Genomic DNA, 57,671 nt, shown 5'->3' with positions numbered 1-57,671 from the left:
CTGCCGCCAACACCAGAAACAGGTTTTCCACTTCATTTCTTAGCTCAAAAGAAAGGGTCTTTAACGCATCCCCGGCGGGCAACTTAATCTTTTCAATGATAACACGGGCTCCATTTGCCTCTTTTACCTTGCCCAGCAGCTCCTTTTTTAAATTCTGTGCCTGCCCGGCATGTATGCCTTCAATCTCCTTCTCCAGCTTGTTTTTCTGGTCCAACAGGCTAGCAACCGCTGTTTTCAGATCTTTGGGGTTTTTCAGCATCTCTCTTACCTCATCGATCAACTGCAACTGACTGTTGATGAAATTTTCTGCGGCCTCTCCTGTAATAGCCTCTATCCTTCTCACTCCGGCAGCTATTGAGCTTTCCGAAACGATCTTAAAGAAACCGATGGCGCCTGTAGCAGAAACGTGTGTACCCCCGCAAAGCTCCACGGAGTACCCGGGATCAAAAGTGATCACACGAACAAAATCACCGTATTTTTCACCAAACAATGCCATAGCGCCCATTTTTTTCGCCTCTTCGATAGGAATGTTACGCTTTTCGTCCAAAGTGATGTTTTCCCTGATCTTCTCATTGACGATCTGTCCCACCCGGGCTATTTCTTCTTCTGACATCTTCTGGAAATGTGAGAAGTCGAACCGCAGCACTTTTTCATTTACGAGCGAACCCTTTTGCTCTACATGTTCGCCCAGCACCTTTCTCAGCGCTGCATGAAGCAAATGCGTTGCAGAGTGGTTGTTCATCGTCTGCTTACGTTTTTTCTCATTGACTACCGCCTTAAAGGGCGCTTCAAGGTTAGCTGGTAGTTTATCTATAAAATGAACAATAAGATCATTCTCCTTTTTGGTGTCCAGCACAGTCACCTTCTCACCATTAGCTTCAAGGTAGCCCTGGTCGCCCACCTGACCCCCGCTTTCCGCATAAAACGGCGTTTTATTCAATACCACCTGGTAAACCTCTTTACCTTTCTGCTTTATGGTACGGTATTTTACCACCTGAGCTTCGGATATCAGCTTTTCATAACCTACAAATTCGATATTGTCCTGATCCCCAACCACGTGCCAGTCACCCGTTTCCTTTGCAGCATCCGCTTTCGATCTTGATTTTTGCTTTTGCATTTCGGTATTGAAGCTCTCCACATCCACTGTAAATCCATTCTCCCTCGCAATCAACGAAGTCAGGTCCAAAGGGAACCCATAGGTGTCATAGAGATCAAATGCCAGCTTGCCTTCTATCACTTTCTCCCCACTTCCTTTCATCTGCTCCTTTACTCCGTCCAGCTTTTTCAATCCGTTTTCGAGCGTGCGTAAAAATGATGCCTCCTCCTGCTCTATTACCTTAGCTATAAAATCCTGTTGGCTCTTAAGCTCGGGGAACACTTCGCCAAACTGACTGCTCAGAATAGGTACCAATTCATAGATAAATGGTGATTTGAAGTCAAGGAAGGTAAAGCCATACCGAACTGCTCTTCTTAATATTCTTCTGATCACATATCCGGCCCCCGTATTTGAAGGTAACTGCCCGTCAGCCACCGCAAAAGCGATAGCTCTCACATGATCAGAAATCACGCGAATGGCAATATCTGTCTGCTCATTTTGACCATATGTAACTTTAGCCTTATCAGCTACGTGCTCGATCAGCGGTGTAAATACATCGGTATCGTAGTTTGAAGACTTCTTCTGTATCGCCATGCACAGCCTTTCGAAGCCCATTCCCGTATCAACATGTTTAGCAGGAAGATACTTCAGCTCACCTGATGCCTGTCTGTTAAACTCCATGAAAACAAGGTTCCATATTTCCACCACCTGAGGATGGTCGTTATTGACCAGCTCTTTGCCCTGTATTTTCTTCACCTCTTCCTCCGGCCTGAGATCAATATGTATTTCGGAGCACGGTCCACATGGACCTGTATCCCCCATCTCCCAAAAATTATCTTTCTTTGACCCGTACAGGATCCTGTCTTCATCAACTATTACTTTCCAAAAATCATATGCTTCCTGGTCTACATCAAGGTTATCGCCTTTATCTCCACCAAAAACAGTTACATATAACCGGTCTTTGGGAAGCGCATATACTTCTGTTAGTAACTCCCACGCCCAGGCAATGGCCTCCTTTTTAAAATAATCACCAAAGGACCAGTTGCCCAGCATCTCGAACATAGTGTGGTGGTAGGTATCCAGACCCACTTCTTCGAGATCGTTATGTTTACCAGATACCCTGAGGCATTTTTGCGTGTCTGCTACTCGATTATGAACTGGTTTTTTATTACCAAGAAAGTAATCTTTAAACTGGTTCATACCAGCATTGGTAAACATCAGCGTGGGATCATCCTTGTTCACCATTGGCGCTGATTCTACTATCTGGTGACCCTTGTCTTTAAAAAAATCTAGGAATTTTTTCCGTATTAATCTGGAATTCATGAAATGTCAAAAAATTTGATAATTTTGCGTCCGAACACTTTTTTTTCAAGAAATTTAATATATTGCGGTTAAACTAAAGCTTTAAACTTGCTTTCGAACTCAATATTTTTAATGTCTTTTGATTGAGAAAGCACAAAAATAGAAGTTTTTAGCATAGAATATTAATGGCCAGAATAAAATATTACTATGACACCGAGACCTGCCGCTATGAAAGGGCGAAGGTCACTTTTTCGGACATTACGCTCAATTTACTGGGCATGCTGTCAGTGGCTTTAATCCTGTCCATTGCCATTGTTTTTATATATAATACCTATTTTGATTCCCCTACAGAAGCTCGCCTGAAAAAGGAAAACAAAGAGCTTCAGAATTATTACCTGGAGCTTCAGGACGAGATGAGTGAGGTCAATAATGTCATCACTGCCCTTAAAGAAAGAGATGACAATATTTATCGAAAGATCTATGAGGCAGAACCTCTGCCTGCTACAGTCAGAGAGGCGGGCCATGGTGGCGTAGAGGAATACAAGGAGATCATGGAGAAAGGACTTCATGATAAAAAACTTGTAATAAATACCTTCAGAAAAATTGACAAGCTAAAAAGACAGGCAAGCATCCAAAACCAATCTTTTGATCAGTTGATGCAAATAGCAAGGGAGAACGGGGGCATGCTGTCATCACTTCCATCCATACAGCCGGTTAAAAACAAAGAGCATACAAAACTGGCTTCGGGATTTGGCATGAGAATAAACCCATTTCACAAAGGCCGGGTGATGCACAGCGGCATTGATTTCGCGGCTCCCAGAGGCACAGAAGTATATGCCACGGGAAACGGTGAGGTGAAATTTGTAAAGGACAATAGTGATCTGCAGACTGGCTATGGCAATTATATTGAAATCGACCATGGCTTTGGTTATGTTACTAAATATGCCCATTTGGGCGAAATAAAAGTAAAAAAAGGAGACCGGGTGAAAAGAGGAGATGTCATAGCTCTTGTAGGGAGCTCGGGAGGCTCGGTGGCTCCACATGTACACTATGAAGTAATTAAAGACAATAAAAAGATAGACCCTATTAATTTTTTAATACAAGGGGTATCGGATACAGACTATCATCAACTTTTAAACCTGGCTACCCACGAAAATCAGTCATTTGACTAACTATTTTTTAAACTGGAAACCAACGTCTTTTTTTTATAGTAATGGCTAAAATAAAATACTACTACAACACAGAAACATGTAAATACGAACCGATCAGGGCCACAAAAAGCGCGATAGTAATTAACATTTTGGCCTTTTTGACCGTTTCTCTGGCATTGGCATTAGGTCTTATTTACCTGTACCGGGCTAACTTTACACCAGTAAAGGAGTCTAAATTGAGAGCTGTCAACGAGGACCTGAAAATAGACTGGAACATCCTCAATGATGAGCTAAAAGAAGCTTACCAGCTTGCTAATGAATTACAATTTAAAGATGATAAGATCTATAGGGTGATCCTCGACACGGAGCCCATACCTGCAACAGTAAGAGAAGGGGGTATTGGCGGTCATAACAAGTATCAGGACCTGCTCGAAAAGGACCTCGAACAGTCTTCCATGATTGTGGGAACCTTTCAAAAACTGGACCGGCTGCGGAAGAAGCTGAATATACAGAGCAAGTCCTACAATGAGATCTCCGGCCTGATCATCGAAAAAGAAAAAATGTGGTCCTCCCGCCCTGCTATTCAACCCATCAATAACAAGGAGCTAACAAGACTGCACACAACATTTGGAAAGCGTTTTCACCCTATCCTAAAGAAATGGCAGGAGCATGACGGATTGGATTTCACGGCTCCTACAGGCACTCCAGTATATGCGACAGGTGATGGCTTGGTGACTCATTCATACCGTTCATCCACATATGGCAACGTACTATTTGTCAACCATGGCTACGGGTACCAGACCAGGTATGCACACCTCACAAAGTATATCGTTACACGAGGTGAAAGTGTAAAACGCGGCCAGGTGATCGGATATGTAGGTAGCACAGGAAGGTCAGAAGCGCCTCACCTGCACTATGAAGTGCTGTATAACTACAAGCCTATCAACCCTATCAACTTCTTTCAACGCGACCTGAGCAATGAAGAATATGAAAAGCTGATAGAGATATCGAAACAAGAGACCGTTCCATTGGATTAGTTCACAGTTCTCAGTTTTCAGTTCACAGTTCTCAGTTTTCAGTTTTCAGTTTTCAGTTTTCAGTTTTTTTAAGTTTCATCACCAAGCTAGTGACCAGTAACCAGTGACTAGCAAACCAGCAACCAGAAGCTAATCCTCTAAAAGAGCATCTAGTTGCTTTTTTACTTTGGGACTGTACTGGTAGGCCAGCATGATCTCCTGGTAGGTGTTTATATCGATACCCTCATCCTCAATGGCTGATACTACTTTAGTTTCGGTTTCCTGCCGTTCTTTAATAATGGTTTGTGCAGCATTGTTGAAAGCTGCCATTTCTTCGGCAGATCCTTGAACCTCCGAGGTGGGGTCCTGCTGAGCAGTGAGAATTTCATTAAAACGCTCCAATGTCAGATTTTCCTTTTCGATGGCTTCCTTCATTTTCTCCTCGCTTTCCATTTGGATCTCCAATACCTCCTCGTATGCATCTACAAATGATTCCAGTTCATCCTCACTAAAATCCTCCCTGACCTGACGCTGCTGCTGCTGAGCCATGGAGTTACCCATAAACACAAAAACAAACAGGAATGAAAAAGTCAATGAATATAGAGCATGTATATTTTTATTTTTTGTCATTTCGATGTGATTTGGTTAAAATTAATAACATAACAGCCAGAAAATAGTTATGTTATTCGTTATATTTGATTGCTAGTGTTAAGTTAGTATTTGTAAGAAACCTCTAAGTGACTTTCAGCCATTCAGCAGCTTAAATTGAAGTGTATTTCCTTCTGGTTTCACCCGTATTTTCTCCCAAAATCATAAAACTTACACCGATAAGGGGTGAAAATTTTATGCAAACGTTTGCGGTATCCTTCTCATTGATATATAAGTAGTTAATCTTACCTATTCGGCATTTTTTAAGTGTTTTTTGCCAATTTAAGGTTTCAACCAAAAACCCAACCTATGATAAATTTTATGAAAACCAATTGGCACTACTGTGTCATGATTTTTGCTTTGGCCTGCACCGAACCGGAAATAGAGCGTCCGCAGCAGGCCATAGACGTCACCCGGCAGTCTGTCGAATCCGAAAAGAACTACGGAGAAGACGGAAGGAACCCCGGACCCGGTGGTGGAGTATTGATGCAGGCATTTTATTGGGATGTACCTGCAGGAGGCACCTGGTACAACACTGTTAAGAGCAAAATTGCCTCATGGGATGCTGCCGGTATTTCTGCCATTTGGCTACCCCCGGTTTCCAAAGCACAAAACGGCCCCTACTCCATGGGCTATGATCCGGCTGATTATTTCGACTTCGGTAATTACAATCAGCATGGGTCCACGGAAACCAGGTTTGGCTCAAAAAGCGAACTCCAGAGCCTCATTACCACAGCCCACAACTACAATATAGATGTGTACGCTGATATTGTGATCAACCACAACAGCGGGGGTGACCTGGAGTATAACCCCTATACAGGTAGTAATACATACACAGACTTTAACCCCGCCTCCGGTAAGTTCAACAGATCTTACAACGACTTTCATCCCAATGGATACCGATCCAGTGATGAGGGCATCTTTGGTGGATTTCCTGATCTGAGCCACTCTGTACCCTACGTACAGGACTGGCTATGGAAGAGAAGCGATGGCGTGGGCAAGTACTATAAAAACACCATGAAGTTTGACGGCTTCCGCTTTGACTATGTTAAAGGTTTCGGGGGCTGGGTAGTAAGAGACTGGATGAATAATGTTGGTGGTTTTGCCGTGGGAGAATATTGGGATGGCAACGCTCAACTACTCCAAAATTGGGTTAACTCTACCAACAGAAAGTCATCTGCCTTTGATTTTGCCTGCTATTATAGAATGGATGAAGCTTTTGACGGCAACAACCTCAATAAGTTAAATGACGACATGCTGTGGAAACGTGATCCGACCAAAGCAGTAACTTTCGTAGCTAATCATGACACGGATATAATATGGGATAAAATGCACGCCTATGCCTACATTATGACTCACGAGGGGTATCCCACTGTATTTTACCGTGATTACGAAGAGTGGCTCAATAAAAGCAAGCTTAACAACCTGATCTGGATACATAGGAACAAGGCCGTTGGTTCTACCTCCATACTTTATACTGATAATGACGAATACGTGGCCAGAAGAAATGGTTCTCCCGGTCTGGTGGTATACCTTAACGATTCCAACAGTTGGGTGGAAAGATGGGTGGAAACAAATTGGAGCAACACCCGAATTAAAGATTATACCGGTCATTCCAGTTGGGAGCCGGTAACCCAAAGCGGCAGGTGGGTGAAGATCCAATGCCCTCCGAACAGTTACACCATCTGGTCGCCAAAATAAAAAAACTCTTCATAAGTGTGTGTGAATGGTACCGCTTCGATATTCATTTTCAAAATGGATCCGAAGCGGTTATTTTTATAGCATGATCTTACGCAACATCATTTTAATTTCTATTAGTCTTTGGGTTTTCTCGTGTGGAAAATCAATCGATAAGCAGCATGCCCAATACATTGGTGGGGTAATGACTGATAATCCTGCATATAGCGTTGATTTCGGAACGGCTGAAAACACCAGCCAGACGGTAAGGGCAAGACTATTGGCCAACCCAGGAACACAAGAGCTGATCGTGTTACTGAGTATGATGAACACCACTAAAGATACCATAACATTAACGCCAAATGATTTTCGATTGTCCACTGAAGAGGGCAATACTGTTCAACCAGTTAATCTCGACACCACTACGGCAATCACTCCTGAAAACATCGTCCACTTAAAATTAAAGTTTTCCATCATCAACAGCCGGTTGTTCTATTCTACCACAGGTTTAGCGGGTGATATGAACCAGGAATATCAGCTAAAGGTAAATTTTCGAGGACATCCAATTACACTCGACTGGCGGCTATCCGAAGAAGTATTCAACAATTACTCCGGTAGTTATGGAATTGAAGAAAAAGTAATAGTCTTTATGCCGGAATTAGATGAGAATGCCCAAAAATCATATCAGGTCCTCAACGGCATGAATACGTTCATACATTCGGGGGGTACGGAAATTGCCACAGCAGGTATTAATACTCGCTTTCGGAGCTATCATATAAAAGACACCCTTCACCTTGCCGTAAGGCTGGTCAACCACAGCGACCATGAAATACGCATATACCCGGAGGGATTTGTATTGCGCCTTGACCACCAGCTACTGATCCCTGGTCAAACCACCGGTCCTGTACACCTCAAAAAAAGCGAACGATATATAGGCTCCTTCACCTATGTAGTTGATAAAACCCCCGTTCGATTTCTCCTTTTAAAGGAAGCTATCAAAATATTACCTGCGAATAACGAAAGGAACCTTTTTGCAAACGATCTGACATTCAAGGTGGCGGAAGAGCAGGTGCCATAGGAACTAATTGATACTACATCCACGCTCTCAGGGCTTACTTTTTACTAGTAAAAGAAGTAAATTAATATTAAATTGATCTGTAAAAATGAGGACCTGGTTACAACTTTTCAAACTATTGATTCTTGCGGTTTCAGGCGTCTCTTTTTTTTCAAATTTATATAGCCAAAATGACAGCTTATATGCAGCTCTTAACAACGCCCAGCATGATACGGTGCGGGTGCAGACATTGGTAGCGCTATCCAAATCACTGACCATCTCCAGAGACGAAGGGCAACAACGCGCAAGAGAGGCCCTGGCGATATCACGCCAGATAGATTATACATTTGGAATAGGATTGAGCTGTTATGCTCTGCTAGATTTTGTACGGGATGCTGATGATATTAATTATTATGCTACCACAGCATTGGAGGCCTTTGAAAAAGCAGGCAATTCGCACTATAAAGCTCAGACATTGATAAGTACGGCTTATACCTATCTGGATATTAAGGCAAACTATACCATGGCACTGCGATATGCCAGGCAATCCATGGCTATTGACCAAAATAGTGAGCCAGACCTCTATTTACGAGCAAGAGGCTGGAATTTAATGGGTGAAATATACCGGATAACCCGGAACTATGACCGGGCCTTGGAGGCCTACGCAAAGGCTAGCGACTATGCACAAAAGGCACCGGTAATCTATACTTCTCCATTTATAAATACGGGTACGGTTTATAAAGACAAGGGCCGTTATGACCTGGCGTTAAATAAATACGATTCTGTTCTCACGTATCTGATCAGTAAAAACCTGAAGATCTCCAGTACCTTCGCTTACATTCAAAACCGTAAAGCCCAGGTCCATTTATTAAATAACAATTTTAACAAGGCCCTGGAAGAAGCGGGAAAAGGTCTTGAGGTGTATAATATCCTCAATTTTACCAGGGGGATCATTATGACACTGAGTACCATTTCAGAAGCTCATTACCACTTAGGATATATGGATGAATGTATCGCAAATGGCATTAAAGCTATAGAAATGGCTAGTATTGAAGGGGTTACCACCGAAGGTATTGAACGTGTAGCCAGAATAGTTGCTGAAGCATATGCCTCTAAGGGTGACAACGCCAATGCTTATCACTATCACAAGATCTATAGTGACCTGCATAATACAATATATGCTCCCGAATCATACATTGAACTAGCCAATCAGCAGATTACACTGGAAACCGAAAACCAGGAACTGGAGAAGCAATTGCTTGAGGAGCAAGCTAAAGCCAGCGCTATTGTGATCCATAACCAAAGACGTTTTAACCTGATCATTATCATGGCCCTTATATTATTATCCGTTCTATCATTTTTCTTATTCAGAAATATGAAAGCAAAGAGCCGCCTTAATTATACACTGAAAGAACAGCAGGATGAGATCCTGCAGCAATCAGAAGAATTGAAGGCCCAGGCGGAAGAGTTACAGACCTATAATGAGAAAATAAAAACGGTTAATGCAACACTTGAAGACCTGGTGTTGGAGAGAACACAAAAAATACAACAGCAAAACAAGCGACTTATGGAATATGCTTTTCTTAACGCTCACAATGTAAGAGGGCCCCTGGCAAGGATCCTTGGACTGGTATATCTGATGGATAAGGAATTGCCCAACGATGGCTACAAGAGTTATAAAAATATGCTGAAGGAAGCCGGACAAGAGCTGGATCAAGTGATTTCTGAAATTAAAAAGAAACTCGAAAACGAGTAGTGACATTAACGCCTTACAATAAATTTTTATGAGTTTCTATTTCAGATTTTTCATTTTTCATTCATAGATAATCAATTATCTTGGCTATTTTTGCCGCCCTTTTAATCCATGAAATATCCCTTAATCAGTACTTGTACGAAAACTCAAGGTGGCTTTAAGAAAACGTTAAGGTCAAGTTCACCTTCGCGAAGCCGCTTTGGGGGAGCTAGGGCCTGTGAAGCCCAAAAAAGCGGAGTCCCGTACAGTTGTCGGGAAAAGCATTTTTGGGACGAGCATAACGCAGACATTGACGTTTTCTTAAAGCCACTATTTAAATATACCGGTCTTGTTATTGTGCTTTCGCTTATTTTTAGTGCATGTAAAGTAGCACAAAGACCGGGCGCTGCCGGTGACCAACCTGAAGTTGCAAAAACTGATACGGTTACAATACCGGTCGATACCACGGCAGCCCGGTACATACCCGATACGGTTGAGCTAAATGTACATAGGATATTTAAAGATACCGTTTCCATTATCGGAGTGGGCGACATTATGCTAGGCACTAATTTTCCCGAATCCTGGTACCTGCCTCCTGATGAGGGAAGAGGGCTTTTAGCGGAGGTGACTCCAATATTGCAAAATGCAGACATCACCTTTGGCAATCTTGAAGGTGTGATCTTAAACGAAGGTGGTGATCCTAAATACTGCAAAGACCCAAAAATATGTTATATCTTCAGGTCTCCGGAGTATATGGCTCAGCGGCTTAAAGAAGCGGGTTTTGATGTGATGAGCACGGCCAACAACCATGCTGGTGACTTTGGTGACCCCGGCAGGTTAAACACCATGAGGACATTGGACTCCCTCGGGATAGAACATGCCGGTCTGCTTACCAGGCCCTTCACAACCTTTGAAATGGAAGGCATGAAATATGGTTTTGCCGCCTTTGCACCCAATACAGGTACCGTTAGCATCAATGATCTATCCAATGCAGGGAAAATAATAGCGCATCTGGATTCCATCAGTGATATTGTGATCGTGAGTTTTCATGGAGGTGCCGAAGGAAGTAAATATCAGCATGTAACCCGTGAAAATGAATACTTCTATGGAGAAAACCGGGGAAATGTCTATGAATTTGCACATCATGTAATTGATGCTGGCGCTGATGTGGTTTTTGGTCATGGGCCGCACGTTACACGAGCAGTAGAAGTATACAAAGAACGATTTATTAGCTATAGTCTGGGAAATTTTGCTACGTATGCCAGATTTAACTTACGAGGCGACAATGGCCTGGCGCCAATCATAAAAGTATTTACAAACAGTGAGGGCAAATTCCTGTATGCAGAAGTAACCCCCATTATTCAACATGCTCCCGGTGGACCGAGTATCGACCCTGAGAAGCAGGTTATCAGGCGTTTACAGCAACTCACAGAAAAAGATTTCCCTGAAGTAAAAATAAAGATTGACGATAGTGGGATAATTACTTATATTCAAGACTGAATAATTCATGCCGTACAAAGAGAAGACCATAGAGAAGAAGTACTATGCCATCGGAGAGGTGGCAGCTATGTTCAACGTGGCTACTTCGCTCATTCGTTTCTGGGAAACAGAATTCGATATAATCAAACCAAAGAAAAACCGGAAAGGTAATCGCCAGTTTACCATAGATGATATCGAAAATGTAAAATTGATCTACCACCTGGTAAAGGAGCGCGGATTCACACTGCAAGGAGCCAAAGAAATGCTCAAGAATGACTCTTCCGCTGTCAAGGATAAGATGGATATGATAGATTCCCTCAGCAGGGTCAGAGAGTTTCTCCAGGAACTACGGCAGCAGATCCAATAACATGTGGCAGTTATGGATCAGAAAAGGCTGGCGCAACTGGCATTACATTTTATCCCCGGCATAGGTAATTACACTGTAAAGCAGCTTATCAGCTATTCCGGCTCAGCCGAGAATGTATTTAAGTCAACGAAAGCGAAGTTGCTGAAAATACCAGGTGTTGGTCCGGCTACTGCGGAAGCCATACTTAACCACAGGCCGTTTGAAAGAGCCGAAGAAGAGCTTCAGTTGTCAGAAAAGCACAATACCAGACTATTGCTTTACTCTGATAAAGATTTTCCGAACAGGCTAAAACACATCAACGATGCCCCCTCCCTGCTCTACTACCAGGGTAATGCTGACCTCAATGCGAAAAAGGTAGTGGCAGTGGTTGGCACAAGAAATGCCACGAGATATGGCAGGGAATTCACAGAAAAGCTCATCGAGGGTCTTGAAAAACATGATGTATTGGTGGTAAGCGGCCTGGCCTACGGTATCGATATACAGGCCCACAAAAGTGCCTTGAAACATCAGTTGTCAACTGTTGGAGTAATGGCCAGCGGAATGGACTTCATATATCCCGCATTGCATAAAAATACGGCCAGAGAGATGACCAGTCAGGGAGGTTTGCTTACGGAACATAGCTTCGGCACAAAACCTGAACCTCCAAAATTTCCCGCAAGGAACAGAATAATTGCAGGCATGGCAGATGCCATAATCGTGGTGGAGGCGGCAAGAAAGGGAGGTGCGCTAATCACTGCAGAAATAGCCAACAGCTACAGCCGTGATGTATTTGCTCTGCCTGGTGAAGTGGGCCAGCCCTACTCGGAAGGTTGCAACAACCTGATAAAAATGAACAAAGCCCATCTATTGACTGCTGTGGATGACGTGGAATATATTATGAACTGGGAGAAAGAGGATGCCGAAAAGCAGGAACAACATAGCGCTCACGACATTTCCCTGCTCAATGACGATGAAAAGTTAGTCTTTTTACAGTTGCAGGAATATCAACAACCTATCTTAATTGATAACCTGAGCTGGCAAACACAGCTTCCGGTAAGCAAGCTGGCTTCTATACTGCTCAACCTGGAATTCAAGGGCTTGGTTAGCGCTTTGCCCGGTAAGAGTTATAAGCTGGCCAGATAGATGAAGGACAACTATTATCATATATTGGGGCTGGACAACTTCGCCTCTAAAGAAGAGATTAAAAAAGCCTACCGCACACTGGCCAAGCAGTATCATCCTGATAAAAAGCCCGGCAACCCTGATCTGGAAGAGCAATTTAAGCGTATCAACAAAGCCTACCAGGTGCTTTCGGACCCTGTAAAGAAACAACAATTCGATTATCAACTATTGTCCCCTCAAATTTCAACTGCTCCCAGATATACAGCCCGCAAGTCATACTATAGCACAGAAAGAAGAAGATATACCCCTACAGCATGGATGTATGGTAAAATTTTCATTATCCTGTTTATCATGGCCGTGATCCTGATCCCATTGACTTTGCTGTACCAATCATCGGTAAGGGCTTATGACGAAGGAATGGAAGCCTATGAAAATGGAGATGCTTATGAGGCGCTGTCTTATTTCAACAGGGCAATCATGATGTTTGGCGGGCGATCAGAGGAAGCTTCGATCAAAGGAGCTGAGATCTCATATTATGAGCTTAATAATCACAAGCAAGCCCTTTATTTTGCCAACAGGGGCCTTGAATATGCCGAAAATCCCCACAAGGTGGCCAGCCTGTACTACCTGAAAGCCCTGTCTTTTAAAGGGTTACAGAATTATAATGACTCTAAATTATTTTTTCACAAAGCTGATTCGCTCCACTACAGCGAAGACAGTATTCAGTTACAACTAGGCCTGTTAAATGGCTTCAGTCTTGATAATTATGAGGAAGGGGAACAAAACTTTGATTACCTGATCCGGCAAAACATTAAGCTGGAAACGGCCTGGTTCGGGAAGGGCTGGTGTCTGCAGAACCAGGGTCAGTTTGAACAAGCCATCAATTGCTATTCGGAGGTCATCACTATAAACAAAGATAATTCCCTGGCCTGGTTTTATCGAGGCATGAACCACATCACTCTCTCTGATAGCGCTTCAGCTTGCCATGACTTCAAACAATCGCTGGCGCTGGGATATCAAAAGGCTGAAAGCAGCTTCATATACCACTGCACCAAAGAAGATCCGAAAAACGAAAATTAGGAAGGTAACTCTACACAGGAAACGCTTAACCGACTCTTTAATCACAGGTAACCCTGAGCTAACATAGGCTACCTAAATTGCAGCAAAAATCAACAGGTAAAATATTCAACCCATGAGAACAAAACTGGCTTTGACAACAGTATTATTCCTGTCCGTCAGTCTGACCGCAACGGCTCAGGATCAATACAAAGCAAAATTCATTAATGCCTTTACCAGGTACATGAACTGGCCGGAACAAACAAGATCTGGTTTTTTTAATATTGGCGTGTATGGTTCTTTCGATCTGTATAAGCTAATATCAGAGGAAACCATGGGAAGAACTGTCGGCAAACAGAACATCTTAGCGATTAATATCATAAAAGAAGGTCAACTGGACCTCACAGACCTTCATATATTAGTGGTCGGAGAAAAATTCTGCACACCGGCTATCCTTCAAAAGATCTCTGCGCAACTCAAGGGGAAACACACACTGATAGTCACCGAGGAAGGTGGCGTACCCTTTGGCGCAGGTATTGGTTTTATTACAAAAGGCTCGTCTTTAGGTTTCACATATAATACTGAAAATATCAAAAAACAGGGAATAATGATCAGCAAACAGTTTGAAGCCATGGGGCAGGAAGCCAACTAAGTCTGCAAAATCAGCCCCGGTCCAGAACAAATAGCCTTAATCAGGTGTCTTAGATAAAAGGAGACATTCAAAATGAAAAAGATATTTGTAATAGTGCTGTTGGCTTTAATGTCCTGCTCTTCTGACGATGATGACGGAGACCTGGCGAGGTACGATTGCCTCAAGGGAGAAACTATTGGTAAGATCAGGTCTTCCGGAGGTGGCCTGGCCGTGAGCCTGGAAGACCCGATACCACTTTCTGTCACCTGGCAAGGGCATGCTAACGTGGTAGAACTGTTAAATATACCGGTAGATTTTAGAAAAGAAGGTGACGAGTTCTATTTTTCAGCCCGTGAAGCCAGCGAAGCCGAAAGAGGCCCTATCACTGCTGACGGGGATGAAACTATTGAGCTTATATTATACGGACAGAAGTTTGATGATTCAAGTTGCCCCGATTAATTAGTGCCTCTAAGAAAACTCTAAGTGGCTTTAAGAAAACGTTCCCGCCAAAGGGCGGGACGAAGTGCCAAAAAGCGGAGCGTACTGAGGTACGTGAGCATTTTTGGGGCGAGCGTAACGCAGACATTGGCGTTTTCTTAAAGTCACTAATTATTTATTGTGTCAACTTCTCGTATTTTTATGCCTTTACAGACCCAAAAACTTAAGGCATAAAAATGGTTGTACTTGTTACAGGAGCATCTTCCGGTATTGGTCAGGTAATCGCTGATCACCTCAGTAGTAAAGGACATGTGGTCTACGGCACATCAAGAAGCATTCAAACCGGTGAATACGGTTTTAATACTATCACGATGGACGTGACCGATATTTCAAGCGTAAGAACCGGCGTTGAATTAATAATACAGCAGCATGGACATATTGACGCGGTTATCAATAATGCAGGCATAGGTATATTGGGAGCCCTGGAATATATTCCTGCAGATGATATAAAGAAGCTGTTTAACACTAATGTTGTAGGTATGGTGAATGTATGTCAGGCTGTTATTCCTTTTATGAGAAAAAAAGGTGATGGCAAGATCATTAACATCAGTTCAATAGGTTCGGAGATGGGGCTGCCCTACCGGGCCCCATACAGCGCCAGCAAGGCTGCAGTTGACCGGCTTACCGAAGCTTTGAGAATAGAACTGGGAAGTTTTGGCATCCGGTTATGTAGCATTCAACCGGGAGGAGTGGCGACCGACATTGAGAAAAACCGCCTTAAAGCAGCTATGCCTTCGGATTCTCCTTATCAGGAAAGCTTCACAAGAGCTACCAAGGTGATCAACGACAGTGTAAGCAAAGGATTGGATCCGCGTGATATTGCGATTCTGGTAGAAAAGCTTATTCATGCCAAGAGGTTAAAAAGAACTTACCGGGTAGGTAAAACGAAGGAAAAATTTGCGGTGGTCATCAAAAGAATACTTCCTTCATTTTTGTTTGAAAATATGTTAAAAAAGAACTATCAAATATAGGGAGAGCTGCATTTCAAAGCTGACTGCCTGGTGTGGCTTACCACCCCTTTATGTTAAAAAAAGAAAACTCAAAGCAATAATAAAACCTACTCATGAGCCTCCCGGAACTGTTTTTGAACTTAAATGATGTATTTTTGATGTAGTACAAAACACAATACGGTGAGTCTTTGTAGTAGCCGTTGATTTTCATTTGATGGGTTTTATTGGAAAATTGGGTTTAGAATTTATTTTTCAACCCAACCCATACACCTATGAAACCAATTATTACAATTGGCTGGAATTCCTTTGGGAATCTGGTCAGAACTTTAGCCGGCCTGCTTCGGCAAACGTTTGCAAAAACAACCCCACTTAAAACCTATTTAACCTCGCTGTTTATAACAGTTTTATCATTTCAACTCAGTGCCCAGATCGTTCCGGTGGGTAGTGGCAGCTACACCACTGCATTTCCGGGCACTGATGAGGCAGGAAGAAATGAATTTCCCTCCGGTACTCCAAAGGTATCCGGAGTAGCCGCAACAAAACCGGTGCCTACCAATGACTGGTGGTCTAATCTGGTAAAGAATGACCATGGTGGACAGGCGTTTAACTACCCGCTGTCATTTAGGTCAGAAACCGAAGGTTTGGTTGTCAACTACACCATTCCTTTGTCTTCATCGGCAAACGAGTATCGCGAACCGATGAGTGCAGTGGACGCCATTAAAGTCGGTGTATCCGGCCTCAGCGCTTCACAATCTACTATTTCAGATTTCTCCGACTGGACTGTTACAGCCAACTGGGCTTCCGGTAGCAATAACTTCTCGGCCACCATGGGCATGGGTATGCCATTTGTATACTTCACCAAAGGATCGGGCAATACAGCCCGGGTAGAAGTGAACTTCAATGCACCGGGAGTATCCGTTTCCGGCAACAAGCTGTTGATACAGAACAACATGAATAATTCAAATTACGTGGTATTTGGACCGGCCGGCTCTACCTGGTCCGGTAGTGGTGGCGCATTCACTTCTTCACTAGCCGGAAAAAATTACTGGTCAATGGCCCTGGTGCCACCAGGAATGGATATTAATGCGTTCATTGCTAATTATGAGAAGTATGCCTATGTATTTCCGGCAGAAACGTCTGTCGACTGGAGCTACAATGAAAATACCTCAACGGTCACCACAACCTTTACCGTTACCCCTGATGTAAAAGAAGGAAGCTACAATGAGGCCTTGTTGGGTCTTCTCCCCCATCAATGGGCGCATCTGGGAGCTGGGTCTCCACAGCCCAGCCTGGCCACCTATCCGAGCGTAAGAGGTGAATTGAAGATGCTGGGCGGTAACTCCTTCACCGTGGAAAATAAGTTCAGTGGGGTACTCCCTACCCTGCCGGACCTGGCCAAATACAGCAATGGTTTCGACATCACCAGTCTTTACAACAAAGTAGATGGCATCAAGGGCGAAGGCCTTCCCGGCTGGACAGACTCTTACAACGAGGGACAGAATATGAACCGGCTGATCCAGGCCGCTCGCATTGCTGACCAAATCGGACATATTGAAGCCAGAGACAAACTGCTTGACACTGTGCAGGAGCGGCTCGAGGACTGGCTGACAGCCGAAGGTGGTGAAGTAGCTTTCTTGTTTTATTATAACGATACCTGGAATGCACTGCTGGGATACCCCGCCGGGCACAGACAGGATGTCAATTTGAACGATCACCATTTCCACTGGGGCTATTTCATCCATGCAGCCTCAGCTCTGGAGCAGTTTAGACCTGGATGGGCCAACAATTGGGGGGAAATGATCAATATGCTGGTAAGAGATGCCGGAAACCCAAGCAAAACTGACAGTATGTTCCCTTTCCTAAGGAACTTCAGTCCATACTCAGGCCATGCATGGGCCAACGGCTTTGCTACCGAACCTTTCGGCAACGACCAGGAGTCCACCTCAGAATCAATGCAATTCAATGCTTCTCTGATCCATTGGGGTACGATCACCAACAATACCGGGATCAGGGACCTCGGCATCTATCTTTATACAACCGAGATTACCGCCATCCAGGAATACTGGTTCGATATCCATGACAGAACCTTCCAGCCGGAATATGCCCATGAGATGATCGCCCGCATCTGGAATGCCGGCTACGACAATGGCACGTGGTGGACATCAGACATTGCTGCTTCGTATGGTATACAACTATACCCTATTCATGGTGGTGCGCTGTATATGGGATATGACCTGGATTACGTGCAGGAGGTATGGAATGGCATGACCTCAAAAACGCAAGTACTGAACAATGTGGCCAATCCTAACCTTTGGTATGACACCTACTGGAGCTTCCTGGCTTTTGTTGATCCCGAACAAGCCATAAGCCTGTACGACAGCTATCCCAACCGGGAAGTAAAAGTCGGAATTTCCGATGCACAAACCTACCACTGGCTACATACCATGAACGCACTGGGCCATGTAGCTAATGAAATAACTGCTGATTATCCTATCGCAGCGGTTTTTGATAAGAACGGTGAAAAAACTTATGTAGCGCATAACTATGGTAATTCTGCAATCACTGTACATTTCTCGGATGGCGCATCTTTATACGTTCCTGCCGGAGAAATGGCCACAAGCAAAGACACAGGAGCTTCCATTTCTATCAGCGCCCCCGGGGTGATTGCAGAGCCTTGTACTTCAGGCGTTAATAATAATTTTACGCTGGAAGCCAACGTCACAGGATCGGGCGTCTCCTATGTAGAATTTTTCCGTAACGGAGTCTCAATAGCCACAGACAATTCCGCACCATATGAGCTTCCGCAGTCGTTTTCCGCAGACGGTGTTTACACTTACATTGCAAAAGCTTATGTAGGCTCTGGTTTTGAAATTTCAAACATCTACCGCGTGATCGTGGGATTGGGTAGCCAGGAGCCCTATTCATCAGCACATGTAGTGCCTGGCACTTTTGAATCTGGTTGGTATGATAAGGGAGGAAATGGTATATCATATTATGATGTGGATCCAAATGTTTATGAAGCTAATTTCCGGCCTGAAGATGAGGTAGATGCCGCTACATCCACTTCTCAGGGGACCTCAATCGGATGGATAGCAGCCGGAGAATGGGTCGAGTATAGCCTTAATGCCACTTCAGGAAAGTATGATATAGCGTTGAACATAGCTTCCAATCAAGCACAAGGAGGCACAAGTGGCTCTGTAAGCCTTGATCTGGATTGTAATACCGTAGGCTTGGTTAATTCCACACCGCTCACAGGCAGTTGGGATAACTACGAGGCTGTAACAATCTCTGATGTCAATGTCCCTTCAGGCAGTCACATTCTCCGCATCACTTTTAATTCTGGAGTTTACAACCTGGGAAGAATTACATTCACCAGAACAGGCGATTATAATGGCGGCGGCAACACCCCTCCCACTACTCCGACAGGACTACAGGTAACCAACACAACCACCAGCAGCCTGAGCATCTCCTGGAATGCTTCAACGGATGCGGAAAATAACCTGAGCGGATATAATGTGTACCTCAACAATACGCTTGCAGATAATACCACCGGCACTTCCTACACTTTTACAGGATTATCACCAAACACATCCTATGATATGCAGGTAGAAGCTGTTGACAGCCAAAATGCTACTTCACCTCAGGCGTCAGTAGCAGGCACTACAAACCAGTCATCGGATGATGATGACGATGATGATGATAATGGTGATAATTGTAGCGCCACGGTAAATGCCGACTTCTCAGTCGATATCACAGGAGATGCAACTAATCCGTCAATGACCTTCGTACCGGAACGTTCCGGTGTGGCTTCTACTACTTGTATTCTTTACTACAGCACTTCACCGGACGGCGCTTACCCTGGCTACCTGGTATCGGCCAATACCCCGTACCAGATCAATGCCAGCGCGGGACAGACCATTTATTACTACTACACCTACAATGTGCCTGAAGGTGGTGAAAACAATACCTTCAACAACAAGCAGAATTTTGTAGTAGGAGAATGCGGCAACGGTGATACCAATACTGGAGTGCCCATCCCTGCCTTGATCCAGGCAGAGGATTATACTGAAATGAGCGGAATTCAGGTAGAAGAGACCTCAGATACAGATGGTGGACAAAATGTGGGATGGATAGACACTGGCGACTGGATGGAATATGAGATCAGTGTACCTGCTAGTGGCACCTATTATGTCAACTACAGGGTAGCCAGCGAAACAGCCGGTGGTGCCATAACTATTGCTCAAAACGGAACTGCACTTGAAACGACCAGCTTCAGCGCCACAGGAGGCTGGCAGGAATGGACAACCGTGAATACGACAGTAGCGCTTTCTGCCGGTGATCAGACTATCCGGCTTACGGCCACCGCTGGCGGGTGGAACTTCAATTGGTTTGAGTTCACTACTGATGCATCCGACACTACTTCCAATGGCAATGGCTGCAATGTGACCGTTAACGCAGATTTTTCAGTGGTGGTAAGTAATGATGCCAGCAACCCTTCTTTGACTTTTATACCTGTAAGATCAGGAGTAGGCGCACCAACATGCATTTTGTACTATGGTACATCTCCTACAGGTTCTTATCCGGGATATCTTGTTTCTGCTAATGCACCTTACCAGATCAATGCCAGCGCAGGACAAACTATATACTACTATTATACTTATAGTTTACCGGAGGGTGGTGAGAACAATACGCTCAACAATAAAAAGAGCTTCGTTGTGGGCAATTGCAGCGGAGGAAGCGGGGCCAGAACCGGCACTTTAGAAACCGAAGCGCTTAGAAAAGGCGGTCCGCAGTTTGAACATCTTGTTCTCTTCCCTAATCCTGCCAATGACAGGTTGACCATAGCCGGCCTTCCGGAAGACGTAACCGAAATAGCTGTGTATGACGCTACAGGCAGAGATCAGTTGATCTCCCGACCTGCCAGCGTGAAAGAGGTATCTCTCGATATCAGGCACCTTACAGAAGGGCTTCACTTTATCAGAATACAAACTAAAACTGATATTGTGACGCGGTCTTTTATTAAGAGGTAAATATTGAGAAGCACAGTCCCTGGCCTTGAGCCGGGGACTCTTCAATGCTCTTAAGTTAAAGCTCGTGACAGGCGAGATGACTGTACTTCTTAGAAGATTTCCTTTCTTAGCTTAAGAACATTACGGTACTCTGTAACAGGTCAGGAGACTATCATTTTATTGCTTTATAGCTGACAATCAGATTCTTATTAAAAAAAATACATCTAAAACCAATGCCGGGAAGCCACCCCTCCTCCCCGGCTTTTCACCAACTAAAAACAAACTCCTATGAAACATTTTCCTATTTATATAACGCACTTCTGTAGATTGACTTTAGCCGTGTTACTGCTGGCTTTAATATCTGGTACAGCCAGGGCACAGGTTTCCGTGCCATTTACCATAGAAAACAATTCTGAGGTGGCGGACGAAGAATATTTTGTAGCCATAGTAGGTGAAGACCTTGCTTCGCCGAGCAACCATATCTGGATAGATCCGGTCACTGGTTCTCAATTGCCTATGTCATCTTCATATAACACGGTTCAGGGGCCGGTTTACGGGGGCAATCAGGGTCCGGGGCTGAATGGCATGTATGCTGACTGCTTCAAAAGGCTCAGTGAAATACCGGATAAAACGGTGCTGGTCCCTCCCATTCAGGGTTGCAGGATCTATATCTCAAGAGGAGAACAACTGTATTTTTATTTTTTTGGCGCTTCAGGTGCTCCAAAAGGCTATACTGCCCCAAACCATACTGACCCCACGGACCCCAACCAGGGAATTGCCTATGAGATCATCGAATTGACTAATAACCAGTATGGTATGTTCGCCAATACCACACGGGTGGATGCCTATCAGTATCCTATCGGGATGGAGCTATATGGCGCTGACGGCTATTTTAAAAGGGTGGGTGAAGTGGCCGCTCACGAAGAAATTGTTGCAGCTTTTCAAGCCAGTGTCCCTGTGGAATTCCAGGGATGTCTTGACCCTGAAACGGGGAAAATCACGGCACCATCAAAAACACCGGAATTTGCCGATGGTTCCGTAGGCACCATGCCTGATCCCGGACCTTATGTTAATTACATGAAGCCATATATTGACGCTATTTGGGCAAAATATGCCACCGAAGACCTTATATTTGACTCGGGAGATGCCGGAGTATGGCAGGGGCGTGTGCAGGGAGAGCAACTGGTTATGGAGAGCATATCCCCTGCTTTTATGGGGCGAAAGGCTATCATTACCAGACGCCCAACCACCCAGGAAGCTTTTGAAGGCAAAGGGGTTTTGGATAACGTAGTGCAGGATGCTACTACCGATCTGCTGGTTCAGGCGCAGATCTGTGCCGCACTCAACCGCCACGTTATCGATGTCTCTACACCCAATGTAGGGTTGCAAGACTGGTCCGATGCCTCTACCTACTATCAACAGTCGCCTTGCAACCATTATGCCAAGTTCTGGCATCAACAGGGCATCAGCCTCAACCAGCTTTCCTATGGCTTTGCTTATGACGATGTATGGTCGTACTCATCGTCAGTTCACACACCGGAACCAACAAAAGTGATCATTAACCTGGGGCCATATGATGACACCCAGTGTACCCCCACTACCATTATCCCTTATTTGAGTATAAATGGAGCTGCTATGGAGCAGACGTCTTCCGCTTCACTTGACGCAGGTGGATCGGTGACACTCTCCCCTCAACCCGCAAGTAGTGGCTCTTGGAACTGGAGTGGTCCCAACAATTTCAGCGCTACCACCAGGGAAGTAGTCATTAGTAATATCCAGGCTACTGAAGCAGGCGACTACACAGCCAGATATAACAACACCGAAGGCTGCGAAAGTACTCAAACATTTTCCGTAACGGTGAATGGTGTTGGAGGTGATTGTAACACTGTGGTAAATGATGACTTCTCCGTCAATATCGGCAACGATGAGGGCGCCACATCCCTTACGTTTGTACCTGAAAGATCCGGAGTAGGCGCACCAACTTGTATCTTATATTACAGCACATCACCAGATGGCACTTATCCGGGTTACCTGGTTTCACCCGATGTGCCCTATCAGATCAATACCACTGCAGGACAAACCATTTACTACTATTACACCTACAGCCTGCCGGAGGGCGGAGAAAACAACACCCTTAACAACAAGCAAAGCTTTGTAGCCGGTGAATGTGGCGATGATGGAAACACAGGAAGTCATGTTGCTATTCCTGCTACCATACAGGCAGAAGACTATACTGCCATGAGTGGCATCCAGCTAGAAAGCACTACCGACACCGGAGGAGGACAAAACGTGGGATCGATAGATGCGGCAGACTGGCTGGAATATGAAATTAGCGTACCCGTCACCGGTACCTATGCTGTGAGCTACAGGGTGTCCAGCGAGAGCGCCGGGGGCAACATAACTATCGCTGAAAATGGAAACAGCTTGCAGACAACCTCTTTCAATGCCACAGGAGGATGGCAAAACTGGACTACCATCAGTACTACTGTTAATCTATCAGCCGGAGACCAGACCATCAGGCTTACGGCAAATTCGGGTGGCTGGAACATCAACTGGATTGAATTCAGCACTGAAACAACCAGCACCGGCTGCAATACAAACGTCAACGCAGATTTCTCCGTTGAAATTAGCAACAAAAGCAGCAATCCGTCATTAACATTTATACCGGAAAGATCAGGCGTGGGGTCATCAATAAGTATTTTATACTATAGCACCTCTCCTGACGGCACCTACCCTGGCTATACTGTTTCTCCCAATACTCCGTATCAGATCACCGCCTCTTCAGGGCAAACTATTTATTACTATTACACTTACAGCCTGCCGGAAGGAGGAGAAAATAATACGCTAAATAACAAAAAGAGCTTTGTTGTAGGCCAGTGTGGCAGTGGTAGTAGTGCAAGAACAGGCACCATGGAGGAGGAAGTTGAGAATAAAGGCAAACCAGCCTTCGCTCAAACTGTTTTGTTCCCAAACCCGGCTAACGACAGAGTAACCATAGCAGGATTGCCAGAAGATATAACCGAGATAAGGATCTATGATACCACTGGAAGAAATCAGATGATACTCAAGTATGAAAATCAGCAGGAAGTATCTTTAAACATTAGCCAGTTGGTGAACGGTCTTCATTTTGTGAAAATTCAGACAAAAAATGAGGTGGTGACTAAGTCTTTTATAAAGAAGTAAATTATGAGCAACTACTAAAATAGCATAGCCCCCGGACCTGTTCCGGGGCCCCAAACAAATAACATATGTAAGAGGTGACGCTACTACCTAAGCCAATGAAATGGAGCAGAAAAGCTGAACAGAGTTTCATGTGTATATAATTTATTTGCAATGGTAACATGGAATTCGCTACAAACTTTATTCGTCCTCGGTTGGTATAATTTCGGATGCTTAAAGTTTATGCTCATTTCATGGTGAGTTTTCAGAACTAATATAGTTATCATCTTTTCCACGGGGCCCCGGAACGGGTCCGGGGGCTAGTGCTCATTATCTTCAGTCTTCTGCTCTTTTCAGTCTTTTAGTAAAAATAGTTTATAAATATTTCAAACCTAAATCCAAAAACCAATGAAAACAATTAAACAAACACTCTTACTCCTGGCAGGCCTGGCCTTAAGCCATATCTGCCTTGCACAAACCTGGCAACTCGTTTGGCAGGATGAATTTACCAATGGTATCAGTTCCGACTGGGTTTTTGAAACAGGCAACGGTTCATCAGGATGGGGCAATAATGAACTCCAGTACTATCGAAGGGAAAATGCCACAGTTCAAAATGGAAATCTCGTGATCACCGCCAAGAGGGAAAACTACCGGGGTTATAACTACACCTCTGCCAGAATGAAAACGCAGGGTAGAAAGAACTTCCGGTACGGAAAGATCGAAGCCAGAATAGCGCTTCCTTCCAGCATGGGTCTATGGCCCGCCTTCTGGATGCTAGGCAGCAATATTACATCTGTTGGCTGGCCGGCTTGTGGTGAAATAGACATTATGGAACATGTAAATACCTCTCCCGACATCCATGGCACCATCCACTGGCAGGACCACAACGGCAATTATGCATCGTACGGTGGTCACACGGCCACAAATGTGACCGGATATCATGTATATTCCATTGAATGGAATGAAAGCACTATAAAATGGTTCCTGGATGGACAGCAATACCATGTAGTAGACATCAGCAATGGTGTGAATGGTACCGGAGAATTTCATAATGAATTCTTTTTACTGCTCAACATGGCCGTAGGTGGCAACTGGCCGGGATTCAATATTGACAATAATGCTCTCCCTGCCAGCATGTATGTGGACTATGTGCGTGTATATCAGGGAGGTGGCAGCAGCAATTTCTCTGTTTTTAAAGAAGCTGAGCAGTACAGCGCCATGAGTGGTGTACAAACCGAAAGCACCTCTGATACCGGTGGCGGCTTAAATGTCGGCTGGATAGATACCGGAGATTGGATGGCCTACAATAGTATTAATATTCCCTCCTCCGGCTATTACACCGTAGAATATCGTGTAGCCAGTATCAATGGAGGGCAGCTCTCCCTTGACCTGAACGGAGGCTCCGTTGTACTGGGTAGCCGGAGTGTTCCAGCAACGGGAGGTTGGCAAAACTGGACGACCATTTCACATTCGGTGTATATCAATGCCGGAACCTACAACTTTGGAATATATGCACAGTCAGGTGGTTGGAACATCAACTGGTGGCGAATTACTCAGCAGAATTCCTCCTCAGCTCGCATCGCCAACGGTACCATGGGTGAAAAAGCGATAGAAGAAGGGATTGTTGAATTTAAGCTCTACCCGAACCCGGCACATGATGTATTAAGGATACATTTCGGATCTACCGAAGCAAGCGGACGTATTGTAGACACCTCTGGAAGGGAAGTGTTAAAGATTAACAATATTAAGCCTGGTGACATAGTGGATATCTCCTCTTTAAATAGGGGGATGTACATCATAGAGATCAATACTGTGGAACAGGTCTTTTCTCAGAGGATCATAAAGGAGTAACCTCTTTGAAATGAAGAGGCTGTTAAAAGTCATCTTCTGACGTCATCCTGAACTTGATTCAGTATCCCCTGATTAGTTTCTGCTCATTTCCAGGGGATTCCAAATCAAGTTTGGAATGACGAGTGACTTTTGACAGCCTCTTCTATTACGCAATCAAAAACCAGCTATTTATTATAAAGGTTGTGTTTTGATCGGAGGACAAGTGTTTGTTAGATCACAGGCCACTTGAGTTTCACAATCTTCTGTTCTGCAAACACAAACTCCAGAGGCAGTACACAAATTCAACGACCGGGCTCCTCCTTTAATAGTATCATTGCTTCCAGGTTCGAAGGAAGTTACAAAGCTCTTTACTGAAAGGTCATTTAGGGTTAACTTGTTCTTTTTCATAGAATTACAGTTTTATTAGATTTAAATTTCCTCTAAAAGCAACATTATTTTGCTGTTCCTTTTTTGAGTTTAAGTATGATTCAAGTAAGACAATTCTCGCATCCGAAACAATACGAAACACGTGAACGACCTGAGAAATAGCGTGAACGACATATGGGCACAGGTCAATGAATTTGGGAGCCAATTACGGTCTGACACAAAGTGCATAAAATGAAGCTGCCCCGGCAAATAATTACCATGGGCAGCTTACTGTGAAATATGAAGAAACTATTACTACTTACTTACTACTATCCTTTCTGTTTTTACTTCATCCCCTATTTTGAGTTTCAACACATACACACCCTTTTTAAGGTTTTGAATATTATACCACTCAAAATATTCACCCCTATTATGTTCTCCTGTGTACAACTGCACTTCATTGTTTGGATCAAGCGCATCGTATACTGATACTTCTACCAAACTGTTGTCTGAATCTACACTATACTTAATGTATATCTCGTCTTTTGCCGGGTTAGGATAAACCAGGTTAGATTTATTAACAGACAGTCTTTCATCAGAAAACGGGGCTTTTGAAGATTTTGTAATGACAAACCGTTCACCCCCTTCCAGTGTTCTCTTTTCAGTATTCTGTTGCAACACATCAAGCAATACCTCTTCCCTATCTCCCACGTCAACCCTGAAAGCAAAATGCATGGAGAAGGTTTCCTGATCATTGATCTCGATGCCATAAATAGTGGCTTTTGGAGAGGCGATGAACAGCATATTTTCATCAATGATCTTAATGTCCTGAAGTTCTGCTTTCTTGATGCGTTCAAAAAATTCAGGCTCTACTTTTACATATATCTCCCCTCCGCGATCAAAGAATGGCTTCTCTATTCTGTCATTAAAACCGCGATCGTAAAACCGGAGATTGATCTTACTCCATCCGCGTTGGACTCCTCTTATGTAAAGACTGGTAAAGTAACTATCGCTATCATTATTATACACCTGCACATTCTTCCATACAATGTTGTTATTGTTTTTCACATTAATACTCACCCCCACTCCATTTTGCTCATTAAACATGGGGTCTGCCGGAGATTCGATACGTGCGAGCAGACAGAAGTGGTGTATATCGTTAACAAAATCACCGGGATTGGGTGGATACCAGGGTATTTCTATTATCGTGGTGCCGCCCGGCGGAATCGGAGGAACAGACACAGTGTTTACCTTATCGCCATTCAGCACCCCGGAGAGTGTGTAGTTGGTCCAATGATTGGGCCATACCAGGCCTGTAGATGCTTTCGAAAAATACAGCGAAAGATTTGCGCATTCGCTGGTAACAGAGCTGTTATTTCGCACCCTGACGTACACACCATTAGGAGAAAACATCTTATACTCAGGGTTTTCATGAGCCAGGCCCCCATCTAAGTTCTGACGTACCCAAATGTCTTCACTGATCCACATAGGGCCACCATCCGGATTAGGTTCTGCACCGGTATCAAAGGGGCGATCCTTTGAGTAAAGATCAAACTCACTTCCGGCAGGTAATAACTGCTGAGCCAGCTCCACGGCAGCTTCTGCATCTACAAGCCCATAGCCCATTTCATTATGCCATGTACCATTAGGCCTGCCCATAGTGTTGGCATAGGCATAACCGCCAACCTTTCTGGCTGTCTGCTCAATAATATCTTCTACCTCATCATGTGTCAGACATGGGTTTACAGATAAAATCAATGCCGCTACACCGGCCACCATGGGGCAGGCAGATGAAGTACCGTTAAACCAGACCGTATAGTTTTGATCACCGTAATCAGCAGCTAAAATGGTGCCTCCATTGAGCGGATGTATGGCAGTGCCTGTATTGTATCCTGTAGCCCCTTGTCTGTCTGTGGTAGATATCAACACACCCGGAGCCACTACATCCAACTGGGCTCCAAAGTCACTTCCCCAACCCTCACCATCGCATGACAAAGGACTTTTTCTCTCTCCGCAGGGGCTCATTGCTCCTACTGCAATAATGTCGGGGTTGCTGTTGGCAGGGTAACCAACATTACCATTGCCATTGCCGGCTGAGAAAACAATAATAGTACCCAAACCTCCACGCCCATTCGTTAGCGCATTAGTGATGGCGTTATCAATAATAGCATATTGAACACCCGAACCCCAGGAATTGCTGATTACATCGGCACCATTTTGCCAGGCCCAGTTAATACCGTCAGCCCTCCTTTGTCTTGAATTGGGTGTACCCACAAGAGAGTTGCTCACCGACATTAGCCGTGCGTTAGGCGCCACACCGGTAACACCTGTATTATTATCACCCGTTGCAGCTATAATACCGGCACAAGCGGTGCCATGGCTGCCCAACAAAAGGGCAGGACTAGTGCCTGATTCCGTATCAAAACCGGTTCCAAAGGTATTTCCCTGTAAGTCGGGATGATTCATTTCAAATCCATGGTCTAAAACAGCCACCACCACATCTCTGCTGCCTTTAGTAATATCCCAGGCGCCCAAAGCACGGATATCCATACCAGCAATACCTCCATAATGACCGGTATTCGTCAGTCCCCATTGATCAACGTAGAACGGATCGTTGGGTACATGAACCAGGTCGTCCTCCATGAAATCGGGTTCTGCATGTTCGAATAATCCCGATTCATAGAAACGATTGGCCTGCTCCAGCGCATTTAATTTTGCATCCGGTACAGTTTTCATAGTATACCACAATGGCATGAACTTATTTTGCCCGACAATCTCGGATCCGAGCTCCGCTGCCATTTTTTCCAGTCGGCTGAAGTCTCGTTCGTGCTTTAGCTTCACATAAAAGTAGTCGGACAAGCCTAATTTGTCCTTGTTTTCATTTTTGAAATACGGAGAAGCATTCTTAATACTTTCGTCTCTTTCCAACTGCTCTAAATACAGCAAATATTCTTCAGAACTAAGTTTTTCAGAAAGCCTAAGTTCTGCCCAATTGGTAATACCTGAATTGGCCGTTTTGGAGACAGACTTCAGCGTTTGAGCGGAGTTGTCCGTACCAAACTTGCTAATCTGAATGTTCCTGTTTATCATCGTTTTCAACTCCAAGGAATCCGATATACTTGTTGAAGTCACCACATAAACGTATCCGGTGTTCAGCTCAAGCCTTTGTTTCTCCCCTTTATAGTAATAGAAATAATCCTGCGCGTAAATGATTGATGTAGAAGTAAGCAGGATACACGCCAGAAGCAGAAGCTTCAGCACCCAGTCTACGTCCCAATACCGGGAGTGTCGTAGTGTGTAAAATTTAGGTATCATGGTTTGTTGGTTTTTGAATTACTCTTACTCTGTTGCAGCTTTTCAGAATCCGCTGTACTGAAATTCGCTTTCAGTTGGTTTTAGTAATTCAAAATTAGTTGTTGCCATAGGCGGGTAACAGAGGAAAACGACCCGAAATAAAAGGGAATAATCCCCTTTAGTTTTTTGTTGATCGCGACTACAAACTACAGGGAGTGTGATGCTCAGTAAGAACGTCATCCCGCCAGTCTCAATATTGAGCGGAATTAAACCACCACGTCATCCTGGAATCTCCCGATCGGCCTGAAGCTAAAGTTCCCGACACTGTCAATAGTGGGTAGATCCCGGATCTTCACTGCGTTACGTCCGGGATGATGCCATGTAGACACCGATATCTGCTAAAAGATAAATGTTCCGACTGTCAATCGAAACATAATCTACACCTTATACAGATCATTTTTTATAGCATAGATCACCAGGCCAATTCTGCTTTTTACCTGCAACTTTTCAAAGAGAGATTCCCTATAGCCATCTATAGTCTTAGGGCTTAAAAACATATCACCGGCTATTTCCTTGTAAGTCTTTTCCGTACAAACGAGCTTCAGGAATTCTATCTCCCTCTCCTTAAGGTGTATTTCAGGTGGTTCACTTTTATGGAGGGAACTCAAAACAGTATTTGTTATCCTGTCAGAATAATAAAAACCCTTTTGAGTTACGTCATTCAGAGCCGTGCGAAAGGTATCCGGGTGTATATCTTTAAGCAAGTATCCCTTTGCCCCGGCCCTCAGCATTTTGATGATTGTCCCTTCATCATCATCCATAGATAGCGCCAGCACGCGGATGTCAGGGTGACTGTTGTTAATCCGCTGCATGGTTTCAATACCGTTCATCACCGGCATATTTATGTCCATGAGCGCTATATCCGGTATACTCTCCGTATCTTCCAATTTTTCCAGAAGCTCATGCCCGTTTTTTACGTGATACAATACTTTGAAATGATCAAATGTATTTACAAGGTTTTCAAGGGCTTGCGCAAAAAGCACATGATCATCAACAATTACCACTGAATAGTCATCCATATTAAGTTTCCTTTAGATTATATTTTAGCAAAAGCTTAACCCCTTTCTCAGGAGCACTATGAATGGCATAGTCCGCTCCGATAAGTTCAGCACGGCTTTCCATGTTCATCAAACCAGAGCCTTTTGTCACATCCGAATGGTTAAACCCGATACCATCATCTTCTGCAGAAATTACCAGCGTTTGAGATTGATATTCAAGGTCCACTACTAATGAACGAGCTTTTGAATGTTTAATAACATTAGCAAAAAACTCTTGTAATATCCTAAAGATAATGATCTCATCTTTATCCTTAACAGGACGTTCATTTCCATGAATATTGAGCGTGGCCTTAAGGAAATTAAGCTTATTGAATCGTTCCAGCTCAAGCTCTATGGAGCGCACCAGGCCTATTTCACGTATTACCTCAGAGTTGAGCGTCTTTGATAGCAGCCTTATTTCTTTTAAACAATCGCCCACCAATTCGCTGATGTCAGCAGCTTCACTTTTATGATCGTCCTGAAGCTTGGCGTGTAATATATTCAGTTGCATCCGTACTATGGACAGTAACTGGCCGATGTTGTCATGCAGTTCCCATCCGATATTCTTAAGGGCTTGCTCCTGTATCTCCATTTGAGATTTTGCAATCTCTTCTTCAAAATGTTTCTCTGCTTGTATATACTGGTTTTTTCTGGTCTGAAAAATTCCAAACAAAAAAATAATGATCATTACCAGGATCAGTAATGTAATAGTAGCCGCTAAAATAACCTCATGCTCCATATTACATTATTCATAGTTCATAGCCCGGCAGCGCTTGCTATTCACTCATTTAGTCTGACAACTTTTTACTAACAATAAAGCCAATGCTAAAGCAACCGTACATCATCAGATTTAGTGTAAAGATAATAAAGGACCAGATGGAAGAACTGCGAAAAGCCGGAAGAAAATTAAGACTGATAATATATGGAATGATGGCCGTATAGTATAAAAACAGTCCCACGCTTATCCAGAACATCAGATACCTCTTAAAGTACAGTACCTTTTCTGTGTTTAAAATTTCCACAAAAAACAAACCTATTGTAAGAATGAGCAATATTGCTCCGATAGTGAATGGGTATGAATGAAATGGCGTGGTAAGCATCAACCCCTGTATCCATAAAAAATTGACGGTTACGGACAGAATGAATGCGATCAGAAAAAAAAACACCAGGCGTTTGTAACGCGCAGTATTAATGATCTTGTAGTAAAGCAGAAAAAAATATATGTACAATATTGAAGTCAATACATTATAAATAAAATTATTCTGAAACCTGATGTCGTTATAATGCTTCAATGCCCACATGGTGAACTCCACGCCAACTACAAACCATAAGAGAAACAAAAAGTACCTCAAAAACGAATGAGAGTACTTTTTGTAAAAAACGGATCCTAAGATCGCGGTAATAAGTTCAAGAAACTTAATCAGCCCTAATAGACTCATTTATTTGATTTTCCTTTTTAATAATTTTCGCAGTTGGGTTCACACATCTCGCCCATATTAGCTATAGAACTGATGGTGGCTTCAGCCACTCGCATAAGCATAGCTCCCTGCTTTACTTCTTTACCATTAATCCTTTTGGCATCCATGCCTCCAACGATGATCTCGTGTATCGGAAGCGGTTTGCCATCATCGCCAATATGCAGCGGATCAAATGCAATATGCCGCTTGGCTTCCTTATCATAATATGTAGGCACATACATATACGTCTGATAACCGCTATATTTACCATCCTCACCCTCAGGGTAAGCCACATAATACATACGAAGGCCCGAAATAGGAATACGCACCTTTCTCGCCTCGCGCTCCAGATAGGCAATGTAATTTTTATAAAAACCTATAGAATGCCATCCATAGCTGGCATCTTCTTCGCCATCCTTCAAATTGGCAAGTGCCTCCGCACGTTCACGATACGCCTTATACATTTCATGGGCACGTTCCAGGGTTATTGTTTCTTCAGGTCGTTTCCGACCTCTTTCATCTTCAGAGGTTTCAGGCTGTTCATTATCCTGTCTTTCTTCATCTTTTTGGGCAGTTCTGTCGCAACCGGCAGAAAGAAGAACTGCGACTAACAAAAAAAACAAGCCATACAGGCCATTCATTTTAGTTTTCATTGCTTTTGGTTAGGTTTTAGCTAAATAATTAATTATTGCTGTTAAAATTAGTGATAATAACATGAAAATGGTGCTGGTAAACCGGAAAAAGGGTAATTTTCCCCTGTCCAATCGAACTCCCATGATGATTGTAAATGACAACTTTCTTAGTCAGTTGGCCTCTTACCGACAGCAACTATCAATAATGCAGGCCATCCCATGCGACCTCAAACACGAAGAAGTCAGGCTCAACAATGAAGGCCGGCCCGTAAAGCTTGGCCACCCGGATGTAACTTCTTATGAAAGATTGGGCTTTTGCAATGCAGAACTTCGCCATAGCAACATAACCTGCGCTCACACACAGTCGAGAAATATTATAAGACAAGCCCTGGCAGCGCTAAAGAAAACAGATCCGGATTCGATATACGGTTACGAGGCGTTGGAGGATCAACTCAACGCGCTAGAAGACACCATCCATCAACTGGATATTCTAAAGGGTGATGAGGATAAATCATTAGCTATCCTTTTAGAACAGGGACCTGCGAAAGATATTGAAGACATAAATGAGATACAAGTAAGAATTGAAGACATAAAACTCCGTCACAGAGAGAAGGTGACAGCCCTGGATCAATTAAAAAGGAAGGTCATCCTGGAGATAGACCGGGCATTAAAATAGCGCTTATCCAGTTCAAAATATATTATAGCTACCGCTTGTGTACGCATGTACCATTTTATCAGATATTTGTCTTTTATCTGTCAAAAAGATTAGTAGTTTTCAGGCAAATATTATTACTAAAACTAAAAACTTACCAACTACATGGAAGAATACATGGCTACCATTATGGGCTGGGCTCCTAATTTTGCCCCGAGAAACTGGGCATTTTGTGCCGGACAAACCCTCTCGATCTCATCAAACACCGCTCTCTTTTCCCTGATAGGCACTACCTATGGAGGAAACGGGCAGACTACTTTTAACCTGCCTGACCTAAGAGGGCGCGTACCTGTTGGTGCAGGGCAGGGACCAGGAACCAGCGATTACCGGCTGGGGCAAATGGGTGGCTCAGAAACAGTTACGCTGACAGTAGCACAGCTCGCACCTCATACACACGAGGCTGCAACCAGTGGTCTTTCTGCTACGATACAAGCTTCAGATCAGGCTGCTACGGAATCTGTGCCTGGTACAAATGGTGCTACTACGTTAGCAGCTCCCTTGGCTAATGGCAGACCTGCACAAGCTTACAATAGTGCCGCGCCCAATGTTACCTTGAATACGGGTGGACAAGTTTCTGGCAATGTTACTATTAACCCAACAGGCAGCGGTCAGCCTATTGGTCTCGTGCAGCCTTACCTGGCCATCAACTTTATAATTTGTATTGCTGGAGTTTTCCCTCCACGGAATTGATCGGGAGGAGCAAGATCATATTTTTTCTACACTTTCATCAAACAAAGCTTGGCCGGGTTTCCGGCCTGCTTTATTTTTAAAACTATAAGAATGCGACAAGTAAAGATTGGATGTTTATTACCGGTTTCCGGTGTAATGCCTTCCATGTCCAAAGATTTTAAGAATGGCGTGGAGTTGGGGCTGGCGAATGACTCCGGCCTGGAAATCGAGATCATTCCCGAACTTATCAACCAGGGGCAGATACAAAACGTGAGCGATGCCATCAATAAACTGTGTAGCTATCATGATGTTGATATTCTAACAGGTATCGTTTCCTCACTTGCCATCAGGGAGCTGCTGGATACCATTAATGCTAAACGTATCCCTTTTATATTTAATAACGTAGGCGAATACGTTCCTTCAAAAAGAATTGATTCCCCTTACTTATTCCATAACAGCCTGCACCTCTGGAGGAGCCAATGGGCTATGGGCAAGTGGGCGCAGGAACAATACGGAGGTACGCCTGCTATCTGCTTCTCTATTTATGATGGCGGTTACCACCTGCACGAAGCCTTTCGTATCGGAACTTTAGCAGGGGGAGCATCCACCGCGCAGATCAATATGCTACCGCTCGTGCCAAACCAGGTGGATACCAGTGCGCTAATTCAGCTTATTGAACAGCAAAAACCGGCACATGTACATGCTGTTTTATGTGGTGTAGATGGTAAGGATTTCATCAAAAGATATAAGGAAGCCGGTTTTCTGGGTAAGATCCCGTTAACGGCTTGTCCTTTCCTGGTAGAGGACGGGCTAACCTCGGATATTGAAGATTTGGTAAACAATATTCCCAACAGCATTTCATGGTCATACACACTGAAAAGCATGGAAAACGAAGCTTTCATAGATGTTTATGAAAAATCTTACATCAGAAAACCATCTGTCTTTAGCGTGCTGGGTTACGAATCAGGTCTGGCTATAATTCATGCATTGAGCACAGCGGAAGCCGAAAGCATTGCCCTGGAAAAGACACTTACTGACACCAGGATCAGGGGTCCGAGAGGAATGGTTGTATTGGGAAATACTTCGGCCAGTGATGAGGTCGGGGTTTACTTCCGGAAGCCATATACGGAAGAAAAAAGCCCGGTGAACAAAGTGATCTCAACGTTGCAAAGTGTCAACAGGGAAGACGCCCAAATGGCGCTGGTAGCTGAAAACGGTATTTCCGGGTGGCAAAACCCTTATTTGTGTATTTAGTTAGGCAATTGGCTTTATGAAAAACTTTTATATGAAGAACCTGAAACTTACTTTGCTCTTAATAGTCCTATTTTCTTTCGAGGTATTTGGACAATCTTTCACAGAGACTTTCGATACAGCCCCTCTCCCATGTGGAGGAAGCAATTGTACATCTTTTAGCAGAACTATAAATGGTGTCCAATTTGACTTTGAGTATGCAAGTGGAGAACCGGGCGATTTTCAGTATAATTCAACTGATGGCAATATAAACATTCTTACCTTTTTCCCTCAAGACGATGCTATCATTGAAACTGTTACTGTCAACCGATCGGACAATCAAAACTTCATTTTATCAAGCATTGAAATTGACAACAGAGGAGGATTTGCTCCTGAGCATAATGTCACTGTCACAGGTAAATTAGGAGGTAGTACTGTTGGATCTCAAGTGATGGCGGCAGGAAGTACTGGTACACTCAACTTTTCCGATATAGAAATCGACCTTATTGAAATTACAACCGGCTCTTTCGAAGCTGTACTTATGGATAACTTCTCCGGCCAAATCCCCGCTTCCACCCCCGACCTCAGCATCAACGACATAGCTTTAACCGAAAACAACACCACCGCCAGCTTTACAGTATCATTATCTGCCTCCAGCAGCAGTACGGTCACTGTTGACTATGCCACCGCTAATGGCACGGCCACCAGTGGCAGCGACTACACGGCAACCAGTGGCACCCTCACCTTCCTTGCAGGAGAAACGTCCAAAACTATTGATGTGCCCATCCTTGAGGATGCACTTTATGAGAATAATGAGGTGTTTTATGTTAACCTCACCAATCCGGTCAACGCCAATATTGCGGACAGCCAAGGCCAGTGTACCATTAATAATGATGACCCCGCTCCTACCGTGACATTCAACCCCTCCGTAACGTCAGCAAGTGAGGGAGATGGCACCATCGATATCGTCTGTGAGTTGTCTGCCGTATCGGGTTTGGCAACAACGATCAATTTCAGTTTCTCAGGTACAGCTACACAGGGAGTGGACTATACGGCTTCCTCTTCGCTTATAATAGCTGCAGGGGATATCAGCGACAATATTCCTATCAATATAATAGACGACAACCTGGACGAATCTGATGAAACTATAATAGTCGACATTACCTCTGTAACCAACGGCACAGAATCAGGTGGTTTCCAACAAGTTACCTACACTATAAATGACGATGACGAAACACCAGTAGTGACCCCGGGCCAGTCTTTCTCTGTAAATGAAAACAGTGCTGCCAGCACCGTGGTAGGCACCGTAGCAGCTACGGATTCAGATGCCGGCACTACTTTCCAAAACTGGACTATCACGACCAACGCCAACCCGGATGGAGATGGGAATAATGCCTTCTCCATCAATAGCAGTACCGGGCAGATCACGGTTAATGACCCCGGAGACCTGAACTACGAGGCGAATACCAGCCTGATCATACAGGTAACGGTAAGTGACGGCACCAATACCAGCAGCGCTGAAAATGTAACCATCAATATCAATGATGTTGATGATGTAGCTCCTACTATCGTTACAAATACAGGCATTACACTAAATGAAGGCGCCACGGAAACCATCAACAACACCGAACTGCAGGCTAACGATACAGACACCAACAACGACAATTTAGTGTACGCTATCACGGCAGGGCCATCAAACGGACAGTTGGAACTGACCACCGGACCCGGAGTGCCTGTCACCAGCTTTACACAGGCACAACTTAATGCCAATCAGGTGGTGTATGTCCATGATGATGGAAACAGCACTTCCGATAGCTTTACTTTCGATGTGCAGGATGGCAGTGGTAATAATCTTGTAGGCCAAATTTTTAGCATTACCATCAACCCTATTGACGATACTGCACCATCAATCATTACCAACACAGGCATCACGCTCAACGAAGGCGACACGGAAACCATCAACAGCAGTGAATTGCAGGCAGATGATCCTGACACCAACAACGATAATCTTGTTTACTCCGTCACATCCAGCCCTTCGAACGGACAACTGGAATTGACTACAGGCCCTGGCGTTATTACCAGCTTTACACAAGCACAACTCAACGCCAACCAGGTCATTTATATACACAATGGCTCAAATACCACCTCCGACAGCTTCACCTTCGATGTGCAGGACGGTAGTGGCAATAACCTCACCGGGCAGACCTTTAGCATCACCATCATCCCTGTGGATGACGACACTCCTACCCTCATCAACAATACGGGTATAACCCTCAATGAGGGTGATACGGAAATCATCGATAGCGGTGAGTTACGAGCCAATGATACTGATACTGACAATAACACATTGGTTTTTGCGATCACCGCAGGGCCTGCCAACGGACAGATAGAGCTGACCACTAACCCGGGGGTACCCGTCAGCAGCTTCACACAGACACAGGTAGTAAATAACCAGGTGGTTTATGTCCACGATGACTCCAATACCACTTCAGACAGTTTCACTTTCGATGTACAGGACGGCAGTGGCAATAACCTGACAGGACAGACCTTCAGCATTACTATCAACCCTATTGACGATGACACGCCAGTGATCACCGTTAACACCGGCATCACGCTTGACGAAGGCGCTACAGAAACCATTGACAGTGGTGAGTTGCAGGCCAACGACCCGGACACGGATAACAACACATTGGTTTATGCCGTCACAGCAGCACCTGCCAACGGACAACTGGAGTTAACCACTGGCCCGGGAGTTGCTATCACCAATTTCACACAGGCACAGTTGAATGCAAATCAGGTGATCTACATCCATGATGACGGCAACAGCACCTCCGACAGCTTCACCTTCGATGTGCAAGACGGTAGCGGCAACAACCTCACAGGGCAAACCTTCAGTATTACCATCAACCCTATCGATGATGACGCGCCTGTGATCACCGCCAACACCGGCATCACACTCAACGAAGGAGCTACGGAAACCATTGACAGCGGTGAACTGCAGGCCAGCGACCCGGATACCGATGACAACACACTGGTCTATGACATTACAACAATTCCGGCTAACGGGCAACTGGAGCTGACTACCGGTCCAGGAGTAGCGATCACCAATTTCACACAGGCACAGTTGAATGCAAATCAGGTGGTCTACATTCATGATGATTCCAACACTACTTCAGATAGCTTTACTTTTGATGTACAGGATGGTAGTGGCAACAATCTGACGGGTCAGACATTCAGCATCACCATCAATCCTGTCGATGATGATGCTCCGGTTATAACAGTCAACACCGGCATCACCCTCAACGAAGGAGCCACAGAAACTATTGACAGTGGCAAGCTACAGGCTAATGACCCTGATACTGATAACAACACCCTTGTTTATGCAGTCACCGCGGCACCTGCCAACGGACAACTGGAGTTGACCACTGGTCCGGGAGTTGCTATCACCAATTTTACGCAGGCACAGTTGAATGCTAATCAGGTGATCTACATCCATGATGGCGGCAACAGTACCTCCGACAGCTTCACCTTCGATGTGCAGGACGGTAGCGGAAATAACCTGACAGGGCAAACCTTCAGCATCACCATCAACCCTATCGATGATGACGCGCCTGTGATCACCGCCAACACCGGCATCACACTCGATGAAGGAGCTACGGAAACCATTGACAGTGGTGAGCTGCAGGCCAGCGACCCGGATACCGATGACAACACACTGGTTTATGACATTACAACAATTCCGGCTAACGGGCAACTGGAGCTGACCACCGGTCCGGGAGTAGCCATCACCAATTTCACGCAGGCACAGTTGAATGCCAATCAGGTGGTTTATGTCCACGATGACTCCAATACCACTTCAGACAGCTTTACCTTTGATGTGCAGGACGGCAGTGGCAACAACCTCACAGGTCAAACATTTAACATTACGATCAATCCTGTGGATGATGATGTGCCTACAGTGACTATCAACAATGGAATAACATTAAGTGAAGGGGCTACAGAAACCATCGACAGTGGAGAATTACAGGCCAACGATACGGATACGAACAATGATGCCCTGATCTTTGCCATCACAGCAGCCCCGGCTAACGGGCAGATAGAACTAACATCAGGACCTGGAGTGGCAATTAACAGCTTTACTCAGGCGCAGCTCAATGCCAATCTCGTAGTTTACGTTCATGATGGCGGCAACAGTATCTCCGACAGCTTCACCTTCGATGTGCAGGACGGTAGCGGAAATAACCTCACAGGGCAAACATTTAGTATCACCATCAACCCTATCGATGATGACGCGCCTGTGATCACCGCCAACACCGGCATCACACTCGATGAAGGGGCTACGGAAACCATTGACAGCGGTGAACTACAGGCCAGCGACCCGGATACTGACGACAACATACTGGTTTATGACATTACAACAACCCCTGCTAACGGACAATTGGAGCTGACCACCGGTCCGGGAGTAGCTATCACCAATTTCACACAGGCACAGTTGAATGCCAATCAGGTGGTTTATGTCCACGATGACTCCAATACCACTTCAGACAGCTTTACCTTTGATGTGCAGGATGGCAGTGGCAACGACCTCACAGGGCAAACATTTAACATTACGATCAATCCTGTGGATGATGATGTACCTACAGTGACTATAAACACTGGAATAACACTAATTGAAGGAGCCAGCGAAATCATTGATAGTGGCGAACTACAAGCCAACGATACGGATACAAACAATGATGCCCTGACCTATGTTATCACTGCTGCCCCGGCAAACGGGCAGATAGAACTAACTTCAGGATCAGGAGTCGCTATCAACAGTTTTACCCAGGCACAATTAAATGCTAACCTGGTGGTTTACATTCATGATGGCAGCAATAGCATATCAGACAGTTTTACCTTCGATGTGCAGGATGGAAGTGGCAACGATCTGACAGGGCAGAATTTTAACATCACCATTACACCTGTAGATGACACTGCTCCGACTATCACCACCAATACCGGTATTACACTTGATGAAGGGGCTACAGAGACCATCGGCAGTGGTGAACTACAGGCTGATGATGAAGATACAAACAATGATGATTTGACTTATGTTGTTACAACCTCTCCGGTTAATGGTCAACTGGAGTTGACTTCAGGTCCGGGAGTAGCTATTACCAGCTTTACTCAGGCTCAGCTTAATGCCAATCAGGTTATTTACACCCACGACCATAGCAACACCACTTCTGACAGCTTCGATTTCGATGTGCAGGATGGTAGCGGAAATAACCTGACCGGACAGACCTTCAGTATTACCATTAACCCGGTGGATGACGATGCGCCTATAGCCGCTGATGATTCCTATTCAACTGATGAGGATGTACCTCTCAACATATCCGCACCGGGTGTTTTGTCCAATGATACAGATACAGAGGCTACATCACTCACCGCTATTCTGGAGTCAGGACCATCTAATGGCACTTTAGCATTGAATGCGGACGGTTCTTTTACCTATACCCCTGAAGCAGACTTTAATGGCAGCGACAGCTTTACCTATCGCGCCAATGATGGCTCTAACACATCGGCTGTGGCCACGGTGACCATTACGATCAATGCTGTTAATGATGCACCTGCTATCACTGAACTTGCTGATATTGAGATTGAGGTTAATACCACAAGTGATGTGCTCAGCTTTACAATAAGCGATATTGACAATGCCACAGGTGACCTTGAGGTATCGGCAACATCAGATAATACATCTCTCATTCCCGTTTCCGGTATTACCCTGGCTGGCAGCGATGGCAACCGGACTATCCAGGTTCAACCGGCTGCCGATGCTACGGGCACCGCTCTTATAACTATCACCGTTACTGATGGGGATAAACAAGCCACTACCAGCTTCAATGTATCAGTAGTAGTGGTAAATACTGCCCCTACGGATATTGCCCTTAGCAATACATCTCTAATAGAGACACTGGGCTTAGGAGAGGTAGTCGGCACCTTCTCAACCACTGATGTGGATGTGGGCGACACCTTCACCTACACTTTAGTGGAGGGCACTGGCGATGATGACAACAGTAGCTTTGATATTGAAGAGAATAAATTAGTAGCAGCAGCTAAATTCAATGTTGATGTTCAACAGCAATTTTCTATTCGGGTAAGGTCGACCGATAACCGCGAAGCTTTCGTGGAAAAATCATTTACACTCACCCTGCTACCGGATACTGAACTTGAACCCATTATCTACACCGGGTTCACTCCTGATGGTGATGGTGCGAATGATACCTGGGAAATTGATAATATCTCGGGCCACCCCAATATTGAAGTACGCATTTACAACCGCAACGGACAGGAAATATTCAAATCTATTGGATATGAAAAACCCTGGGATGGTACTTTTAATGGCAGGGGACTACCTGTAGACACATACTTTTATGTCATCAAATTAAATGACAGTGCAGGGCGCACTTTCAAGGGAACCGTAATGATCTTAAAATAGGCAGAAAGGAAGATAAAGAAATGAAAAAGATATACCTTACAATACTGATAATGACAACATCTATGGCTTCTTTTAGCCAGTCCAGGCCATTAATAGGGCAGTATTTCCAAAACCTGCCGGCTTTTGCCCCAGCGCTTACCGGTGCCAATGATTTTCTCGACCTGCGATTGTCTATGAGACAGCAATGGGCGGGCTTTGATGGCGGACCGCAAACCTACTACCTGAGCGGCTATGGCATTCTTAAAGGAAACACTGCCGATCAATACAGATACCGCTCATTAAGATTGGGAGCCCCTCAATCAAATGATATAAAGATGCAACTAAGGCATGGTGTGGGTGGGTATATCCTGTCAGACCAGGTGGGGCCTTTTAAACAGTTGGATGTCAAATTAAATTATGCCGTTCATGTGCCGGTTTTCCACCGTACCTTCCTTTCGTTTGGCGTTTCAGCGGGTTTGGCAAATGATAAAGTGGACATATCAGATGTTTCTGTAAAAAATCCGATTGACAATACTTATCAATCGTACCTGCAGGATGGCACCTCCAATACCTATTTCAACCTTTCAGGTGGCCTGGCGTTAAATTCAGACCGGTATTATATTTCTTATAGCCTAGCGCCTCTTATAAATACTTTTGCAGGTGGCAACGAAGGCACAAGTATTGAAGATGAATCTGTAAGGCATCAGATACTTCTTGGAGGAAGGCTGACCATCAGCCAGGATGTGGAACTACTTCCCAATGCTTTCCTCAGGATCGACAATACAATGGATCCATTATTTGACGCTGGCCTCAGGGCCAGATACCAGCAAAAATATTGGGTAGGTATATCATACAGGAACAGCGAGACACTTATTGGCATGTTGGGACTGGTTGTTAACGACCTGTGGAAGATCAGCTATTCTTATGAATATGGAATGGGTGATTTCAACACCTACAACAATGGCACACATGAAATAGTACTCGGAGTACAACTTTTTAATTACAACAGATATACCTCCATGTGGTAATCCGTAAAAACGAAGGACATGAGAAAAATCATCATATTACTTTTAATTTCTATAGCTATCCGACCGGCTTTTAGTCAAGAACTTAAGATATCTGAAATTCAACGGCTTGGCAGTGGAGTAAATACCGAAGGCCACGAGAGTCAGCCGATGCTAACACCGAAAGGCGATACTTTATACTTTATCAGAACCGGGTACGAAGAAAACACAGGAGGAAGGTACTCCGGCCATGACATTTGGTTTAGTGTACTGCGAAACGGGAGCTGGTCAGTAGCACAGAATACACTGGAGAATCTTAATAGCGCAGATAACAATGCGGTTGTTGGCATTAGCGCTACCGGCGATCAGATATACCTGATCAACTCCTACTCCCCTCCTATGCGAAGGAACAGGGGTGTGGTATATGCTAAAAAAGATAAAGGAGTTTGGAGTATTCCCAAAGAAATTGATCTTTCACTGGAATTGAAAGGCGATTTCTATGGCTTTTATATGCACCCCAGTGAAGAAATACTACTTATTTCGATGAACAGCAAGGGCTCTAAAGGCGAGGAAGACCTTTATGTAAGTTTAAAAAAGGATGAACAGTGGACAAAGCCAATACATCTGGGAGATGTTATTAACACCTCAGGCTATGAAATATCCCCTTTCCTGTCGGAGGGCAAAGACAGCCTCTTTTTTGCCAGTAATGGTCACGGAGGATTGGGCGATGCGGATATATTCGTTTCCAGACGACTGAGTGATAACTGGCAGCAATGGTCCGCTCCGGTAAACCTGGGTGATCAGGTAAACTCAGAATCTTTTGACGCGTACTATTTCCAAAGTGGTGAAAAAGCATTTTTCAGTAGTAGCAGAGCAGGCAATAGTGATATTTATATGATCACATTTGAAGAAGCAGAAAAGCCCGAAGAAGCCCCTGAGATAGCCGAAGAAAATGAAGAAGATATAGCACAGGAAGAAGATGATGGGGGCACAAAAAGAGAAACCGAGACCATCGCCAAAGAACCAAATAAAAAAGTGGAAGGCAGAGCATTTGGCGACCTGCTTGAACACACAGACACCGTCTACTTTGGCTTCGATGAATACCAATTGAATACGGAAAGCAAGAATACGCTCAATGGCATTGTAGCAACACTCAAAGAGTCTGCGGCACTAAATATAAAAGTCACCCTTACCGGACATGCCGATAATAAAGGACCCGAACCCTACAACAAAACACTTTCCCGAAAGAGAGCAGAGCAGGTGATTGAGTATTTAGTATCCTTAGGTTACAAATTCTCCGATGTTGAAGTCGTAGCCAAAGGAGAACAAGCTCCTGTTTCCCCCAATGATACCCCGGAGGGGCGTGCCAAGAATAGAAGGGTTGAGATTTTCTTGAAAGCGGTAGATTAGCAAGACAGAATCGGTCTCAGTGTCATGCTTTACATCGGATGAGTATCTTCGCAAAGCAAGTCTCCTCCGGTGAAGCTTTAGGAGCCGGAGGTTGGAAGACCGAAGTCCGAAGCAATGGTAGCTGCAAGCTGTGTGCTTTAAGCTGCAGGCAAACCCTTTCAAGGCCCAATCGGGCATAGGCACGTTGGAGAATGGTGAATTGGTCTCAGTGTGGCAATTCGCAAAGTAAATTTCATCCGGTGAAGGTTTAGGCACTGGAGACTTAACACTCCATTAACCAATGAGCGACTTACATTTGCCGGCTTGTGGATAGTAACTGGGCACTGCTTAACATTTTGAAATTTAGCCGGATGGCAGTAATTTTAGTAAGTCTCAAATTTACTATCAAACAACCCTCATTATGCGATCACTACTCACCCACCTTTTCTTCGTTGTTGTACTGGCTTTTTGTATGAGCTGCCATCAGGCGGATAAGAGCGTACCATTTGATCTGGTGGTCTATGGAAGCACATCATCAGGTATTGCCGCTGCCATACAGGCGGATCGTATGAACAAATCTGTCATACTAATATCACCTGATAGCCGGATCGGTGGCCTTACTACCGGTGGTTTGGGACAAACCGATATTGGCAACAAGCAGGCCATTGGTGGTATCTCAAGGGAATTCTACCAAAATATCAGAACGTACTACCACAAACCGGAAAACTGGAAATGGCAGGAAAAATCTGATTATAAGGACGGGGGTCAGACACGTACCGCTGAAAACGAAGACGCCATGTGGACCTTTGAGCCCTCGGCAGCCCTGAAGGTCTATCAACAAATGCTGGAGGAGCATAACATTGACATCCGGTATGACCAAAGGCTTGATAGGCAGACCGGGGTGAAAAAAGAAAATGGCAACATCATATCCATCAAGATGGAATCCGGTGAAGAGTATTTAGGTAAAATGTTCATCGATGCCACCTATGAAGGCGACCTGATGGCCGCAGCCGGGGTCAGCTACACTGTCGGCAGGGAATCTAATGATACATATGGAGAAAACCTGAATGGCGTGCAACCCAACGACACCAGCCGAACGCTTACCGGAATACTTTCCATTAATGGAGAGCATCATAATTTTGTGGATGGTGTAGATCCTTATGTTGTAAAAGGCGACTCTGCGAGTGGTGTTCTGCCCTTCATCGATACTTCTGGCCCGGGAACTCCGGGTGAAGGTGACCGCCGGGTGCAAGCCTATTGCTTCAGGCTATGCCTAACAGACCATCCGGAAAACAGGATCCCATTTTCGAAGCCTGACAACTATAATGAACTTAATTACGAGTTATTGTTCAGGAATTATGAGGCAGGGTTTAATGATATCCCCTGGATCAATAGCAGTATGCCTAACCGAAAAACAGATACCAACAACAAAGACGGGTTTTCAATGGATTTTGTGGGACAGAACTACAGTTACCCTGAAGCCTCTTATGAAGAACGTGAAAAGATCAAAGTGGCTCATAGAAAATATCAGCAGGGGCTTATGTGGTCACTGGCCTATCATCCGAGGATACCTGCAGATATCCGTGATGAGGTGTCGCGATGGGGAACGTGCAAGGATGAATTTCAACGGGAAGATGGCTGGCAACTGCAACTCTACATCAGGGAAGCCAGAAGAATGATCAGCGAACTTGTGATCACTCAAAAGCATTGCGAAAGGCTCAAAGTAGTAGACGACCCGGTTGGGCTGGCTGCCTATGGCATGGATTCACACAACACGCAACGGTACATTACCAAAGAAGGGTATGTGAAAAATGAAGGTAACGTGGAGGCTCCTGTTGCCAGCCCTTTTCCGATAAGCTATCGCTCGATCATTCCAAAAAGATCGGAATGTAAAAACCTTGTAGTACCAGTCTGTCTGAGCGCCTCTCACATAGCGTTCGGATCTATTCGCATGGAGCCTGTGTTTATGGTATTGGGGCAGTCTGCAGCCACTGCGGCCATTGTGGCTATAAATAGTAACGTACCACTGCAAGATGTAGACTATGAAGTACTAAAAGAGCAACTGATTAAAGATAAGCAACGCCTGCAGTAAAAACACCCTTGGCTGAAGGAATAGTCGTTACGCTTGACCAAAAAATCTATACAACTGAATTTCCGGAAAAAGAAAATGGTCTAACCACACCTTAAGGGCTATAAATAGAATTATAATTGCGATTAGTGTTTAGATCTACTTCTTAAGAATTTCTTCTTTTTTTTGCCAAAAGCACTAGGAAACCTGGAGCTGATGTACTTACTTAATGTTGATTCTTCAATAAATGGCTTACCTCAAAACCACCGTTCCATACCCCGGCATTTCCACCCTTCTATCAACACTCTCCAAATCAAAAGAACTGAAATAAACCTCAGAAAAGCCATTCAGCATCTCCTCTTCTACAGTCTGAGCCTCGCCTGAAACATTGTGAATAACGAGCAATTTCTTACCTTCATAGTGTCTCTCAAAGATCACCAGTCCTTTGTTCGGGTTTTCAACCACCTCAATGTCGCCATAGGTAAGTATTTCGCTGCCTTTTCGAAGGGCGATCATGGTTTTGTAATGGTTGTAAATCGAGGTGGGATCCTCCATTTGCTCGCTGAGTGGGGTTACAGATGCATCTGTAGTGAATTTTGGAGTGATCCATTTCGAGCGGCCGGTGTCCTGTGTAGCAGGTGCCCATACGAACGGCTCACGGATGTGCTCGTCAGGCTTCATGCCTCGCATGCCTATTTCTTCGCCATAGTATAAATAAGGCGCTCCGGGTAAGGTCAGCAGTATGGAGGCAGCCATTTTGGCTTTTTCCGGATCGTTGTCCAGCACGCTCATCACCCGATTCTGGTCATGGTTGCTCAGGAAGGTGGCAATGGCAAAGTCGGGATTGTATTTGACAAACTCCCTTTTGCTATTGATGTAGCCATCTACTAATGACTTGTCTTCTTGTAACTTCCAACCATGACCGGCAATAACAGCCGTGACGTCTTCCCCCTTATGAAGAGTTTCCAGGATGCTAAATGCCAGGTCAAAGTTGAATAAGGCCGAAAAACCCTCTGCATAAGGGGCCTGGGTGTCGGTATCGGACCACACCTCTCCTACTAAATATACATCGGGTTTTACCTCCTTCATTTTATCTCTAAATTCTATCCAAAACGCATGGTTGTCTGCCGCCCTGTCGTCAGGATATATGTGTTTGGCGGCATCTAGTCTGAAGCCGTCCACTCCTACCTCTTCCAGCCAATACCGGCCAATGTCATAGATCTCTGCCCGCAGTTCGAGATTATCGAAATTCAGATCAGGCATACCTCCGTAAAAGAAGCCGTAGTAATGCTCGGCCAGGGTATCACCATCTACGGCATGCCACTGTCTGATGTTATCGGAATCAAAGGATATTTCTTTTTTAGCCAGTTGTTCAGCAATAGAATCTTTATCAGCCCATACAAAATAATCTCTATATTCACTATCCCGATCAGAAGCAGCGCTTTTAAACCATGGGTGCTCTGAGGAAGTATGGTTGATGATCAGGTCGATCACAACTTTAATATCATGCTTGTGAGCCTCTTTTACAAAAGTCTTAAAATCTTCCATCGTGCCATAATCGGGATGAATGTCTTTATAGTCAGTAACATCGTATTTGTGGTATGATGGTGAGGGCATTATGGGCATCAGCCATACTGCTTCTACCCCCAGATCCTGCAGGTAGTCCAGCTTGCTGGTCATGCCTTTAATGTCACCAATGCTGTCTCCATCGGAGTCATAGAACGACTGGACGAAGATCTCGTAGGTGATACCGTGCTCCGGCCAGGCGGAGATTTGTTGCTGCTCGGTGACGGATTGGGTGGTTTCTTCCGATTGACAGGAGATGATCAGCAATGCAAAAACGGAGATGATCAACCGCAGAGGGAGCAGAGGAGAAACGGAGGTAGCGGAGGGTTTAGTCATATTTTTTATGTTAATTGGGTCCAAGTCACCGCTGCGCTTAAGACTTGAACCATGGTTTTCGTTTTGTTTCTGCACCTGGCGCAAGTGTTCAGCGATAGCGTCACTTGTGCCTGATTATCTGTAAGTCTTCAGACTTACGTTGTTTTTTATCTAAGTCTGAAGACTTAGGGTAAATCAGGTCCAAGTCACCGCTGCGCTCAAGACTTGAACCATATTTTATTTTATTTCGACACTGGCGCAAGTGTTAAGCGATTAGCGTCACTTGTGCCTCGCCTATTTGTAAGTCTTCAGACTTACGTTGTTTTCTATGTCTAAGTCTGAAGACTTAGAGTTAGTTAGGTCCAAGTCACCGCTACGCTCAAGACTTGAACTATGTTCATATTTTAATTCTTGATCAATTTACTGGTCACTGTTTTAAAATTGTTGCGCAAGGTAACGATATAAACACCTGTAGGCAAGTGTCTTATATCAATTCGCACTTCCTGATCTTTTATTTTTTCCGACATCATGTGCTGGCCCGACATGTTGCTTATTGTAATTTGCGTATCCGGGCTCGCTGTCCGGATTCTGAGTAAACCTGAAGCAGGATTAGGATAAAACAGCATCCCTGTCGATTGCACATCTTCATCTATGGCGGTGATAATCTTCAAAAGCTCATCAGGAGGTGGCGGTAATTGCACATCGGTATAAATGATGAACTCTCCAGGCTCCAGCTCCAGCGATTGGGTAGTTGCGGATACATTCAGCGCGTGCCCTCCGGCAAAATAATGGTACCATTTTCCATTATGCGGGAACGCTGCGTTAACGGTTTTTGTGGCAACATCGAAATTAGCCACTATATAAACGTTCATTTGATCAGAACTGGCCGGTGTGGTAGTATACGGATCATTTTTCAATACTAACTCCTTCACCAGGCCATCCTGCCCCAGGGTGACGTCAGTTGTTTGAAAAATTCTATAGGTATTTTTCAGCTTGATGATCTCAGCTACCGTAGCCTGCAGGAGCATACGCTCGTCATTGTGATTGTAATCCAGCCCTTCCGCATCATTCCATGGCACTGGCTTGGGCGAAACGCGGCAATCATCATTGATAGCACCATCCGGGCAGGTATTGATGGATTTGTCATACCCAACTTCACCAAACTGCCATAGCATTTTTGGCCCTGGAATAGTGTAGAACAGTGCTGAAGCTGCTTTTATTCGGTCGAGCGCTGTGTTCAACTCCTTCACCGAATATGTTCCGGATACATTGCCGTATTGCAGGTTTTTATACATCAGGCGCTCTTCATCGTGGCTTTCCATATAGGTGATCAGGTGTGGAGATGACCAGCCTCTGTTACCGTAATACCCCCAGGAAATGCTGGAATCATCAGCATATCCCATAGTATTTTGGTTATAGGCGTGGTTGAGATTGCCCCATAACATCATTCCGTAATCAGCGAGCTCTTTTTCCTCGGTGTTATCAGCAAAATGTTCCAGGATAACATATGCATCGGGGCTATGCGACCAGATATCATCAGCCATACGTTTAAGCAAAGCGATACGGGAGGCATCATAGCTGCTCCATGCGCCTACATCGCCACCGGAATTCTTCTGGGTAAACCCTTTGGAAAGGTCAAAACGGAAGCCATCTACCTTATATTCATTAAGCCAGTAGTGGTTAATACTGTCTAACAGGTCCTGGGTATAGGCGCTTTCATGGTTATAATCAAAAAATACATTGTACGGATGTTTGGCATCGGTGTTGAACCAGGGGTTATCTGCCGTTGGCTTGGAATTGTTAAAGTCGAAGTACATCAAAGCATATGGTGCAGGGATGTCGTTGTGGTTCATCGCTATGTCAAGGATCACAGCAATCCCTTTTTCGTGCGCCTTGTCCACGAACTCTTTGAACTTGTTTTTGGTCCCATAAAATTTGTCGGGCGCAAACATAAAAGTAGGATTGTACCCCCAGCTCTCATTGCCGTTGAACTCCATTATAGGCATCAACTCAATGGCATTTACTCCAAGGTCCTCCAGGTAAGACAGGGTGTCGATCAGGTTTTGGTAGTTCTCTTCACCATTGGCAAAGAAGTCGCGGATAAGTAGTTCGTAAATAATCAGATCTTCTTCGGCAGGCATGGTGTAAGAAGTGGTTTGCCACTGGTATGCTGTCTGTCCGGTTTGCAATACTGCAAGCCGGTTGTAGTACCACTTATCTCTTTTAGCGGCTTCGGGATAAGCTTTTAGGTCAGGGTAGGTGTTGGCGGGAATGTACTGATCATCGGGATCAAGTATTTTGTCGGCATAGGGATCCGCAACATAGAGCTCTTCATCCACAAGGTATTGAAAAGCGTACTCCTCTCCTGCTGTTAGTCCGCTGATCTCCAACCAGAACAATTCACTATCTTTCTTCATCTGATAGGCAGGGTCTATTTCCCAGTTAGTAAAATCGCCCACCACATAAACGGAAGACTTCATGGGCGCCAGCAGTGCCAGCGTTGCTTTGGTAGGGTCATCGGGATCGTAATTGATACCTTTAATCACTCCGGCAGGCTTGTCTGCCACTTCAGTAGTACTTCTGACGATGAAAGTAAACTCATCTGTGGCTGTCGTGGTGCCGTTATCCGCTATTACCTCTACAGCATAGCTTCCGGACGCACCGGCTACTTCTGTGTGAGCGATGGTCGTTGTACCTGTGGCTGTGGCTACCTCCACACCATTAATAGTGAGGCTGAAATCTGCATTTTCAGAGGCTGAAGCCGCTATTTCCACGTTTTCTCCCACATTTACAAACAATGGGAATGAAGTCGGAGTTGTAAAGTCTACTTCAAAAGCACCGCTTGAAATGTTTACAAAGTAATCAGACGTTTGTCCATCACTCCAATCCTGTCCTTTGAGCAGCAGGCCGATTTGCTCGAATTCGGAAGCTGGTTTGCCAAAGAAATCAGTAGGTGTAAAAGTAATAGTATACACATTCGGATCACCGCCAGACCTTGTGGCCAGTGCAGCGCTTTGAGCGCTGGTAGCAGGGTTGACATTGGTAGGCGCATCGCAACTGCCGGTACAGCCCTGGCTGATCCAGGTCCAAACCCAGACATCGTCAGTATAGCCGTCCAGTCCGGTGCCGGATGCATCAATGGTAAATGTGATGGACTCGTCTGCTTTTGGAAAAGCAGGGTCGGTGGTGACCTGTGACCATGCATTGGTAAAGAAAAAGCCAAGAATAAAAAGTGTGCTGTAAAGCTTTTGCATAAGTGGTGTGGTTTGTGAAAAGCGAGTCATTTCGATCAGGACGTACCCTGACCGAAATGACTCATTATGATTACTTCAGAAACCGATATTCTCCGGTTCCACTATTAAAGAACACGATATACGTGCCGGCTTCAACAGGTATATTTGGTCCGTTCTGAGTGCTAACTCCCGATGGGAAATCTGATGCTCCCCAATTCACTCCCCAATCATCATCAGCCCTGAATTTTGCTTCTCCGTCTGTGAGTACGATCTTACCTGACCACAGATATGGGTTAGCAGGATTTTGAATAAGATCCGTATCAGCGCCCCAGCCTTCTGCTGTTGCATCGCCTATAACTCCAATTGTGCCATATGGTGCCGAATTAGCAGTATTCATAAAAGAATATTCCCCGGTTACATCATGGAAACGTATGAAGTAGGTACCAGCCTGAATCTGTATATTAGGACCATTCTGTATACTGAATCCTGATGGGAATGTAGCATCTCCCCAATTAACATCCCAGGCATCATTTGCTCTAAACTTGGCTTCTCCATCGGTTAACGTAATTGTACCAGTCCATAAATGTGGGTCGATATTGTCTTGAGTAAGGTCTGTATCACTGTCCCAGCCTCCTGAAGTCGCGCTACCGATTATCCCAACAGTAGCGTGAGTGTCAGCAGTTAATTGCGTGAAGCTGTACTCACCGGTCCTGTCATTGAAGGTTACTTGATAATAACCTGCTGTGGAAATAGCAATATCGGGTCCTCCTTGAGTTCCTGTACCAGACGGGAAGTCAGAACCGCCCCAATTGATATCCCATGAATCCGATGCTCTGAATTTAACGGCACCCGTATTTAAATAAAGTGTTGCCGTCCATAGTGATAAGTCAGCCGGATCTGCTTTTCGCATATCGGTATCATCATTCCAACCTCCGGAAGTCGCGCTTCCTATTAATCCAATGGTGCAAAAGTTGCCGCACTCGCTTAAAATCTTAAACCTCACATATTGTACACCTGGAGAATACTCAAAGTTATCCACAGATCCTACCACCCTCCAATTCAAACCATCTGTATATTTGATAGCTTTTAATACACCTTGTAGCTCAAGATGGGTAAATGAAAGCGATGCGTCTCCACCATCATTATCCGATAATATTTCATAAACCGGTTGTGAAAAATCTCCACCTAAAGTATCAAATTGTACCGTAAAAACTACCGGAGCCCCGCTCACTGAGATAGCATCTTCCCAAGTGAACTGAATTAAATCAGCACTTGACGGGTCAATATTCACTTTCTCATTCTTCTCAGGAGACAAATAAGCAAAATCAGTGACCCCTTCATCAGAGACAGTCAGGCCTAATTCAAAGCTATTGGTTGCACGTACTTTATTTGTTCCTTTGTTGTTCACCGTTTTTGCTTCAACAGTCCAAATGAACTCACTTGCACCCGCCTGTTCTACCACCTCGATCAGTTGACCGTATGTTATTGTCACCTGATTATTGATACCCTCTTCATCGGAGGCAAGAGATAGTAAAGGTGATGAAAAGTCTCCGCTCTTTTTGTCTAACAAAAAAGTGTATGTAGGATTACTTCCCAATCCTGTCTTGGCCGCCTCCCACTCTACAACCACTTCTTTGTCCGCCAGACCTTCGTTGAGCATCAGCGAGGAGAAATTGGCAGGTGTTTCCAGCTTAAACTCGGAAATATGTTCCCCCAGGCCTATATTATCCTCAATCGGGTCTTCCCGTTCACAACTCATCACTGCCAGAGCTGCCATCAAAAAGAGCGCTATTTGTTTAATATTTTTGATCATGATCTTCTATTTTAGGTCCAGAAATTCGTATGAAAACTCATCTGATTGCACTTCATTGTTATCCTTGCTGATGAACCTGTATTTAATGGATACAATGTTATCAGCATTGAATGTGAACTGCGGCAGAATACGTGTGTAGTGAATACCATCTCCCTCATTGACAGCATCTTTGGTAACGGTATCCCCTACCTGTCCTCCGTCACTGTCAAAAGCGGTAATACTCACTTCGAAATCAGCCAATTCATACTTCAGATCAAGGTTTTCCGCCAAAGTTTGGTCCAGGTATAATGTTATTACATCGTTGGCTGTAGCTTTGGTTGGAAATTTACGATCAACGGTTGGTACAAAAGTTAATGGCTCTATGTCCAGTAGATAGTCTGCTGTTTGTCCTTCACTCCAATCTGTTCCTTTGGCCAGCACCCCTATCTTCTTCATTTCAGAAGGAGATTTATCAAAGAAATCAACCGGGATAATAGTAATGGTAAAGACATTCGGATTCGACTCGCTCTGAGTCATTTTAGCATCGGCCGTTGCACTACTGGCAGGGTTAATATTAGTAGGCGCATCGCAACTGCTTGAGCACCCCTCAGCTATCCATGACCATAAATAAATATCACTCTTTCCTGCTAATGACGTCCCTGTCACATCGAAAGTTAGTGTTACGGCATCCTCGGCAGTAAACGAAGCAGGATCTGAGCTGAACGATTGAGCAAAGCTTTCTAAGCCTATCCCCAACAGAAAGATTATGTATATTAATTTCTTCATCTTTAATTCTGTTTTTTTAGTTTGTACTCATAGGTGATCACTGGCTGCAGGGCGTCTCCCTTATCCTCATAGCGGATCACTTTCAGCGTTAGTATACCCTCTCCTATACTTGCAAAGGAGCCAATTCCTATTTCCATTTGCTGCCCTCCATTCTTAAAGATCACCTCGCTGGGGTATTCAGCATCATCGGTCTCCCATTGTCCTGCAGTCATTCCAATGACGTTAGGAGCTGTTCCGGCATCTACAGCAAAGCTATTATCAACATTCAGCACGATCTCAAGATCAGTAAAGTTGAATGCCGAAGTGATATCCTGCTGCTGTGCAAAGAAGGGGAAACCCTTTCTCACAGCATCGTTATCTGTTTGAGTTACCTGAGTTACCTTCCAGGCGCCTGTCAACTGCTGTACCCTGTCCGGTCTATCACCTAGTGGCGGAAATTCATCCGGGGTACAGGATATGATAAGTGCTAATCCTATTACGATTATTAATAAATTCTTCATCTTGCTATATTTTTTAGTTACAACCCCCTTCAGGGTTCATCTCAAAACCTTTAACGGCCTGTTCGGAAGCGGGAAACTGAAGTACCATTCCATTGCAGTCCCATGGTGCATTCCTGATCAAAACAGCCTCTCCGAGTGTGCCTCTTCTCTTCAGCTCATGCAGGCGATAGCCTTCACCTCCGAATTCAATCCTGCGCTCTTTACGGGCTTCGGAAATGATAAGACCCGCTGATGATCCGTCTGAAAGTAATGCTACTCCTGCCCTGTCCTTGATCGTATTCACATAATCAATAGCAGTACTCAGATTCTGATTAAGCTCTGCATACGACTCTGCGGCTATCAGCAAAAGTTCCGTCAGGTTAGTCAGCGAAACGTTCATGTAATCGCGGTTGAACTTGGTAAATACTTTTGAGCCTCCAATATTTTCAACCCAGGCGCTACGCTCTCCACCGCTCGAATTAACCAGTGAAAAGTAGTCGTCAGAAACCAATAAAGTAGGTACTGCCGCCCTCGAATCATACATACCTTTGAAATTACCGGCACGGTTGTCTTCAAGGCCTGTACTGATCAGCGTAAAGATCGATTCACTGGAAACACTGGTGCCGTACCTGCTATTAATATCATCAGAGAAAGTAAAAGGCCCGTTCTCGATAACATCGGAAGCATAAGCTGCAGCCTGAGCAAAATTATTCATCTGGAAATAAACTTTGGCCAAATAAGCCTGGGCCGCATAAGTAGTAGCATAATTACCGTTTTGGGCCGGCAACAGGTCCACCGCATCTTCCAGATCTGCAATGATCAGATCATAGGCAGCATCTACAGAAGACCTGACATCGGTCTTGATCTCAGCGCTGCTTTTTACAACAATCCCGAGATGTGAATTATCGGCAGTGTATCCCGCCGGTTGTGCAAAATGACGCACTAAAGCAAAGTGATTGATCGCTCTTAAAAACTTAGCCTCTCCTTCAAATCTATCCCTTTGATCCTGGGTAAGATCCACATCATCGATACCTTCAAGGATGGTATTCGCCCTCAGGATGGCAATGTAAGGTTGTCCGTAATACCCTCCCACATCAGAATTAAAGAAGTCGGTACTTCTGTTGTATACCTGCACCAGGAATCCGGAGTTTCCAAGAATAGTGACGTTATCAGCCAGCAATTCTGAAAATCGCTGATTATTGCCATTAAATACGTTGGCAGTAACGTCATAGGTGGAGTTAAGCAACTGCTGAACATCGTTGGCTGATTCCAGCGCATCTTCAGCAATCACCTCATTGGATGGCAGATCATTTTCCAATAAGCTATCACACGACCAGCACATGAGGATGATCAGCAACCATATATTGTAATTAATTATCTTTCTCATAGCTGTTTGATTAGAATGATACATTTAATGTCACATTGTAAGCCTTCTCCTGAGGAGGAGTAAGATAGGTTACGTTAGGGCTCAGGTTTCTGTCCGTTACGTTGTCAAAATCTCGTACCACTTCAGGATCCAGGCCCGGATATTCGGTGAATGTCAACAGGTTAGTGCCGGATAAGGTAATCTTGGCGCTGTTAAGGCCGATTTTGGATACCAGGTTGTTTGGCAGGGTATAACCCAATGAGATGTTACGCATTCTGAAGTATGTAGCATCATGTAAATACAGGTCTGTATTAAACCACTCCTTGTCGTTACCGTGCTCGGCGGGGCTCAATGTTACTTTCGGATAACGTGCTATATCACCTGGTTGCGTCCACCTGTCTCCAACGTCTTCACGTACATTCCAGTCAGACAAAAAGGTAAGCTGGCGCTTGGACGATGAATCATAGATATTACCACCAATGGTAAATACAAACAGCACTCCCAGATCAAAACCTTTGTAGGTGAATACGTTGTTGAAGCTACCGACTGCATCGGGAAGTACGTCTCCAACAGCTACACGGTCTCTTTGTTCGTTGTACTCATAAGTTTCATAACCATTGATATCCAAATATATAGGACGACCGTTAGCCGGGTCAACTCTTGAGAACCTTACCAGGAAGTTTGTTCCTACAGGAGAACCTTCAACAATTCTGGTATCATTTGTTCCACCACCCACAGCGTCTTCGGTGTAACCACCTATCGAAATCACTTCATTGTAGTTGTATCCAACATTCAGGGTAGAAGTCCAGGTAAAATTCGGTGATGTTATATTCTTTGAGGTCAGGGTAAAATCTACGCCCTCATTCTTGATTTCACCCACATTGTCCCAAAAGTTACCAAAGCCGTTGTACTGAGGCAGCGTAATGTTCATCAATACATCTTCTGTTCTTTTATGATAATAGGAAACCTCAAGATCCAGTCGCTCATTAAGTATTCCCAGTTCAAAACCAATATCTACACTTTTAGTTGTTTCCCATTTAAGGTCAGGATTATGTACTTTATTAGGGTAGCGAATAGGCTGGCCGTTATAAATACCGTTAGGATTAACCCCATAAGTACCAATCCATTGATTGCTTGGGAAGTTGGAGTTACCAGTGATTCCGTATGCTGCTTTTAGCTTTAAGAAGTCAACAAAACCCACATTATCCATAAAGCTTTCTTCAGAAAGCAACCAGGCTGCAGAGAGTACGGGGAAGAAACCAAACCTGTTGTTGGATCCGAATCGGGACGAGCCGTCTGTTCTGGCAGTACCTTGAATAAGGTACTTTCCTTTCAGAGAGTAATTTATCCTTCCGAAAAAACTCAAAAATGACCATTTGTCGTCATTCAGCCTGAAGAGGTTCTGAGGGTCTTGGGTTTCAGATGAAAAATTACCTTCATCCTTGAACTGAGTACTATTTACATCACTTCCCAGAAAAACCATGTTATTCTTACCGGAAGTTATCGACTGTTGGTATTCAGAGCCAACCAGAAATTTGAATTTGCTATCACTGGAAAGCTCGTAATCATATTCGGCAGTGGCGCTGGCATTGAAATTATCCACCCAGCGCACATCTCTCTCTGCCCTGTTTCTGGGGGTATCTCCTTCACCATCACCGTTTGTGTCAATGAAATCATTCCTTAATATACCAGACTCCCACTGATCATTTTTCTGATCGAGGTAGTCATAACCACCCGAGAGGGATACCTGCAGTTTTTCGATCGGACGGTATCTCAAAGACAATGTTGTAATGGAACGATCGTCAATGGTATAGCCCTGAAAATTGTCGTTAGTAAAAACAGGGTTCGCTACCGTTCTGGTAATGCCACGGAAATAAGTACCATCACTATTATGCACGGGGTAAACAGGCAGTGCCACCGACATGGCATCTCCTAATCCTCCCGTATAGGCTACCCTTACTCTTTCGTTGATACCTCTGCTCAGCGATGATGAAACACCTAAA

The 57,671-nt window shown here is 44.5% G+C and carries 37 protein-coding genes (2 of these 37 cut by a window edge); 22 read left to right on the top strand and 15 right to left on the bottom strand.

Annotation, left to right across the window (positions count from 1 at the left end; translation table 11 throughout):
- Positions 1-2,419, bottom strand: the 5' portion of a protein-coding gene (gene alaS, locus C900_RS00855; protein WP_040495081.1) for an alanine--tRNA ligase. It extends 203 nt beyond the left edge of the window; 2,419 of the gene's 2,622 nt are visible here — the first part of the coding sequence; the start codon lies at positions 2,417-2,419; its stop codon lies beyond the left edge, outside the window.
- A gap of 164 nt (positions 2,420-2,583) precedes the next feature.
- Here alaS and C900_RS00850 point away from each other — a divergent pair, with 164 nt between their 5' ends.
- Positions 2,584-3,570: a M23 family metallopeptidase gene (locus C900_RS00850; RefSeq protein WP_009577617.1), complete on the top strand. Its 987-nt coding sequence runs from the start codon at positions 2,584-2,586 to the stop codon at positions 3,568-3,570.
- Positions 3,571-3,611: 41 nt separating this feature from the next.
- Entirely contained in the window at positions 3,612-4,586 is a 975-nt protein-coding gene (locus tag C900_RS00845; protein ID WP_040495079.1) for a M23 family metallopeptidase, read from the top strand.
- 129 nt (positions 4,587-4,715) lie between these two features.
- On the opposite strand, the gene C900_RS00840 is transcribed toward C900_RS00845, so the two are convergent.
- Positions 4,716-5,195 carry a DUF4168 domain-containing protein gene (locus tag C900_RS00840; RefSeq protein WP_009577615.1) on the bottom strand — a complete coding sequence of 160 codons (480 nt, stop codon included), beginning with the start codon at positions 5,193-5,195 and terminating at the stop codon, positions 4,716-4,718.
- A 327-nt stretch (positions 5,196-5,522) separates the two neighbouring features.
- Between C900_RS00840 and C900_RS00830 the strand changes: the two genes are divergently transcribed.
- The 13 genes from C900_RS00830 (at position 5,523) to C900_RS27945 (ending at position 25,777) form a co-directional block, all read left to right on the top strand.
- Complete coding sequence (locus tag C900_RS00830) at positions 5,523-6,914, top strand: alpha-amylase (RefSeq protein ID WP_157493835.1); 1,392 nt, start codon at positions 5,523-5,525, stop codon at positions 6,912-6,914.
- Positions 6,915-6,996: 82 nt separating this feature from the next.
- Positions 6,997-7,968: a hypothetical protein gene (locus C900_RS00825; RefSeq protein WP_040495075.1), complete on the top strand. Its 972-nt coding sequence runs from the start codon at positions 6,997-6,999 to the stop codon at positions 7,966-7,968.
- A gap of 85 nt (positions 7,969-8,053) precedes the next feature.
- Entirely contained in the window at positions 8,054-9,700 is a 1,647-nt protein-coding gene (locus tag C900_RS00820) for a tetratricopeptide repeat protein (RefSeq protein ID WP_009577612.1), read from the top strand.
- A gap of 333 nt (positions 9,701-10,033) precedes the next feature.
- Positions 10,034-11,176, top strand: a complete 1,143-nt coding sequence (locus C900_RS00815; protein ID WP_009577611.1) for a CapA family protein — start codon at positions 10,034-10,036, stop codon at positions 11,174-11,176.
- A 7-nt stretch (positions 11,177-11,183) separates the two neighbouring features.
- Positions 11,184-11,522, top strand: coding sequence for a MerR family transcriptional regulator (locus C900_RS00810; RefSeq protein WP_009577610.1), 339 nt, complete (start codon positions 11,184-11,186; stop codon positions 11,520-11,522).
- Between the two features lie 12 nt (positions 11,523-11,534).
- Positions 11,535-12,644, top strand: a complete 1,110-nt coding sequence (dprA, locus tag C900_RS00805) for a DNA-processing protein DprA (protein WP_009577609.1) — start codon at positions 11,535-11,537, stop codon at positions 12,642-12,644.
- Entirely contained in the window at positions 12,645-13,703 is a 1,059-nt protein-coding gene (locus C900_RS27960; protein ID WP_009577608.1) for a J domain-containing protein, read from the top strand.
- A gap of 112 nt (positions 13,704-13,815) precedes the next feature.
- The gene (locus C900_RS00795) at positions 13,816-14,331 is read left to right on the top strand and encodes a YfiR family protein (protein WP_009577607.1); all 516 of its coding nucleotides are present in this window, start codon (positions 13,816-13,818) and stop codon (positions 14,329-14,331) included.
- Between the two features lie 72 nt (positions 14,332-14,403).
- Positions 14,404-14,769 (top strand): hypothetical protein, encoded by a 366-nt coding sequence (locus tag C900_RS00790; protein ID WP_009577606.1) that lies wholly within the window; start codon positions 14,404-14,406, stop codon positions 14,767-14,769.
- A gap of 215 nt (positions 14,770-14,984) precedes the next feature.
- The gene (locus tag C900_RS00785; protein WP_009577605.1) at positions 14,985-15,779 is read left to right on the top strand and encodes an SDR family oxidoreductase; all 795 of its coding nucleotides are present in this window, start codon (positions 14,985-14,987) and stop codon (positions 15,777-15,779) included.
- A gap of 251 nt (positions 15,780-16,030) precedes the next feature.
- Complete coding sequence (locus tag C900_RS27955; protein WP_009577604.1) at positions 16,031-20,788, top strand: glycosyl hydrolase; 4,758 nt, start codon at positions 16,031-16,033, stop codon at positions 20,786-20,788.
- A 267-nt stretch (positions 20,789-21,055) separates the two neighbouring features.
- Entirely contained in the window at positions 21,056-23,950 is a 2,895-nt protein-coding gene (locus tag C900_RS27950) for a beta-1,3-glucanase family protein (protein ID WP_009577603.1), read from the top strand.
- A gap of 384 nt (positions 23,951-24,334) precedes the next feature.
- Positions 24,335-25,777: a carbohydrate-binding protein gene (locus tag C900_RS27945; protein ID WP_009577602.1), complete on the top strand. Its 1,443-nt coding sequence runs from the start codon at positions 24,335-24,337 to the stop codon at positions 25,775-25,777.
- A gap of 171 nt (positions 25,778-25,948) precedes the next feature.
- Here C900_RS27945 and C900_RS30995 read toward each other — a convergent pair whose 3' ends face one another.
- The 6 genes from C900_RS30995 to C900_RS00745 form a co-directional block, all read right to left on the bottom strand.
- Complete coding sequence (locus C900_RS30995; RefSeq protein ID WP_221408099.1) at positions 25,949-26,164, bottom strand: pinensin family lanthipeptide; 216 nt, start codon at positions 26,162-26,164, stop codon at positions 25,949-25,951.
- Between the two features lie 273 nt (positions 26,165-26,437).
- A complete protein-coding gene (locus tag C900_RS30775) occupies positions 26,438-29,437 on the bottom strand; it encodes a S8 family serine peptidase (protein ID WP_009577601.1) in 3,000 nt (999 codons plus the stop codon).
- Between the two features lie 416 nt (positions 29,438-29,853).
- Complete coding sequence (locus C900_RS00760; RefSeq protein WP_009577599.1) at positions 29,854-30,495, bottom strand: response regulator transcription factor; 642 nt, start codon at positions 30,493-30,495, stop codon at positions 29,854-29,856.
- Between the two features lies 1 nt (position 30,496).
- The gene (locus C900_RS00755) at positions 30,497-31,252 is read right to left on the bottom strand and encodes a sensor histidine kinase (RefSeq protein ID WP_009577598.1); all 756 of its coding nucleotides are present in this window, start codon (positions 31,250-31,252) and stop codon (positions 30,497-30,499) included.
- Between the two features lie 49 nt (positions 31,253-31,301).
- Complete coding sequence (locus C900_RS00750; RefSeq protein WP_009577597.1) at positions 31,302-31,952, bottom strand: hypothetical protein; 651 nt, start codon at positions 31,950-31,952, stop codon at positions 31,302-31,304.
- Between the two features lie 17 nt (positions 31,953-31,969).
- Entirely contained in the window at positions 31,970-32,623 is a 654-nt protein-coding gene (locus C900_RS00745) for a hypothetical protein (protein WP_040495073.1), read from the bottom strand.
- Positions 32,624-32,744: 121 nt separating this feature from the next.
- Between C900_RS00745 and C900_RS00740 the strand changes: the two genes are divergently transcribed.
- The 7 genes from C900_RS00740 (at position 32,745) to C900_RS00710 (ending at position 46,155) form a co-directional block, all read left to right on the top strand.
- Positions 32,745-33,278 (top strand): hypothetical protein, encoded by a 534-nt coding sequence (locus tag C900_RS00740; protein ID WP_157493834.1) that lies wholly within the window; start codon positions 32,745-32,747, stop codon positions 33,276-33,278.
- 141 nt (positions 33,279-33,419) lie between these two features.
- Positions 33,420-34,004 (top strand): phage tail protein, encoded by a 585-nt coding sequence (locus tag C900_RS00735; RefSeq protein ID WP_009577594.1) that lies wholly within the window; start codon positions 33,420-33,422, stop codon positions 34,002-34,004.
- Positions 34,005-34,094: 90 nt separating this feature from the next.
- A complete protein-coding gene (locus tag C900_RS00730; RefSeq protein ID WP_083867399.1) occupies positions 34,095-35,237 on the top strand; it encodes an ABC transporter substrate-binding protein in 1,143 nt (380 codons plus the stop codon).
- A gap of 31 nt (positions 35,238-35,268) precedes the next feature.
- Positions 35,269-41,691 carry a cadherin-like domain-containing protein gene (locus C900_RS00725; RefSeq protein ID WP_009577592.1) on the top strand — a complete coding sequence of 2,141 codons (6,423 nt, stop codon included), beginning with the start codon at positions 35,269-35,271 and terminating at the stop codon, positions 41,689-41,691.
- A gap of 20 nt (positions 41,692-41,711) precedes the next feature.
- Positions 41,712-42,698: a PorP/SprF family type IX secretion system membrane protein gene (locus C900_RS00720; RefSeq protein WP_040495070.1), complete on the top strand. Its 987-nt coding sequence runs from the start codon at positions 41,712-41,714 to the stop codon at positions 42,696-42,698.
- 18 nt (positions 42,699-42,716) lie between these two features.
- A complete protein-coding gene (locus tag C900_RS00715; RefSeq protein WP_009577590.1) occupies positions 42,717-44,084 on the top strand; it encodes an OmpA family protein in 1,368 nt (455 codons plus the stop codon).
- Between the two features lie 400 nt (positions 44,085-44,484).
- Complete coding sequence (locus C900_RS00710; RefSeq protein WP_009577589.1) at positions 44,485-46,155, top strand: FAD-dependent oxidoreductase; 1,671 nt, start codon at positions 44,485-44,487, stop codon at positions 46,153-46,155.
- A gap of 228 nt (positions 46,156-46,383) precedes the next feature.
- Here the strand turns inward: C900_RS00710 and C900_RS00705 are convergent, their stop codons facing one another.
- The 7 genes from C900_RS00705 to C900_RS00675 all read right to left on the bottom strand — a co-directional run.
- Positions 46,384-48,033 carry an alpha-amylase family glycosyl hydrolase gene (locus C900_RS00705; protein WP_009577588.1) on the bottom strand — a complete coding sequence of 550 codons (1,650 nt, stop codon included), beginning with the start codon at positions 48,031-48,033 and terminating at the stop codon, positions 46,384-46,386.
- 383 nt (positions 48,034-48,416) lie between these two features.
- A complete protein-coding gene (locus tag C900_RS00700) occupies positions 48,417-51,266 on the bottom strand; it encodes an alpha-amylase family glycosyl hydrolase (RefSeq protein ID WP_009577587.1) in 2,850 nt (949 codons plus the stop codon).
- 70 nt (positions 51,267-51,336) lie between these two features.
- Positions 51,337-53,058: a SusE domain-containing protein gene (locus tag C900_RS27935; protein ID WP_009577586.1), complete on the bottom strand. Its 1,722-nt coding sequence runs from the start codon at positions 53,056-53,058 to the stop codon at positions 51,337-51,339.
- Between the two features lie 6 nt (positions 53,059-53,064).
- Positions 53,065-53,823 carry a hypothetical protein gene (locus tag C900_RS00690; protein ID WP_009577585.1) on the bottom strand — a complete coding sequence of 253 codons (759 nt, stop codon included), beginning with the start codon at positions 53,821-53,823 and terminating at the stop codon, positions 53,065-53,067.
- 2 nt (positions 53,824-53,825) lie between these two features.
- On the bottom strand, positions 53,826-54,323 hold the full coding sequence (locus C900_RS00685) for a DUF5004 domain-containing protein (protein ID WP_009577584.1): 498 nt from the start codon (positions 54,321-54,323) through the stop codon (positions 53,826-53,828).
- Between the two features lie 13 nt (positions 54,324-54,336).
- A complete protein-coding gene (locus C900_RS00680) occupies positions 54,337-55,689 on the bottom strand; it encodes a RagB/SusD family nutrient uptake outer membrane protein (RefSeq protein ID WP_009577583.1) in 1,353 nt (450 codons plus the stop codon).
- A 10-nt stretch (positions 55,690-55,699) separates the two neighbouring features.
- A protein-coding gene (locus C900_RS00675; RefSeq protein WP_009577582.1) for a SusC/RagA family TonB-linked outer membrane protein crosses the window boundary here: on the bottom strand, positions 55,700-57,671 show its 3' portion. It continues 1,157 nt past the right edge of the window; the window shows 1,972 of its 3,129 coding nt (coding positions 1,158-3,129); its start codon lies beyond the right edge, outside the window; the stop codon is at positions 55,700-55,702.

It is taken from the genome of Fulvivirga imtechensis AK7, from assembly GCF_000331535.1.
Classification (GTDB): Bacteria; Bacteroidota; Bacteroidia; order Cytophagales; family Cyclobacteriaceae; genus Fulvivirga; species Fulvivirga imtechensis.
This window is presented reverse-complemented; position numbering and strand designations above follow the sequence as displayed.

Bases quoted from the DNA above. Each gene is read 5' to 3' on its own strand.
- C900_RS00760 (WP_009577599.1), bottom strand. From the start codon at position 30,495: ATGGATGACTATTCAGTGGTAATTGTTGATGATCATGTGCTTTTTGCG.
- C900_RS00840 (WP_009577615.1), bottom strand. From the start codon at position 5,195: ATGACAAAAAATAAAAATATACATGCTCTATATTCATTGACTTTTTCA.
- C900_RS27960 (WP_009577608.1), top strand. From the start codon at position 12,645: ATGAAGGACAACTATTATCATATATTGGGGCTGGACAACTTCGCCTCT.
- C900_RS00715 (WP_009577590.1), top strand. From the start codon at position 42,717: ATGAGAAAAATCATCATATTACTTTTAATTTCTATAGCTATCCGACCG.
- C900_RS00845 (WP_040495079.1), top strand. From the start codon at position 3,612: ATGGCTAAAATAAAATACTACTACAACACAGAAACATGTAAATACGAA.
- dprA (WP_009577609.1), top strand. From the start codon at position 11,535: ATGGATCAGAAAAGGCTGGCGCAACTGGCATTACATTTTATCCCCGGC.
- C900_RS00735 (WP_009577594.1), top strand. From the start codon at position 33,420: ATGGAAGAATACATGGCTACCATTATGGGCTGGGCTCCTAATTTTGCC.
- C900_RS00730 (WP_083867399.1), top strand. From the start codon at position 34,095: ATGCGACAAGTAAAGATTGGATGTTTATTACCGGTTTCCGGTGTAATG.
- C900_RS00850 (WP_009577617.1), top strand. From the start codon at position 2,584: ATGGCCAGAATAAAATATTACTATGACACCGAGACCTGCCGCTATGAA.
- C900_RS00700 (WP_009577587.1), bottom strand. From the start codon at position 51,266: ATGCAAAAGCTTTACAGCACACTTTTTATTCTTGGCTTTTTCTTTACC.
- C900_RS27935 (WP_009577586.1), bottom strand. From the start codon at position 53,058: ATGATCAAAAATATTAAACAAATAGCGCTCTTTTTGATGGCAGCTCTG.
- C900_RS00685 (WP_009577584.1), bottom strand. From the start codon at position 54,323: ATGAAGAATTTATTAATAATCGTAATAGGATTAGCACTTATCATATCC.
- C900_RS00790 (WP_009577606.1), top strand. From the start codon at position 14,404: ATGAAAAAGATATTTGTAATAGTGCTGTTGGCTTTAATGTCCTGCTCT.
- C900_RS00745 (WP_040495073.1), bottom strand. From the start codon at position 32,623: ATGAAAACTAAAATGAATGGCCTGTATGGCTTGTTTTTTTTGTTAGTC.
- C900_RS00705 (WP_009577588.1), bottom strand. From the start codon at position 48,033: ATGACTAAACCCTCCGCTACCTCCGTTTCTCCTCTGCTCCCTCTGCGG.
- C900_RS00820 (WP_009577612.1), top strand. From the start codon at position 8,054: ATGAGGACCTGGTTACAACTTTTCAAACTATTGATTCTTGCGGTTTCA.
- C900_RS00725 (WP_009577592.1), top strand. From the start codon at position 35,269: ATGAAGAACCTGAAACTTACTTTGCTCTTAATAGTCCTATTTTCTTTC.
- C900_RS00830 (WP_157493835.1), top strand. From the start codon at position 5,523: ATGATAAATTTTATGAAAACCAATTGGCACTACTGTGTCATGATTTTT.
- C900_RS00720 (WP_040495070.1), top strand. From the start codon at position 41,712: ATGAAAAAGATATACCTTACAATACTGATAATGACAACATCTATGGCT.
- C900_RS27945 (WP_009577602.1), top strand. From the start codon at position 24,335: ATGAAAACAATTAAACAAACACTCTTACTCCTGGCAGGCCTGGCCTTA.
- C900_RS00680 (WP_009577583.1), bottom strand. From the start codon at position 55,689: ATGAGAAAGATAATTAATTACAATATATGGTTGCTGATCATCCTCATG.
- C900_RS00740 (WP_157493834.1), top strand. From the start codon at position 32,745: ATGATGATTGTAAATGACAACTTTCTTAGTCAGTTGGCCTCTTACCGA.
- C900_RS27955 (WP_009577604.1), top strand. From the start codon at position 16,031: ATGAAACCAATTATTACAATTGGCTGGAATTCCTTTGGGAATCTGGTC.
- C900_RS00810 (WP_009577610.1), top strand. From the start codon at position 11,184: ATGCCGTACAAAGAGAAGACCATAGAGAAGAAGTACTATGCCATCGGA.
- C900_RS30995 (WP_221408099.1), bottom strand. From the start codon at position 26,164: ATGAAAAAGAACAAGTTAACCCTAAATGACCTTTCAGTAAAGAGCTTT.
- C900_RS00755 (WP_009577598.1), bottom strand. From the start codon at position 31,252: ATGGAGCATGAGGTTATTTTAGCGGCTACTATTACATTACTGATCCTG.
- C900_RS00750 (WP_009577597.1), bottom strand. From the start codon at position 31,952: ATGAGTCTATTAGGGCTGATTAAGTTTCTTGAACTTATTACCGCGATC.
- C900_RS00795 (WP_009577607.1), top strand. From the start codon at position 13,816: ATGAGAACAAAACTGGCTTTGACAACAGTATTATTCCTGTCCGTCAGT.
- C900_RS00690 (WP_009577585.1), bottom strand. From the start codon at position 53,823: ATGAAGAAATTAATATACATAATCTTTCTGTTGGGGATAGGCTTAGAA.
- C900_RS30775 (WP_009577601.1), bottom strand. From the start codon at position 29,437: ATGATACCTAAATTTTACACACTACGACACTCCCGGTATTGGGACGTA.
- C900_RS00710 (WP_009577589.1), top strand. From the start codon at position 44,485: ATGCGATCACTACTCACCCACCTTTTCTTCGTTGTTGTACTGGCTTTT.
- C900_RS27950 (WP_009577603.1), top strand. From the start codon at position 21,056: ATGAAACATTTTCCTATTTATATAACGCACTTCTGTAGATTGACTTTA.
- C900_RS00785 (WP_009577605.1), top strand. From the start codon at position 14,985: ATGGTTGTACTTGTTACAGGAGCATCTTCCGGTATTGGTCAGGTAATC.
- C900_RS00825 (WP_040495075.1), top strand. From the start codon at position 6,997: ATGATCTTACGCAACATCATTTTAATTTCTATTAGTCTTTGGGTTTTC.